The 57671-nt window shown below is 43.8% G+C and carries 51 protein-coding genes and 24 tRNA genes (2 of these 75 cut by a window edge); 36 read left to right on the plus strand and 39 right to left on the minus strand.

Annotated elements, in window-relative coordinates; translation table 11 throughout:
* Both AAA970_RS13435 and AAA970_RS13440 read left to right on the plus strand, forming a co-directional pair.
* Positions 1–459 carry the 3' portion of an aspartate-semialdehyde dehydrogenase gene (locus AAA970_RS13435; RefSeq protein WP_338237491.1) on the plus strand. It extends 534 nt beyond the left edge of the window, so only the last 459 of its 993 coding nucleotides appear in the window; its start codon lies beyond the left edge, outside the window; it ends in the stop codon at positions 457–459.
* A gap of 10 nt (positions 460–469) precedes the next feature.
* Entirely contained in the window at positions 470–1660 is a 1191-nt protein-coding gene (locus AAA970_RS13440) for a THUMP-like domain-containing protein (protein ID WP_338237492.1), read from the plus strand.
* 267 nt (positions 1661–1927) lie between these two features.
* Here AAA970_RS13440 and AAA970_RS13445 read toward each other — a convergent pair whose 3' ends face one another.
* Both AAA970_RS13445 and trkA read right to left on the minus strand, forming a co-directional pair.
* Positions 1928–3385 (minus strand): TrkH family potassium uptake protein, encoded by a 1458-nt coding sequence (locus tag AAA970_RS13445; RefSeq protein WP_338237493.1) that lies wholly within the window; start codon positions 3383–3385, stop codon positions 1928–1930.
* A gap of 8 nt (positions 3386–3393) precedes the next feature.
* Entirely contained in the window at positions 3394–4743 is a 1350-nt protein-coding gene (gene trkA / locus AAA970_RS13450) for a Trk system potassium transporter TrkA (RefSeq protein ID WP_338237494.1), read from the minus strand.
* A gap of 382 nt (positions 4744–5125) precedes the next feature.
* Here trkA and AAA970_RS13455 point away from each other — a divergent pair, with 382 nt between their 5' ends.
* The 5 genes from AAA970_RS13455 to AAA970_RS13475 are packed head-to-tail and all read left to right on the plus strand — an operon-like array spanning position 5126 to position 9410.
* A complete protein-coding gene (locus AAA970_RS13455; RefSeq protein WP_338237495.1) occupies positions 5126–5638 on the plus strand; it encodes an RNA polymerase sigma factor in 513 nt (170 codons plus the stop codon).
* Between the two features lie 28 nt (positions 5639–5666).
* Complete coding sequence (locus tag AAA970_RS13460; protein ID WP_338237496.1) at positions 5667–7154, plus strand: phytoene desaturase family protein; 1488 nt, start codon at positions 5667–5669, stop codon at positions 7152–7154.
* A gap of 11 nt (positions 7155–7165) precedes the next feature.
* The gene (locus AAA970_RS13465; RefSeq protein ID WP_338237497.1) at positions 7166–8002 is read left to right on the plus strand and encodes a phytoene/squalene synthase family protein; all 837 of its coding nucleotides are present in this window, start codon (positions 7166–7168) and stop codon (positions 8000–8002) included.
* Positions 8003–8051: 49 nt separating this feature from the next.
* The gene (locus AAA970_RS13470) at positions 8052–8897 is read left to right on the plus strand and encodes a 4-hydroxy-3-methylbut-2-enyl diphosphate reductase (protein WP_338237498.1); all 846 of its coding nucleotides are present in this window, start codon (positions 8052–8054) and stop codon (positions 8895–8897) included.
* A 9-nt stretch (positions 8898–8906) separates the two neighbouring features.
* Complete coding sequence (locus AAA970_RS13475) at positions 8907–9410, plus strand: sterol desaturase family protein (protein ID WP_053406671.1); 504 nt, start codon at positions 8907–8909, stop codon at positions 9408–9410.
* 6 nt (positions 9411–9416) lie between these two features.
* Here AAA970_RS13475 and AAA970_RS13480 read toward each other — a convergent pair whose 3' ends face one another.
* From AAA970_RS13480 to sdaAA, 5 genes are all read right to left on the minus strand, one after another.
* Complete coding sequence (locus AAA970_RS13480; protein ID WP_338237499.1) at positions 9417–9674, minus strand: hypothetical protein; 258 nt, start codon at positions 9672–9674, stop codon at positions 9417–9419.
* A 38-nt stretch (positions 9675–9712) separates the two neighbouring features.
* On the minus strand, positions 9713–9958 hold the full coding sequence (atpC, locus tag AAA970_RS13485) for an ATP synthase F1 subunit epsilon (protein ID WP_053406669.1): 246 nt from the start codon (positions 9956–9958) through the stop codon (positions 9713–9715).
* Positions 9959–10002: 44 nt separating this feature from the next.
* Positions 10003–11514 (minus strand): F0F1 ATP synthase subunit beta, encoded by a 1512-nt coding sequence (gene atpD, locus AAA970_RS13490; RefSeq protein WP_053406668.1) that lies wholly within the window; start codon positions 11512–11514, stop codon positions 10003–10005.
* Between the two features lie 200 nt (positions 11515–11714).
* Positions 11715–12998 carry a sensor histidine kinase gene (locus tag AAA970_RS13495; protein ID WP_338237500.1) on the minus strand — a complete coding sequence of 428 codons (1284 nt, stop codon included), beginning with the start codon at positions 12996–12998 and terminating at the stop codon, positions 11715–11717.
* A 150-nt stretch (positions 12999–13148) separates the two neighbouring features.
* On the minus strand, positions 13149–14057 hold the full coding sequence (gene sdaAA, locus AAA970_RS13500; RefSeq protein ID WP_338237501.1) for an L-serine ammonia-lyase, iron-sulfur-dependent, subunit alpha: 909 nt from the start codon (positions 14055–14057) through the stop codon (positions 13149–13151).
* A 217-nt stretch (positions 14058–14274) separates the two neighbouring features.
* Here sdaAA and AAA970_RS13505 point away from each other — a divergent pair, with 217 nt between their 5' ends.
* The 4 genes from AAA970_RS13505 to AAA970_RS13520 all read left to right on the plus strand — a co-directional run bounded on the left by AAA970_RS13505 (position 14275) and on the right by AAA970_RS13520 (position 17019).
* Positions 14275–14922: a hypothetical protein gene (locus AAA970_RS13505; protein ID WP_338237502.1), complete on the plus strand. Its 648-nt coding sequence runs from the start codon at positions 14275–14277 to the stop codon at positions 14920–14922.
* 73 nt (positions 14923–14995) lie between these two features.
* Positions 14996–15127, plus strand: coding sequence for a hypothetical protein (locus AAA970_RS13510; RefSeq protein WP_301280968.1), 132 nt, complete (start codon positions 14996–14998; stop codon positions 15125–15127).
* 233 nt (positions 15128–15360) lie between these two features.
* The gene (locus tag AAA970_RS13515) at positions 15361–16035 is read left to right on the plus strand and encodes a hypothetical protein (RefSeq protein WP_338237503.1); all 675 of its coding nucleotides are present in this window, start codon (positions 15361–15363) and stop codon (positions 16033–16035) included.
* Positions 16036–16194: 159 nt separating this feature from the next.
* The gene (locus AAA970_RS13520; protein ID WP_338237504.1) at positions 16195–17019 is read left to right on the plus strand and encodes a mechanosensitive ion channel family protein; all 825 of its coding nucleotides are present in this window, start codon (positions 16195–16197) and stop codon (positions 17017–17019) included.
* A 107-nt stretch (positions 17020–17126) separates the two neighbouring features.
* Here AAA970_RS13520 and AAA970_RS13525 read toward each other — a convergent pair.
* The 17 genes from AAA970_RS13525 to AAA970_RS13605 all read right to left on the minus strand — a co-directional run bounded on the left by AAA970_RS13525 (position 17127) and on the right by AAA970_RS13605 (position 18845).
* Positions 17127–17198: transfer RNA gene (locus AAA970_RS13525), tRNA-Glu, on the minus strand.
* A 38-nt stretch (positions 17199–17236) separates the two neighbouring features.
* Positions 17237–17309 (minus strand) — tRNA-Met (locus AAA970_RS13530).
* A gap of 23 nt (positions 17310–17332) precedes the next feature.
* Positions 17333–17404, minus strand: a tRNA-Glu gene (locus AAA970_RS13535).
* Positions 17405–17442: 38 nt separating this feature from the next.
* Positions 17443–17515 (minus strand) — tRNA-Met (locus tag AAA970_RS13540).
* 23 nt (positions 17516–17538) lie between these two features.
* Positions 17539–17610 (minus strand) — tRNA-Glu (locus AAA970_RS13545).
* A gap of 38 nt (positions 17611–17648) precedes the next feature.
* A tRNA-Met gene (locus tag AAA970_RS13550) sits at positions 17649–17721 on the minus strand.
* Between the two features lie 23 nt (positions 17722–17744).
* Positions 17745–17816 (minus strand) — tRNA-Glu (locus tag AAA970_RS13555).
* Positions 17817–17853: 37 nt separating this feature from the next.
* Positions 17854–17926, minus strand: a tRNA-Met gene (locus tag AAA970_RS13560).
* Between the two features lie 23 nt (positions 17927–17949).
* Positions 17950–18021, minus strand: a tRNA-Glu gene (locus tag AAA970_RS13565).
* Positions 18022–18059: 38 nt separating this feature from the next.
* Positions 18060–18132: transfer RNA gene (locus AAA970_RS13570), tRNA-Met, on the minus strand.
* A 23-nt stretch (positions 18133–18155) separates the two neighbouring features.
* Positions 18156–18227 (minus strand) — tRNA-Glu (locus AAA970_RS13575).
* A 31-nt stretch (positions 18228–18258) separates the two neighbouring features.
* Positions 18259–18330, minus strand: a tRNA-Glu gene (locus AAA970_RS13580).
* A 31-nt stretch (positions 18331–18361) separates the two neighbouring features.
* Positions 18362–18433 (minus strand) — tRNA-Glu (locus AAA970_RS13585).
* Positions 18434–18471: 38 nt separating this feature from the next.
* Positions 18472–18544 (minus strand) — tRNA-Met (locus AAA970_RS13590).
* A gap of 23 nt (positions 18545–18567) precedes the next feature.
* Positions 18568–18639: transfer RNA gene (locus AAA970_RS13595), tRNA-Glu, on the minus strand.
* 38 nt (positions 18640–18677) lie between these two features.
* Positions 18678–18750 (minus strand) — tRNA-Met (locus AAA970_RS13600).
* A gap of 23 nt (positions 18751–18773) precedes the next feature.
* Positions 18774–18845 (minus strand) — tRNA-Glu (locus AAA970_RS13605).
* A gap of 218 nt (positions 18846–19063) precedes the next feature.
* On the opposite strand from AAA970_RS13605, the gene era reads away from it, so the two are divergent.
* Together era and der are read left to right on the plus strand one after the other, a co-directional pair.
* The gene (gene era / locus AAA970_RS13610; protein ID WP_338237505.1) at positions 19064–19957 is read left to right on the plus strand and encodes a GTPase Era; all 894 of its coding nucleotides are present in this window, start codon (positions 19064–19066) and stop codon (positions 19955–19957) included.
* 157 nt (positions 19958–20114) lie between these two features.
* A complete protein-coding gene (gene der, locus AAA970_RS13615; RefSeq protein WP_053406662.1) occupies positions 20115–21422 on the plus strand; it encodes a ribosome biogenesis GTPase Der in 1308 nt (435 codons plus the stop codon).
* A 678-nt stretch (positions 21423–22100) separates the two neighbouring features.
* On the opposite strand, the gene AAA970_RS13620 is transcribed toward der, so the two are convergent.
* Positions 22101–23888: an ABC transporter ATP-binding protein gene (locus tag AAA970_RS13620; protein ID WP_338237506.1), complete on the minus strand. Its 1788-nt coding sequence runs from the start codon at positions 23886–23888 to the stop codon at positions 22101–22103.
* A 147-nt stretch (positions 23889–24035) separates the two neighbouring features.
* Here AAA970_RS13620 and AAA970_RS13625 point away from each other — a divergent pair, with 147 nt between their 5' ends.
* The 5 genes from AAA970_RS13625 (at position 24036) to yajC (ending at position 27840) form a co-directional block, all read left to right on the plus strand.
* Entirely contained in the window at positions 24036–25139 is a 1104-nt protein-coding gene (locus AAA970_RS13625; RefSeq protein ID WP_338237507.1) for a Glu/Leu/Phe/Val dehydrogenase dimerization domain-containing protein, read from the plus strand.
* A gap of 172 nt (positions 25140–25311) precedes the next feature.
* Entirely contained in the window at positions 25312–26496 is a 1185-nt protein-coding gene (gene nusB, locus AAA970_RS13630; protein ID WP_338237508.1) for a transcription antitermination factor NusB, read from the plus strand.
* A gap of 177 nt (positions 26497–26673) precedes the next feature.
* Positions 26674–26979, plus strand: coding sequence for a YtxH domain-containing protein (locus tag AAA970_RS13635; protein ID WP_060684806.1), 306 nt, complete (start codon positions 26674–26676; stop codon positions 26977–26979).
* A gap of 18 nt (positions 26980–26997) precedes the next feature.
* Entirely contained in the window at positions 26998–27501 is a 504-nt protein-coding gene (locus AAA970_RS13640; RefSeq protein ID WP_338237509.1) for a DUF1573 domain-containing protein, read from the plus strand.
* Positions 27502–27525: 24 nt separating this feature from the next.
* On the plus strand, positions 27526–27840 hold the full coding sequence (yajC, locus tag AAA970_RS13645; RefSeq protein WP_053406654.1) for a preprotein translocase subunit YajC: 315 nt from the start codon (positions 27526–27528) through the stop codon (positions 27838–27840).
* A gap of 312 nt (positions 27841–28152) precedes the next feature.
* On the opposite strand, the gene AAA970_RS13650 is transcribed toward yajC, so the two are convergent.
* From AAA970_RS13650 to folP, 3 genes are read right to left on the minus strand one after another with little or no spacing between them, the layout of a single operon-like run.
* A complete protein-coding gene (locus AAA970_RS13650; RefSeq protein WP_338237510.1) occupies positions 28153–28476 on the minus strand; it encodes a DciA family protein in 324 nt (107 codons plus the stop codon).
* A complete protein-coding gene (gene cdaA / locus AAA970_RS13655; protein WP_060684809.1) occupies positions 28473–29396 on the minus strand; it encodes a diadenylate cyclase CdaA in 924 nt (307 codons plus the stop codon). Before cdaA ends, AAA970_RS13650 begins: the two co-directional genes overlap by 4 nt.
* Positions 29397–29441: 45 nt before the next feature.
* Positions 29442–30299 carry a dihydropteroate synthase gene (gene folP, locus AAA970_RS13660; RefSeq protein ID WP_338237511.1) on the minus strand — a complete coding sequence of 286 codons (858 nt, stop codon included), beginning with the start codon at positions 30297–30299 and terminating at the stop codon, positions 29442–29444.
* A 35-nt stretch (positions 30300–30334) separates the two neighbouring features.
* Here folP and AAA970_RS13665 point away from each other — a divergent pair, with 35 nt between their 5' ends.
* From AAA970_RS13665 to AAA970_RS13680, 4 genes are all read left to right on the plus strand, one after another.
* Complete coding sequence (locus tag AAA970_RS13665) at positions 30335–30880, plus strand: DUF1599 domain-containing protein (RefSeq protein ID WP_338237512.1); 546 nt, start codon at positions 30335–30337, stop codon at positions 30878–30880.
* 42 nt (positions 30881–30922) lie between these two features.
* A complete protein-coding gene (locus AAA970_RS13670; RefSeq protein ID WP_338237513.1) occupies positions 30923–32017 on the plus strand; it encodes a BT_3928 family protein in 1095 nt (364 codons plus the stop codon).
* Position 32018: 1 nt separating this feature from the next.
* Positions 32019–33080, plus strand: coding sequence for an ABC transporter permease subunit (locus tag AAA970_RS13675; RefSeq protein ID WP_060684811.1), 1062 nt, complete (start codon positions 32019–32021; stop codon positions 33078–33080).
* A 311-nt stretch (positions 33081–33391) separates the two neighbouring features.
* Positions 33392–33898, plus strand: a complete 507-nt coding sequence (locus tag AAA970_RS13680) for a shikimate kinase (RefSeq protein ID WP_338237514.1) — start codon at positions 33392–33394, stop codon at positions 33896–33898.
* A 41-nt stretch (positions 33899–33939) separates the two neighbouring features.
* Here the strand turns inward: AAA970_RS13680 and AAA970_RS13685 are convergent, their stop codons facing one another.
* On the minus strand, positions 33940–35538 hold the full coding sequence (locus AAA970_RS13685; protein WP_338237515.1) for an OmpP1/FadL family transporter: 1599 nt from the start codon (positions 35536–35538) through the stop codon (positions 33940–33942).
* A gap of 89 nt (positions 35539–35627) precedes the next feature.
* Positions 35628–37016: a hypothetical protein gene (locus tag AAA970_RS13690; RefSeq protein WP_338237516.1), complete on the minus strand. Its 1389-nt coding sequence runs from the start codon at positions 37014–37016 to the stop codon at positions 35628–35630.
* A gap of 197 nt (positions 37017–37213) precedes the next feature.
* On the opposite strand from AAA970_RS13690, the gene proS reads away from it, so the two are divergent.
* From proS to AAA970_RS13740, 10 genes are all read left to right on the plus strand, one after another.
* Positions 37214–38689, plus strand: coding sequence for a proline--tRNA ligase (proS, locus tag AAA970_RS13695; RefSeq protein ID WP_053406645.1), 1476 nt, complete (start codon positions 37214–37216; stop codon positions 38687–38689).
* Positions 38690–39014: 325 nt separating this feature from the next.
* A complete protein-coding gene (carB, locus tag AAA970_RS13700) occupies positions 39015–41825 on the plus strand; it encodes a carbamoyl-phosphate synthase large subunit (RefSeq protein ID WP_053406644.1) in 2811 nt (936 codons plus the stop codon).
* 62 nt (positions 41826–41887) lie between these two features.
* Positions 41888–42160: a DUF4834 family protein gene (locus AAA970_RS13705; protein ID WP_053406643.1), complete on the plus strand. Its 273-nt coding sequence runs from the start codon at positions 41888–41890 to the stop codon at positions 42158–42160.
* 363 nt (positions 42161–42523) lie between these two features.
* A complete protein-coding gene (locus AAA970_RS13710; RefSeq protein ID WP_338237517.1) occupies positions 42524–44593 on the plus strand; it encodes a GAF domain-containing protein in 2070 nt (689 codons plus the stop codon).
* A gap of 258 nt (positions 44594–44851) precedes the next feature.
* Positions 44852–45691, plus strand: coding sequence for an acetyl-CoA carboxylase, carboxyltransferase subunit beta (gene accD / locus AAA970_RS13715; RefSeq protein ID WP_060684819.1), 840 nt, complete (start codon positions 44852–44854; stop codon positions 45689–45691).
* Positions 45692–45880: 189 nt separating this feature from the next.
* Positions 45881–47176, plus strand: coding sequence for an NADH:ubiquinone reductase (Na(+)-transporting) subunit F (nqrF, locus tag AAA970_RS13720; protein WP_053406639.1), 1296 nt, complete (start codon positions 45881–45883; stop codon positions 47174–47176).
* A gap of 138 nt (positions 47177–47314) precedes the next feature.
* Positions 47315–48478 (plus strand): formimidoylglutamase, encoded by a 1164-nt coding sequence (locus AAA970_RS13725; RefSeq protein WP_338237518.1) that lies wholly within the window; start codon positions 47315–47317, stop codon positions 48476–48478.
* 183 nt (positions 48479–48661) lie between these two features.
* Positions 48662–48817, plus strand: coding sequence for a 50S ribosomal protein L34 (rpmH, locus tag AAA970_RS13730; RefSeq protein ID WP_071932153.1), 156 nt, complete (start codon positions 48662–48664; stop codon positions 48815–48817).
* 23 nt (positions 48818–48840) lie between these two features.
* Entirely contained in the window at positions 48841–49266 is a 426-nt protein-coding gene (rnpA, locus tag AAA970_RS13735; RefSeq protein WP_338237519.1) for a ribonuclease P protein component, read from the plus strand.
* A gap of 355 nt (positions 49267–49621) precedes the next feature.
* Positions 49622–51286 (plus strand): S41 family peptidase, encoded by a 1665-nt coding sequence (locus AAA970_RS13740; RefSeq protein WP_338237520.1) that lies wholly within the window; start codon positions 49622–49624, stop codon positions 51284–51286.
* A gap of 211 nt (positions 51287–51497) precedes the next feature.
* Here AAA970_RS13740 and AAA970_RS13745 read toward each other — a convergent pair whose 3' ends face one another.
* Both AAA970_RS13745 and AAA970_RS13750 read right to left on the minus strand, forming a co-directional pair.
* The gene (locus AAA970_RS13745; RefSeq protein WP_053406636.1) at positions 51498–52055 is read right to left on the minus strand and encodes a chromate transporter; all 558 of its coding nucleotides are present in this window, start codon (positions 52053–52055) and stop codon (positions 51498–51500) included.
* 13 nt (positions 52056–52068) lie between these two features.
* Positions 52069–52626: a chromate transporter gene (locus AAA970_RS13750; protein ID WP_060684825.1), complete on the minus strand. Its 558-nt coding sequence runs from the start codon at positions 52624–52626 to the stop codon at positions 52069–52071.
* Between the two features lie 198 nt (positions 52627–52824).
* Between AAA970_RS13750 and tsaB the strand changes: the two genes are divergently transcribed.
* The 3 genes from tsaB (at position 52825) to AAA970_RS13765 (ending at position 55416) form a co-directional block, all read left to right on the plus strand.
* On the plus strand, positions 52825–53517 hold the full coding sequence (tsaB, locus tag AAA970_RS13755; RefSeq protein WP_338237521.1) for a tRNA (adenosine(37)-N6)-threonylcarbamoyltransferase complex dimerization subunit type 1 TsaB: 693 nt from the start codon (positions 52825–52827) through the stop codon (positions 53515–53517).
* On the plus strand, positions 53514–54038 hold the full coding sequence (locus AAA970_RS13760; protein ID WP_338237522.1) for a DUF2480 family protein: 525 nt from the start codon (positions 53514–53516) through the stop codon (positions 54036–54038). The genes tsaB and AAA970_RS13760 overlap by 4 nt, the downstream gene beginning before the upstream one ends.
* A 1138-nt stretch (positions 54039–55176) precedes the next feature.
* Positions 55177–55416, plus strand: a complete 240-nt coding sequence (locus tag AAA970_RS13765; protein ID WP_338237523.1) for a hypothetical protein — start codon at positions 55177–55179, stop codon at positions 55414–55416.
* A gap of 469 nt (positions 55417–55885) precedes the next feature.
* On the opposite strand, the gene AAA970_RS13770 is transcribed toward AAA970_RS13765, so the two are convergent.
* The 7 genes from AAA970_RS13770 to AAA970_RS13800 all read right to left on the minus strand — a co-directional run bounded on the left by AAA970_RS13770 (position 55886) and on the right by AAA970_RS13800 (position 56690).
* Positions 55886–55958, minus strand: a tRNA-Phe gene (locus AAA970_RS13770).
* A gap of 44 nt (positions 55959–56002) precedes the next feature.
* Positions 56003–56078 (minus strand) — tRNA-Phe (locus tag AAA970_RS13775).
* 47 nt (positions 56079–56125) lie between these two features.
* Positions 56126–56198 (minus strand) — tRNA-Phe (locus tag AAA970_RS13780).
* Between the two features lie 45 nt (positions 56199–56243).
* Positions 56244–56316, minus strand: a tRNA-Phe gene (locus tag AAA970_RS13785).
* A gap of 31 nt (positions 56317–56347) precedes the next feature.
* Positions 56348–56420: transfer RNA gene (locus tag AAA970_RS13790), tRNA-Phe, on the minus strand.
* Positions 56421–56480: 60 nt separating this feature from the next.
* A tRNA-Phe gene (locus AAA970_RS13795) sits at positions 56481–56553 on the minus strand.
* 61 nt (positions 56554–56614) lie between these two features.
* Positions 56615–56690: transfer RNA gene (locus tag AAA970_RS13800), tRNA-Phe, on the minus strand.
* A gap of 423 nt (positions 56691–57113) precedes the next feature.
* Here AAA970_RS13800 and AAA970_RS13805 point away from each other — a divergent pair.
* Positions 57114–57671, plus strand: the beginning of a protein-coding gene (locus AAA970_RS13805) for a 4Fe-4S dicluster domain-containing protein (protein ID WP_338237524.1). It continues 771 nt past the right edge of the window; the window shows 558 of its 1329 coding nt (coding positions 1–558); the start codon lies at positions 57114–57116; its stop codon lies beyond the right edge, outside the window.

A 57671-nucleotide genomic window follows, 5' to 3' on the forward strand; every position in this document is an offset into this window, starting at 1 on the left:
TATCCACACAAAATTGATTTGAACGTATTGCCTCATATCGATGTATTCCAGGAAAACGGATACACCAAAGAGGAAATGAAGATGATTTTGGAAACCAAGAAAATCTTCAATGATGAAAATATTGCAGTAACTGCTACTACTGTTCGTATTCCGACGATGGGCGGACACTCCGAGTCCATCAATGTGGAATTCAACGAAGACTTTACTCTGGAAGAAGTTCGTGAAATTGTCGCTAATACAGCAGGCGTTATTTTAGAGGACGACCCACAGAACAACGTTTACCCAATGCCGCTGAATGCGCATAACAAAAACGAAGTATTCGTTGGACGTCTGCGTCGTGATGAATCTCAGCCAAATACCTTGAATATGTGGTGTGTGGCTGATAACTTGCGCAAAGGTGCTGCTACCAATGCCGTTCAGATCGCGCAAAAACTGGTAGACAGCGGTATCGTTAGCTAAGATTCCAAATATGAATTGGGAAACTCTCAAGGATAAAAAAATACAACAATTCATAAAGGATCATGCTGAGCATGATCCTTTTTCATTAGGGCTAAAGGCAAAGCAATTTCCTGATTTCCCTATGCGGCTCATTACTGAGCAAATTCAGGCACGCCAAAAAGCCAAAAGCAAGCTCCCTTCTTGGTACCAAACCGAGGGGATTATTTTCCCGCCCTTGCTTTCCATGGAACAATGTTCCTCTGAAGCAACGGCCCGATACAAAGCAAGGGTCATCAAAGGAGACCGACTTTTGGACCTCACCGGGGGCTCTGCGGTAGACACCTATTATATAGGGCAAAATTTCCAATCCGTTGTCTACACCGAAATTTGGGAAGAACTCTTCCAGAGAAGTCAGCACAACCTTCAAACTTTAGGGGCGGACCATATAAAATGTCATTTTGGTGATGGCGTTGATTACCTGAAAACCCAAGCCGAATTTGATGTCATTTTTCTGGATCCCTACCGTCGGGATGAGCAAAAAAATAAAGTCTTCTTGTTATCCGACTGCCTGCCCAATGTTATTGAGCTGCAAGCTCTATTACTGAAAAAGGGCAAAGATGTATGGATAAAAGCGTCCCCTATGCTGGACATCAAGGGCGCCTTGCAGCAGCTCCCTCAAATTCAGGAAGTGCATGTCATTGCGGTGCAGAATGATTGCAAGGAAGTCTTATTTCGCATGAATAAGGAAAGCCGGAAGGACATCCAATTCTTCACCACCAACCTGCTTCCAAATGGAAAAAGTCAGGACCTTTCTTACAGCCAAATAGAAGAAACTACTGCGGAAGCCCCGCTTTCTGAACCATTGCAATATTTGTACGAACCCAATGTGGCCATCATGAAAGCCGGTGGATTTAAAATTGTCGCAGAGCAATATCAATTAAAAAAGCTACACCCGCATTCTCATTTGTATACCTCCGAAAAGCTGGTTCCAGGATTTCCCGGACGATCATTTCTAATCGAAGGAGTAGAAGCCGTAAATAAAAAAATTATCAAAAAATACTGCAAAGACGGCAAAGCCAATCTGGCCATTCGTAATTTCCCCTCCACCGTTGCAGACCTCAGAAAAAAGCTGAAGCTTAAGGAGGGCGGCGAAAACTACCTTTTTGCCACCACGCTAAAAGACGATAAGAAAGTATTGATTTTCACCAAAAAGGCACTTTAACGTGTGCTTTAATCCACTTTTAATTAATAGGCTGGAAAATGACCGAATAGTTCCCTATTTCGAGTTTTTTCCAACGAAACAGATGAATGAGGAGAAAGCAAGCCTTCCCAAATTTGGGTTATTATAAACCAAAGAAAACAAGTTGTAATGAGATGAATTTGAACTACTTGCGCTCAGCTAATAAATATAGCGGTGAATCATTCGGGTTAGGTTAAAGCTAGAAGACATAAAAAAAAGCGGCTCTGTCATTGAACCGCTTTTTTTTGCTTAATTCCCCCTCCAAAAGAAAGGAGTAAATAATAAAAGTACCGTAAATAACTCCAGCCTTCCCAGCAACATCAACACACTGCATATCCACTTGGCTGCAGGAGGCAACCAGGCAAAATTATCTACTGGCCCAACTTTCCCTATTCCAGGGCCTACATTTCCTAAAGAGGTTGCACTGGCTCCCATGGCGGTGAGTAAATCCAGACCGGTCATGGCCAAAAGCATGGCTCCCACCACGAAAATGAATAGGAAAATAATCACAAATGCCAAGACCGTATAAGAAATTTCACCGGAAACAGCCTTACCATTTAATCTTACCGGAATAACGGCTGCCGGGTGTAACTGTCGTTTCAAATCCAGCCAGCCATTTTTTGCCAAAATCAAATGCCTTACCGTTTTTATTCCACCAGCGGTGGATCCGGCAGATCCCCCGACAAAAAGTAATATAAAACACATAATGGTAAGGGAAGGTGCCCAGCTGGTATAATCTGCAGAGACGAAACCAGTGGTGGTAATCAAAGAAACCAATTGGAAAGTCACGTCCCGCATCCCCAACTCAAGGTCATCATATACATTAACGCCCACATACAATCCTGAGATAATGGATAAAATCACGATACTTAAAAAATAAGCTCGGAATTCATCATTGGCCCACACCTTCTTCAGTTTCCCCTGAAAACCAAAGTACATCATGGAGAAATTAGTCCCGGCAAAAAACATAAATAGCACAATGGTATATTGAATCCATGGGCTCGGATAATGCGCTATGGACGCATTCTTGGTGGAAAATCCTCCTGTGGCCATGGTGGTCAAGCTGTGATTCAGCGCGTCATACCAAGTCATCCCAAAAACGCGCAAAAGCACCATTTCAGTAGCGGTCAGCCCGATGTAAATCAACCACAATCGTTTAGCTGTATCCGTAATCCTAGGGCGTAATTTATCCGCTGAAATTCCCGGTGCCTCGGCAACAAAAAGCTGCATGCCGCCCACACCGATCAATGGCAAAATGGCCACTGTTAACACGATAATCCCCATTCCTCCTAACCACTGAGTAAGGCTTCGCCAATATAAAATGGAAGGAGGAACCGCCTCAATATCACTTAAAATGGACGCTCCGGTCGTGGTATAGCCCGATACGCATTCAAAAAAAGCGTCGGTTAGCGAATGAATACTGCCACTCAATAAATAAGGTAAAGTGGCAGACAGCGCCATCAAAACCCAACCAAAAGTCACAATAATATAGACGTCACGCTTCTTTACTATTCGCTCTCTCCCCAAAGTGAGAAAGAAAGCTAATCCCCCGGAACAAGCCGTAATCAATACCGCCATTAAAATCGCCCAGTGCTGATCATCTTCAAAATAGAAGGAGAAGGGTAAAGCGGTGAGCATAAAGATACTGTTGATCACCAACAGCAAACCCATAATATGAATGATGGATCTAAAATGAAATCTCTTCATTAAATCAATTACTTAAAAAATCGCTCTACACTACGAATAACATTGGACTTACACAACACCACCACATGGTCTTTCGGGTGAAATTCAAAGTTACCCATGGTCGTAAACCCCTGGTTGTTTCGAATTACGCCGCCGATGATAGCCCCCTCCGGGAAGTCCAAATCTCTTAACTTCTGGAAACAGATGGCAGAGTTTTCCTCTACCTCAAATTCCAATACCTCAGCATCCACCCCATGAATACTGGCAATACTCAACACATTGCCTCTTCTTAGGTAACGACAGATAAAATTAGCCGCGATCAACTTCTTGTTGATCATCGTATCTACTCCAATGGTCTGAGACAATAAAATATAATCGATATTCTCTACCAGAGCGATCGTCTTGGCCACATGGTGGTTCTTCGCCAACAGGCATGAGATAATATTGGTCTCTGAGTTGCCTGTTACGGCAATGAAGGCATCCATTTCTTCCAGCCCCTCCTCAATTAGTAAATTTACATCATTGGCATCGCCATTTATGATTAAAGCTTCAGGTAATTCATCCGCCAGCTTAAAACATTTTTCCCGGTCTCGTTCTACTACTTTTACCCGGTACTTATTGGTCTTCTGAGATAATTTTTTGGCCGCATGTAGTCCGGTACGGCTACCACCCAAGATCATGATATTTCGAATTTTTTTCTTGGTACCACCCTTCAATTCGAACACCCGATCCACTCCTGTGGGTTCCGCTACAAAATAAACATTATCGTTTAACTCCAAACGAGTATCCCCATCCGGAATAATCGTCTTACCATTTCGTAAAATCGCTACAATTACAAAATCCCGATCCTTATTCAGAGAACTGGTTTCCTTCAACATTAAACCGGTAAAAGGGTCCCCTTCTTCAATTCTGATTCCGATCAGGGAAAGCATTCCTCGGTCAAATTCAAAAGTATCAGTAAGAGCTGCTTCCCGCAACAAGCGCTTGATCTCACGTGCGGCCAAAGATTCCGGAGAAATCAATTCATCAATCCCCAGCGTTCTTAAGTCTTCCCGCTGGCGATGGCTCAAAAAATCTACATTATTAATCCTGGCCACCGTCCGCTGAGCCCCTAGCTTTTTACCGATCATACAGGTCGCCAGGTTCGTCTCTTCCGCCGGGGTAACGGCAATTAACAGATCCGCCTTAGCGATTTCTGCTTCTCTCAGGACATCATAATAAATGGAATTCCCCTCAATAACAGCCACATCCAACTGATTGGAGACATAATTTAATCGCTCCTTGTCAGTATCGACAATTACAATATCTTTCTGTTCATGAGCCAGTTGCTTGGCCAAATGAAAACCAACCTCACCCGCCCCGGCAATAACAATATGCATTTTGAAAAGATTATTTTTAACGCCCAAATATAGGGAATTTTAATGTGATTAACGCCCATAAATGGTATCAAACAGGCCATTAACTGTCTGTCAAATCGGGTTTATCCCTAAAAATTTAAAAATGTCAATAAATCTAACCGGCAATAATCCCACGGCCCACAAAATCACTTAACACACTGAACTACTGATAAATATGAAACAATATTAAAAAGTGGGCGTAACCATAGGTAAGTAAGGGCTACGACAATTTATCCGGATATAACGGCCCAACAATTTCATCATTTAATTGTAACCACAAACTTAATTTCAAACCAAAACCAAAGCACCTTATTCGAAAATCATTACCCCCAAAACTTTTACAAACTAAACTTACCAAATCACAATGACAGCGTTAGAATTTAGCTACCATCTCGACAAGTTATCGACTTCGTTGAGACCGTTCGCTATGAGATTGACCAAGGATTCAGAGGCGGCAAATGACCTGTTGCAAGAAACCGTGCTAAAAGCCTACACGAACAGAGATAAATTTACTGAAGGCACCAACCTCAAGGCATGGTTGTACACTATAATGAAGAATACCTTCATTACCAATTACCAAAGGATGGTAAGAAGAAACACCTTCATTGACTCCACCGATAATTTACATTATATCAATTCTTCCGGCAACATTACCGAGAACATGGCGTATTCAAGTTTTGCCATGAGGGACATCAAGGAAGCAATTGGGAAATTAGACGAAAACTACCGACTTCCCTTCTTAATGCATTTTCGGGGTTTCAAATATTACGAAATCGCGGAAAAACTGGATATTCCAATTGGAACTGTAAAAAATAGAATTCATATTGCTCGAAAGGATCTAAAGGCTATGTTAAAAAATTACGGAGGTAAACTTTAGGTCTGTCAAGCCTAAAACCAACCTTTACATGACTCACAAACATCGAAATGCAATAGTCATCGGTGCCGGCTTTGCCGGGATAGCTGTTGCTACTTCGTTAGCACAAAAAGGATATGACGTCACCGTCATTGAAAAAAATACTCAAATAGGAGGAAGAGCCCGGCAGTATCACTGTCAGGGCTTTACCTTTGATATGGGCCCTAGTTGGTATTGGATGCCCGACATTTTCGAAAATTATTTCCGGACTTTTGGAAAAAAGCCTGCTGATTATTACCAATTAAAAAGACTTGACCCCTCCTATTCCGTGGTTTTTGGAGCGGATGACCGCTGGCGAATCCCTGCCAACCTCCAGGAATTAGGCGCTTTATTAGAACAATATGAAGCTGGTGCTGCTGAACAACTCGAAAAATTCATGGCGCAAGCCAAATATAAATATGAGGTAGGCATTAACGATTTCGTTAATAAACCTTCCCGCTCCATTACAGAATTTTTAGATATCCGCCTGCTCAAAGGCGCTCTGAACCTGGACCTGTTAACCTCACTTTCTAAACACGTCCGAAAGTTTTTCAAACATCCTCAGATCATTAAGCTGCTGGAATTCCCCGTTTTATTTTTAGGAGCCACCCCGGAGAACACCCCTGCGTTATACAGTCTAATGAATTATGCTGATCTCAAGCTCGGAACCTGGTATCCGATGGGGGGAATGTTCGAAATTATCCGGGGAATGGAAACGCTGGCGAAGGAAATGGGAGTGAAATTTCATACCGGCGAAACCGTCAACCAGATAGAAATAAAAAACGGCATCGCCACCGGTGTGAATACGGATAAAGACTACTATCCAGCAGATATTGTGGTTGGTGGAGCAGACTACCATCATGTAGAACAACATCTATTACCCACCCAATATCGAAGCTATTCCCCACAATATTGGCAGAAACGGACAATGGCACCCTCTGCCTTACTTTTTTACATTGGATTGGATAAAAAGCTGGAAGGTATTGATCATCACATGCTATTTTTTGATGAAGATTTCAAACTGCACGCCAATGAAATCTACACTAACCCTCAGTGGCCGTCAAAACCTCTTTTTTATATGAGCGCTGCCTCCGTCACCGATACGGCAATTGCCCCTGAAGGAAAAGAGAACCTGGTATTACTCGTGCCGCTTGCTCCGGGTTTGGAGGACTCAGAGGAAAAAAGATCACATTATTACGAAATAATCATGAACAGACTGGAAAAACTCATTGGACAGTCCGTTAAGGAACATGTGATTGTGAAAAAATCGTACGCGATAAAAGATTTTGAACAGGATTACAATGCCTTTAAAGGCAATGCCTATGGACTGGCCAATACGCTAAAGCAAACTGCCATCCTTAAGCCTAGTTGTAAATCCAAAAAAGTTGCTAACTTATACTATGTGGGGCAATTAACCATTCCCGGACCAGGCGTTCCCCCATCATTAATCTCTGGCTTAGTTGTCGGAAATGAAATCGAAAAAGATTTTGCCGAATTGTAAAAGTGAAAAAGATGATTGAACTTTTTAATAAAACCACCTTCGATTGTGCACGGTTGGTCACGCAATCCTACAGCACTTCCTTTACTTTAGGCATTAAGACACTGGACAAAGAGTTGCACGAACCGATTTATGCCATTTATGGGTTTGTCCGCTATGCGGATGAAATCGTCGATACTTTTCATGGTTGGAATCGGGAAACTTTACTGGATAAATTTGAGCACGATACTTATGAAGCGATTAACCAAAAAATTAGCCTGAATCCAATCCTCCATGCCTTTCAGCTAGTAGTTAATCAATATCAAATCGACCTGGAATTTATTGATGCCTTTCTGAATAGCATGAGAATGGATCTGGACAAAACCACTTACTGTGACAAAAGCTATAAAACTTATATTTATGGCAGCGCAGAGGTAGTTGGTCTAATGTGCCTGAAAGTCTTTTGCTTTCATGGAGAAGGGGATTTTGATACGCTTAAACCGGCAGCTTGCAGCCTTGGAAGTGCTTTTCAAAAGGTTAACTTCCTGAGAGATATGAAAAGTGATCACGAAGATCGTGGGCGGGTATATTTTCCGGATATAAATTTCGATAATTTCAATCAAAAGGATAAGGACCTTATCGAAATGGATATCCAAAAGGATTTTGACGATGCCTATCAGGGAATTATCAGATTACCGGAAAATGCCAAGATGGGCGTTTATCTGGCGTATATCTATTACCTGAAACTCTTTGACAAAATCAAAGATGCTTCCACAGATACGGTTAAGAATCAAAGAATCAGGATTCCAAATCCAAGAAAATTAGCCTTACTGGCCAAAACATATTTACAGTTTCACTTAAGGGTAGTTTAATATGAATGTAAGTACACGCCCTTCAAAAAACTATAAAGGCAATAATACAATGAAAAACCTCACCGTGGATATTGACCAAAATTCCGGCTTCTGCTTCGGAGTGGTTTATGCCATTGAAATGGCAGAAGAAATTCTGCTGGAGGAAGGAAAATTGTATTGCCTGGGAGATATTGTTCACAATGATGAAGAGGTCCATCGGTTGGAAAAATTGGGACTACAAATCATTAACCATAAAACACTCAAGGAATTAAAAAACGCGAAAGTCCTGATTCGGGCACATGGAGAGCCACCTTCTACCTACAAAATAGCGCTGGAAAATCAATTAGATCTCATTGATGCCAGTTGTCCGGTCGTATTAAAATTACAAAACCGGATCAAGAATGCTTATGACAAATCGGAAAAAATATACATTTATGGAAAGCACGGGCATGCCGAAGTCATGGGATTGATTGGCCAGACCAATAAAGAAGCCATTGTTTTTCAATCCCTGGAAGAATTGGACCTTAATAGCCTTCCGGCTTCCATTAGCTTATACAGCCAGACCACAAAATCCACCGATAATTTTTATAAAATAATCGATAAGCTCAAAGAAAATGGCATTGAAGTTAATGCCAATGATACCATTTGCAGGCAGGTCAGTAATCGGGACAAGGAGCTTAAAAAATTTGCCAGTCAATACGAAAAAATCATTTTCGTTTCCGGCACAAAATCCTCCAATGGAAAGGTGTTATATAATATCTGCAAACAGCAGAACGAAAACACCTATTTTGTCTCCAATAAAGAGCAGGTGCAAGAAGAATGGTTTGACCCAAATGACCGCGTTGGGGTTTGCGGTGCTACCTCCACCCCAATGTGGCTCATGGAAGAAGTACAAAAAAGAATATTGACTTTCTAATTTTTTGATATGGCAATCTTGATGAACATCCTATTGGTGATAGGATCCTTTCTTTTTATGGAAGGTGTTGCATGGTTCACCCACAAATACATCATGCATGGTATTTTATGGAGCTGGCATAAGGACCATCATACCGTTCACAATAAAACCCTTGAAAAAAATGACCTCTTTGCTGTCGTCTTTTCCATTCCGGCCATTGTGATGATCGTGCTCGGCTCCGAAATTCCTGAATGGCGATTTCTGCTTTACATTGGCCTAGGAGTTACGCTTTACGGTATATTTTACAGTGTCTTTCACGATATCATCGTACACCGTAGAATTAAGTACAAGTACAAATTCAAATCCGCCTATATGAAGCGGATTATGAAAGCACATTATATCCACCACGCGGTGCATACCAAAGAAGGAGCACAAGCTTTTGGTTTTTTGTGGGCGCCGAAAAAATACGAAAAACAGTCCATCACTGCAAAGGAAGAAAAAGAAGCATCCAGAACTGAGGCACATTCGCATTAACCCGAATTATGTAGCCCAAGCCCTGCAAAACAGGCTTAACCCTGGCTTGTTTTCTTGTTGTTCCAAATATTTTGATGGCATAAATTTGAATAAACTTGCTTTTCCTCTTTCCTCTGGATTATTGGAAATAACTGGAAATGGGAAACTAATCATGCATTTTTCCCGCCTTACAGCTAAACGAGAATTTAAGCTTGGGTTATCCGGGTTCAAGCATAAATAATTCGGTTGAGGAATTTTCACGGCATAAAAAAAACCTTTAGTCATCACAACTAAAGGTTTTTTTATATCTAATGATGTTTTGCTTATCCTTCTACGGCTTCTGCCAATACAATAATCTTATTATCAAGTACCTCAACAACGCCACCATCAACAACAATGATGGTTTCTTTGTCATTGATCACATATTTCAAATCACCTTTAGACAAGGTGGAGATCAAAGGGGCGTGGTTCTTCAGCACTTGAAAGGCACCGTTGGTTCCGGGAAAAGTAGCTGCGCTAACTTCTCCTTCAAATACCTTTTGGTCCGGTGTAACAATTTCCAAGTACATAATTGCCCAATTTAAAGGGGAGTAAACTCCCCATCGGTTTAAGATTATTCAGCGGCTTCTGCCAACATTTTTTCACCTTTCTCAATAGCTTCCTCGATTGGGCCTACAAAAGTAAAGGCCGCCTCAGGTAAGTGATCCACTTCCCCATTCATAATCATTTGGAAACCACGGATAGTGTCCTTGATATCTACCAACTGACCCGGGATACCAGAGAATTGCTCTGCAACGTGGAATGGCTGAGATAGGAAACGCTGTACACGACGTGCACGGTGTACCACCTGCTTATCCTCGTCAGAAAGCTCATCCATACCCAAAATGGCGATGATATCCTGAAGTTCGTTATAACGCTGAAGGATGTTAATTACATCCTGCGCTACCTGATAGTGCTCCGCTCCAACTACCTCTTCAGACAAAATTCTGGAAGTAGAATCCAATGGATCTACCGCTGGGTAAATACCCATAGAAGCAATCTTACGAGACAATACCGTTTTCGCATCCAAGTGGGCGAAAGTGGTCGCCGGTGCAGGGTCAGTCAAGTCATCGGCAGGTACATAAACCGCCTGAACAGAAGTAATGGAACCATTCTTAGTAGAAGAAATACGCTCCTGCATTGCTCCCATTTCAGTTGCCAATGTTGGCTGGTAACCTACCGCAGAAGGCATACGACCTAAAAGTGCCGACACCTCAGAACCTGCCTGGGTAAAACGGAAAATATTATCTACGAAGAAAAGGATATCACGACCTTTTCCAGAACCATCTCCATCACGGAAATATTCGGCAATGGTCAAACCTGACAAGGCTACACGCGCACGTGCCCCTGGTGGTTCGTTCATCTGGCCATATACCAAGGTGGCCTGAGAGGTTTTCAATTCCTCTTTATCTACCTTCGACAAATCCCAGTCACCTGTCTCCATAGACTCCTCGAATTCCTTACCGTATTTGATTACGCCGGACTCAATCATCTCACGAAGCAGGTCATTACCTTCACGCGTACGCTCACCTACACCTGCGAATACAGATAAACCTGAGTATGCTTTCGCAATGTTATTGATCAACTCCATGATCAATACGGTTTTACCTACTCCAGCTCCACCGAAAAGACCAATCTTACCACCCTTTGCGTATGGCTCAATCAGGTCAATAACTTTAATACCAGTGAAAAGTACTTCGGTTGAAGTAGAAAGGTCTTCATAAGAAGGTGCTGGACGGTGAATCGGTAAACCCTGAGTCGTATTGGTCTCTCCAATACCATCAATGGTTTCTCCCACTACGTTGAACATACGACCTCGGATGTCCTCACCTACAGGCATCTGAATAGGTGAACCATTATCCACTACTTCCAACCCACGAAGAAGACCCTCGGTACCGTCCATGGCAATGGTACGAACACGATTCTCTCCTAGATGTTGCTGAACTTCAAGCACTACTCGAGCTCCATCAGATGGTTTGATTACCTCAAGACCATTCATGATGGCAGGTAGGCTTGCGCCTTCAGCGTCAAAAGCGACGTCTACCACAGGCCCGATAACCTGTGTGATTTTGCCAATGTTTGCCATGCTAAAATTTTATATTCTATTGATCGATGGTCAATAATTATTATCCCGTTTTAACTTGATTTTCGGAGATTAACACGGGGAAAAATTATTGGAATGCAAAAAAAATACCCTGACCCAAGGGGTCTAAGGACGGTTAAATTTACACAAAATTTTAAATTATCTATTCTGAAGGCTAAATTATTCAAAGGAAATTAAAAATTTTAAGCAGAGGCGGTTTTACCCGAAATCAACAGATCCGCTTCCTCAGCATCAAGCAAATAATCTTTTCCAGGTAATAAAATTCTAAAAACCGTTCCCTCAGTGGGGTTAGAGGATTTTACAAAAATTTTCCCGTTGTGGTAATTCTCCACTATCCTTTTGGTCAGGGTCAGGCCTAAGCCCCAGCCTCTTTTCTTGGTCGAATATCCCGGAATGAAAATTTTCTTCAGCTTATCTTTTGGAATCCCCCCCCCGGTATCCCGGATATCAATCACTACGCCTCCTTCTGGTCCTTCAACAAGATTAATATCAATATTGCCGGTACCTTTCATGGCATCTACAGCATTCTTACAAAGATTTTCAATCACCCAATCGAACAAAGCGCGGTTAATCGGAGCGATCACCACCTGGGAATTTGTAGCGATAGAGATTTTCACTTTAGTAGAAATCCGTTTCGACAAATAATCTACATTGGAACGAATCACCTCATAGAGGTTTTCATCCTCCAATGTCGGGATTGAACCTATAGAGGAAAAACGATTGGTAATGGTCTCCAGCCGATGGGTATCTTTTTCCAGCTCCTCCAGAACCTCCGGATAATTAAAATCCTCATCCATCTTTAAGTACTCAATCCAGGCCACTAAAGAGGATAGTGGCGTACCCAGCTGGTGAGCGGTTTCTTTCGCCAAGCCAATCCAAACCCTGTTTTGCTCTACCGCTTTGCTATTACTATAAGCATAAAAGGCCAAAAAGATAAAAAACGCAATCACCGAAAGCTGGACGATGGGGTAATAGGTCAGCTGATCCAGCAAAAAGGAGTTTTTATAGTAAACATAGTTATAGTCATACACCCCTCCGTTTTCATCGGTAAAAATGATTTCTATCGGTTCGTGCTGAAGCTTCATTTCCTCCACCAAAGCACGCAACTTTTTCTGTCGTTGCTTGGGCGAAATTTTTGGATCAATATCAATATTCCGAAAATCGAGTGGTTTATCCACTCCATCCGTCAGGATCACCGGAATGGAATTATTCGGCACAATGATGTTCTGAGTCAAAAACAATACCTCGTCCCTATTCCCGACATTGACCGCATATTCAATTGATTTTGCGTACAATTCTACCAATTGAGCCTCACGCTCCTTCAGTTTTTTGACGATCTGATTGGTATAGAAAATGGAAGCAATGGTAATGACCATGGCCACTGCCAGCACTCCCCACTTCATTTGAGATCTATTTTGATATAAATCCCACTTCTTAGGCTGCTTCTCCGAGGAAGACCTTCCCATATATTCTACTTTTTATGTAAAAACTAACAGTTAATGTATCTGTGAAAAAGTAAAATCTAATGCATAGGCAAAAATATCGATCTGATTTTAAAAAATGTATTGGCAAATTTAGCACCAAAAAGTCAGCCGGTAAAATATTTTGTGGCGCATCTATTCAACATCTTCCTCGTCCGATAACATTTCAATATCCTGAATCAAAACCCGTTTGGCAATCGCCTGCCCGGTTATGGTGGCGGCCATTCCCCCTAACGCCGTCTCCTTATACCTGCTCTCCATCGATTGACCGACTTCATGCATGGCATCAATGCATTCATCCACCGGAATTACAGCGTCCATACCCGAAAGTGCAATTTGTGCGGAGGAAAAAGCAATAGAAGCCGCAGAGGCATTACGCACCACACAGGGTACCTCCACCAAGCCCGCCACCGGATCACAAACCAAGCCCAGCATACACTGAATGGTTACCGCCACAGCATTAAATACCTGATCATTATCTCCTCCTAATGCATAAACAATCCCTGCTGAGGCCATAGCCGCTGCGGAGCCCGTCTCGGCCTGACAACCACCCACCGCTCCAGCTAAGGACGCTTTTTGCTCAATAATCAAAGCAACGCCGGCTGCAATCAGCATTGCTTCGGCAATTTTTTCATCCGGAAGCTCATGGGTTTCCTGCAAGGTATAAAATACGCCCGGCAAAATTCCGGAAGCACCGGCGGTTGGGGCGGCCACCACTCTGCCCATACAGGAATTTACTTCTTTGGCGGCCAAAGCACGCGCAATCATTTTTTGAAAATCAGGAGAGAGCACTGCCACCGGGTGATTAAAAACCTTTTTTGCTCCATTGTTAATCATTTTTGAAACGGAAGTCATATCCTCCGTTAAACCGGTATGAATAGCCTGCCGCATCACTTCATAGGCCGCAACCATCCCTTCCAGAATCTCCTTCCGACCGGCTCCCCTTTGATTTTGCTCGTATTGAATTACCGCTTCGTACAAAGGCAATTTTTCTTCCTCACAATATGCTTTCCAGCTTTTAAAATCTTTAAACAATAAGCTCATGGGTCTATGCTCTTTTAACTGTTTTGGGACACAAATCGCCCTTACAGTCCTACATCCTAATATTTCTTCTCAGTTCTTTATGTTAAGGTATCAATTTTTAAAGAATAGCAGCGCAACTAATCAAGAATAAATTTCTCTTCACGCCTCCCTCATTTGATATTTAAAGATGAAATTGACTATTTTTCAGTGAGTTTTCAAAAGATAGACCTACTGAAAAATGATCGACTATTTAAGCCAGCCCTTATTTATTGCCGGACTGGGGGCTTTTTTATTAATGGGAAGTGAATTAGCCCTTGGCAAATATGCGGTCAATTTTGGTTTGCTAATGCGTCAACCCTTCACTCCAATAATTTACGCACTTTACTATGCCCTGCTTGCCATCGGCATCACCCAATTGCTGTTGAGGGGTAATTTAAGTATCCATGAGTTTTCTGCTCAGGAGCATCCATTGGTCATCGGCCTGATCACGGGGCTAAGCATTCGGGCTTTGGCCAGAATGAACCTGTATCAATTCAAAATCGAAGGTAAAACGATTAATATCGGGCCTAAAACCATCAATGATTTCATGGAGGGTTTCTTTCTTAAAAAGATATCGGACAATGTAGACGGCTTATTGATAGGAGAAATCAACACCATGATAGGCAAACTGCCTCCTCTTACTCTGGAAGAAATTGACCTGCTGCTTCGCGATGGACTTCCCTCTCATTTCTCACAGGAAAAGCGAAAATATTATGTAGATAAAATAAAAGCCTGTCCCAGGCCTTTTGACAAATACCGTTATTTCGCTTTTCATTTCGGACTCCAGCGCCTGCACCAGCTCCCATTATTGGCTCAAAACTTTATTCACAATCCGGAAGCTTCTTAATTTTAATAAGATTTTTTTGACGCTAAACTTTATTCTTCTAATTTTAATTTAAAACCATAAAACCCTTATCACTATGTTAGATGCACCAATAGCGAGCGGCGCAAATATGTTCATCTGGGGATTCGCCATTGTTTTAGGCGTAGTACATGCCCTTATCGCCCTTGACGTTATCTCCATGAAAGAGAAGGACGAAGAAAAAGCGTAAGTATTTGTCCAATAAAAAATTAAAAAAATAAGGCCGGTGATTCTATCATCGGCCTTTTCTGTGTGGTCAACCCATTTTCGCATGAAATCTTAACGATTTTTTTGTACCTTAACCATTCAAAAGCGGAACATTGCATGCTTTTGCACTATTGTTAATACAGGAAGGTGTTAAAACAAACTCCTGAGATTACTTTCCGTTTAGGTAATGAAGCTTTAGCTATTAATGCTCGAATCATGATGAAAAATATTATACTCTTGGCCACCGCTTTGGTAATTTCTACCATCGCACATGCACAAACCAGTGTTTCCATGGGATTGAGCTCTATTGTTCCCATGAATAGTGAAGCACCCTCCGGCTACGGATACAATGTTGGAGTGAGTCACTGGGCTGATGCACCCTGGTCAAAAAATAAAAAAAGCGAAGAGGTAAGCTATGTGGACGAAGACCTCCCCTACGCTCCCCTTCCTCAGGAACAACGATCATACAGACCTGGCGCTAAAATTGGTTTTCAGGCCTTTTACCAATCTCAGAATGTAGGCCCATACCATTCTTCTTTGGTGATGGCAGGTCCACAGATTGCTATGCCTTTAAATGATAAATGGTTCTTTCAAGGGGAGTTTTTAGTAGGTAATGTTAATCATTCCGGTGCTCCAATGGCCGTAAGACCTGACATCAGCAATGGCCATGTGAATTATGGCAATCAAAACAATAACCTGGCATATTCGGTGAACACCGCCTTCACCTATAAGCCCAACGAAAAAACATCTATTACCTTCGGCATCAGCGCCTCTAAAAACGTAATGCCGGCTTATGGTTACGGTGGAATGGGAGGTTTTGGAATGAATCCTTACTACGGTGGAATGAGACCAGGTTTTGGTTACAACCCTTTCTATGGCCCGAGATTTTAATTAAACCAACATATTATTAAAAGCCGATCGCTACGATCGGCTTTTTTTTGCTCAATACTTACATCAGATTGATATCTAGTTAATTAAGGACGATATTTTAATAGTGATAATATGCTATCCATTATTTAAATACCTCAACCCTCAATTAATTTCCTGAACATGCTCAACATTGACGACAAAATGTCTTCCTGGTATGATACAGCAGTGGAACTTACCATGTCCTATGGCCCCAAGCTTATCCTTGCCATCCTCGTCCTTTTCATTGGCCTGAGAATAATCAATAGCTTTACCAAGACCGTTAGCCATAGGATGAAACAGCGTAATTATGACGCTACCTTACGTCCCTTCATCATCAGCCTGATCAACTGGGGGCTAAAAGCCATGCTGATCATCTCAGTAGCCTCCATGGTGGGAGTCGAAACCACCAGCTTTGTTGCAGTACTCGGTGCTGCTGGTTTGGCAGTCGGCCTTGCACTACAAGGAGCCCTGGCCAATTTTGCCGGCGGAGTTTTAATTCTCGTTTTCCGACCCTACAAAGTTGGGGAATTGATTAAATCGCAAGACCAACTCGGAGTAGTTAAAGAAATACAGATTTTCAACACCATCCTGACTGACCCACAAAATAAAAGAGTGATTATGCCCAATGGAGCTATTTTGGCAAACAACATCATTAACTTTACCGCTGAAGGCAAAATCAGAGTAGACCTTACCATGGGCATCTCCTATGATTCAGACATCAAAAAAGCGAAGGAAGTTTTGCTGGAGATCATGAGCAAACACGATAAAGTACTGAAAGATCCTGCACCATTTGTGGGCGTTTCAGAACTTGCAGACAGCTCTGTTAATCTGGCAGTCAGACCACACTGTAGTCCCACCCATTACTGGGACGTTTACTTTGATATTTATGAGCAGGGTAAATTAGCCCTTGATGCCAATGGCATTACCATTCCTTTCCCACAGTTGGATGTGCATATGGACAAGTAAAAATGGTAATCCTTATTTATTTTCAACAAAAAAGACAGTCATTAAAGTGATTGTCTTTTTTTTAGGCATAAAAAAAGCATCTGATTATATAACCAAATGCTATAAAGTAGTCCGTAGGGGAATCGAACCCCTGTTACCAGGATGAAAACCTGGCGTCCTAACCCCTAGACGAACGGACCAACATTAAATCTATGAAACCAGCGTTTTGATTTCTGTGTAGCGGGGGCAGGACTCGAACCTACGACCTTCGGGTTATGAGCCCGACGAGCTACCAACTGCTCCACCCCGCGATGTATCTTTGCCTCTCGGCTTGTAGTCCGTAGGGGAATCGAACCCCTGTTACCAGGATGAAAACCTGGCGTCCTAACCCCTAGACGAACGGACCAACATTAAATTTACGAAACCAGCGTTCTGATCTCTCTGTAGCGGGAGCAGGACTCGAACCTACGACCTTCGGGTTATGAGCCCGACGAGCTACCAACTGCTCCATCCCGCGATGTATCTTTACCTTACGGCTTGTAGTCCGTAGGGGAATCGAACCCCTGTTACCAGGATGAAAACCTGGCGTCCTAACCCCTAGACGAACGGACCAACATTAAATCTATGAAACCAGCGTTTTGATTTCTGTGTAGCGGGGGCAGGACTCGAACCTACGACCTTCGGGTTATGAGCCCGACGAGCTACCAACTGCTCCACCCCGCGATGTATCTTTGCCTCTCGGCTTGTAGTCCGTAGGGGAATCGAACCCCTGTTACCAGGATGAAAACCTGGCGTCCTAACCCCTAGACGAACGGACCAACAATTTGTTGCGAAACCAACGTTTTGATTTCCTTGTAGCGGGAGCAGGACTCGAACCTACGACCTTCGGGTTATGAGCCCGACGAGCTACCAACTGCTCCATCCCGCGATGTATCTTTGCCTCTCGGCTTGTAGTCCGTAGGGGAATCGAACCCCTGTTACCAGGATGAAAACCTGGCGTCCTAACCCCTAGACGAACGGACCAACATTAAATCTCTGAAACCAGCGTTCTGATTTCTGTGTAGCGGGAGCAGGACTCGAACCTACGACCTTCGGGTTATGAGCCCGACGAGCTACCAACTGCTCCATCCCGCGATGTATCTTTGCCTCTCGGCTTGTAGTCCGTAGGGGAATCGAACCCCTGTTTCCAGGATGAAAACCTGGCGTCCTAACCCCTAGACGAACGGACCGGAAATTTTTAAAGTGTGTTTCAACACTGCGTAGTCCGTAGGGGAATCGAACCCCTGTTACCAGGATGAAAACCTGGCGTCCTAACCCCTAGACGAACGGACCGGAAATTTTTAAAGTGTGTTTCAACACTGTGTAGTCCGTAGGGGAATCGAACCCCTGTTACCAGGATGAAAACCTGGCGTCCTAACCCCTAGACGAACGGACCAACATTAAATTTCTGAAATCAGCGTTCTGATTTCTGTGTAGCGGGAGCAGGACTCGAACCTACGACCTTCGGGTTATGAGCCCGACGAGCTACCAACTGCTCCATCCCGCGATGTACCTTTGCCTTACGGCTTGTAGTCCGTAGGGGAATCGAACCCCTGTTACCAGGATGAAAACCTGGCGTCCTAACCCCTAGACGAACGGACCAACATTAAATTTCTGAAACCAACGTTTTGATTTCTGTGTAGCGGGGGCAGGACTCGAACCTACGACCTTCGGGTTATGAGCCCGACGAGCTACCAACTGCTCCACCCCGCGATGTATCTTTACCTTGCGGCTTGTAGTCCGTAGGGGAATCGAACCCCTGTTACCAGGATGAAAACCTGGCGTCCTAACCCCTAGACGAACGGACCGGATTATTTTTTGCGGCTGCAAAGTAAGTTAATTTACAACCAAAATGTCAAGCAAGTATTCTAAAATATTTTCAAAATCTAAAGGATATTGTTGACATCAACCGTTAAAAAAGGGTAAAAACACTAATTAGAGCAACTTTTGCCCCCTTCTCTGAAACGGAGTACAAAGGTAAGTGGAAAAACCGTTTAATCAAGCTATATTTGTAAAAAAATATTGAATGACAGAACAGAAAAAACATAAAGCCGGCTTTGTCAGCATCATTGGAAAGCCAAATGTAGGCAAGTCCACGCTGATGAATGCCCTTGTGGGAGAGCGATTATCGATCATCACCTCCAAAGCACAAACGACCCGACACAGAATCTTCGGGATAATTAGTGGTGATGACTTTCAGGTGGTGTATTCGGACACTCCCGGAATCCTGAAACCTCAGTACGAATTGCACAAGTCCATGATGGATTATGTAAACTCTTCTTTGGAAGATGCAGACTTAGTGCTATTTGTAACGGACCTTTATGAAAAAATAGAGCCGGAGGATCCAGCACTGGAGCGATTGAGGAAGTCGAATGTTCCGGTGATCTTCGTGATGAATAAGATCGATTTGAATAAGGGATCGCAGGCAGACGACAAGATTTCTTACTGGCTGGAGCACATCAATCCGGACAAGGTGATTAAAGTATCTGCCCTGGAGAAGGAAAATCTGGAAGAGTTATTTAGCAGTATTTTAGAATACCTTCCGGAACACCCGGCTTATTTCCCAAAAGAACAATTAACGGATCGTCCGGAACGCTTTTTTGGTGCGGAAATTATTCGGGAGAAAATTTTTCTAAACTACAAGAAAGAAGTCCCATACAGCTGCGAAGTAGCGGTCACCGATTTCGAGGAGGATGATAAAATTATCCGCATGCGGGCGGAAATTTATGTAGAACGAAAAAGTCAGCGGGCAATTTTGATCGGACACAAGGGCGCCGCAATCAAAAAAGTGGGCATAGAGGCCCGAAAAGAGCTGGAAGCCTTCTTCATGAAGCAGGTTTATTTGGAGACTTATGTGAAAGTATCAGACGATTGGCGTAAAAAAGAGCGATCTCTGAAAAACTTTGGCTATGATCGTTAAAGCTTTTTTCTCAATTTTGTAGAAAATTCAGGTATTAAGGAAATTTTTGACCGTATTGGTCTTTTTCTTGCTTGAGTAGAGTTTAATTATTTCGGGCATGAACGTATGCTCCTGACTAAACGCCCAAGCGGGGCGATGATTTAGCAAAAAAGAAAACATGGCAAATATAGTAGCGATTGTTGGACGACCTAACGTAGGGAAATCCACCCTTTTTAACCGTCTGATTGAAAGAAAGCAGGCGATTATGGATGATGAGGCCGGGGTAACCCGTGATCGTCATTATGGATTATCAGAGTGGACAGGCAAACACTTCACCGTGGTAGATACCGGTGGATATGTAGTGGGATCGGAGGATATTTTCGAGGGTGCTATTCGGGATCAGGTAAAAATTGCTTTGGATGAAGCCTCTGTCATTCTATTTATGGTGGATACCAAAACAGGTATGACTGATCTTGATAAGGATTTCGCGCGTATTTTGCGTAGTACGAATAAGCCGGTATTGGTAGTAGCCAACAAAACGGACAATTCAGAACTGCAGATGATGTACCACGAATTCTATGGATTAGGTATTGAAGATGTATTCCCTGTTTCAGCGAACAATGGTTCCGGAACGGGTGAATTATTAGATAAAGTGGTAGAGTTACTACCACAAAGTGATGAGGAGAACCCTTATGAGGGCATTCCAAGAATTGCCGTTTTGGGTAGACCGAATGCGGGTAAGTCTTCTTTTGTAAACTTGCTTTTGGGTGAGGAAAGAAACATTGTAACGGACCTAGCGGGTACTACGCGGGACAGTATCAACTCACACTACAATGCTTTCGGGCAGGAATTTATCCTGACAGATACTGCTGGTATCAGAAAGCGTACGAAGGTGAAGGAAAAGATTGAGTTTTATTCCGTAATGCGTTCGATTCAGGCCTTGCAGGACTCTGACGTTTGTATTTTGATGATTGATGCCAGCCGTGGCTTCGAGTCTCAGGACATGAACATCGTTTCTTTGGCCGCCCGCTATAAAAAAGGTTTGATCATCATGGTGAACAAGTGGGATTTGGTCACCAAAGACCACAAAACGGCAGAACGTTTCACTAAAAACATTCAGGAGAAACTGGGGCCGTTGAGTTATGTGCCGATTGTTTATACTTCCGTATTGAACAAGCAGCGCGTACATAAAGCCATCGAAACAGCGGTAGGTGTTTACAACAACATGACGCACCGCATTCCGACTTCTCAGTTGAATGATATCATGTTGGATGAAATCGGAGCTTTCCCTCCTCCAGCAACGAAAGGTAAATACATTCGCATCAAGTACATTACGCAGTTACCGACCAAGACGCCATCCTTTGCGTTCTTCTGTAACCTGCCGCAGTACATCAAGGATCCATACCGTCGATTCATTGAGAACAAATTGAGAGCACACTTCGGATTTGAGGGAGTACCGATTCAGGTCTATTTCCGTAAGAAGTAATTCAGCGCACTGCATTAAGTAAAAAGATATAATGAAAGCCTGTTGTGGAGATCGCGGCAGGCTTTTTTATGCCCATTTTTTTGAAAGATGCTGGTTCAAACACGAACTCCTCCACTCCCCAAAAAAGATGATCGAAGAAGGGATGGCGGAGGGATGAAGGCAATTGTGAAGCTCATTTTGGCAAGCCCAAGCCTGGGAAGTTTTTACGGAATTTTCCGCCAAAATAGCGACTGCCGCCAGCCCGCCATGAGCCTGGGCGAGTGGCCGCCCCTAACGATAAAAAAACTTTGGTTATGGTCACTGAAAACAAATCAAAGCAGGAAATTGGGGAATGAAGAAAGGTGATGGCTTTCCGGAAATAGGCCTTGACTTTTGAAAATTATTCCTCCAGCAAGAGAAACGGAAGGAATGTGAAAGTAATAGGCGATAATAAAGTTCAAAAATGTAAGTCCGACCGCTGAAATGGTGAAATAGAAAAATGAACTAGCTGTGATTCTCCCAAAACGGGAATACTTTCCCATGAATTGGTAATGATAAAAGGAAAAACGGGCGAAGTGGTTTAGAAAAGTATATGCTTTATAGTTTTTCCCCCACTTGAATATGATTCACCACTTCACCCAAGTTTAGATCTGCCCCAAGCGAAACGATTAAAACAGATCCGATAGTGTTAATAATAACCTAAGCCATCTCCTCCCCTTGCAGTTGCTTCAGGTAAAGCTCTTTATAAGCACCACCCTTTTCCAACAACTCCTCATGGGTCCCCTGCTCTTCAATCTGCCCATCATTCAGCACGAGGATTTTATCCGCCAACTTGGCCGAAGAAATACGGTGAGAGATGATGATGGAAGTTTTATTAGCCATCACCTCCTTCAGGGCATTCAAAATAGCATTTTCGGTCTTGGTATCCACTGCCGAAAGGGAGTCATCGAGAATCAGCACCTTAGGATTGCGGACGATCGCCCTGGCGATAGAAACGCGTTGTTTTTGCCCACCGGAGAGAGTAATTCCCCGCTCTCCCAATACCGTTTCATAACCATTTTCAAAACGGGAAATATTTTCATGCAAATCTGCCTGACGACTGGCGGCAAGCATCTCCTCCTCGGAGACATCATTACTGCCAAAGGCAATATTATTCCGGATGGAATCGGAAAAAAGGAAGACATCCTGCGGCACATAGCCAATTTGCCCACGCAGATAGTCAATTTTAAAATCACGTACATCGTGACCATCCATCAGAATGGATCCTTCGGTAACATCGAACAGGCGGCAAATCAAATTCGCCAGCGTACTCTTTCCGCAACCCGTCCCACCGATAATAGCGACAGACTCTCCGGCCGCAATTTCGAAGTCCACCTTTTTCAGGGCCTGAATACCGGAATCTTCATAGGTGAAAGAAACGTTATCAAACTTGATACTACCAGTGACCTCTGGCGTAATTTCTTTTTCCGAAGTGATATTATTCTTCGTAAACAGGAATTCATTAATCCTTTTCTGGGAAGCAGCTGCCCGCTGGATAATAGAGGTGATCCAACCCAAAGAAGTCACAGGCCAGGTCAGCAATTGCACATACAATACAAATTCTGCGATATTCCCAAAGCTCAATTGACCTTTCAGCACCTCAGAGCCCCCTACGAAAATGGTCAGGATGGTACTTAAACCAATTAAACTCAAGATCAGTGGAAAGAATAAAGCCTGCACCTTCGTCAGTCCCAGGGAACGATCGCGATAAACTTTAGACTGCTCACGCAAATTCTTACTGGAATCCTCTTCCCGGGAAAAAGATTTGATCACCCGAATACCGGAAAAAGCCTCCTGCACAAAGGTGGACAAGTCTGAAAGGCTCCGCTGAATTTCTTCGGAGCGCCGGTTGATAATATTGTTGACAAAATAAATACTCAGAGAAAGTACCGGCAGGGGCAATAAAGCGTAAAGCGTCAGCTTTGCATTAATGCTGAACATATAGGGGATCAGCATCAGGAATAGCACCACCATATTCAGTCCATACATAATCGCGGGACCGAGATACATTCTTACCTTACTCACATCCTCAGAAATACGGGCCATCAGATCACCGGTATTGTTCCGACGGTAAAAGGAAGTAGGCAATGACTGATAGTGCGCATAAATTTCATTCTTCAGGTCAAACTCAATATGCCGTGACATGGCGATTATGGTTTGGCGTACCATAAAAAGGAAAAATCCGCGCAACAAGGCCATGACCAAAATGCTCACGCCATAAACAATCACAGAAGAATTAATCACATCGCCGAAATCTTCCGCCATCTCCGGCAGGCCTTCCATCATGCGGTACAGGGAGATGTTATCCATCACCAGATCGAGCGCATTTCTGACCAGTTGACCAGGGATGATTACAAAAAAGTTAGAAATAGCGATAAATAATAAACCCAGAATCAGGTAATATTTATACTTAAGGAGGTATCGATTAAGGTATTGAAGGTCTTTCACGAAGGTTTTTTAGCGTTTTTAGCTTATTGCCAATATTCTTTGAAATAAACGTAAATTAAAATTAAGTTTACGTTATGGGCATTGAAAAATACGCAATTGGACAATCACCCATCATACAAAGATAACTAAACTACAATCATTTGTCATATGGCTGATGTAAACGAAATGAAAGCTGTGACGGAAAATTCAATTTTTACGCAAGTGCAGCGCATGGGCCACGAGCAGGTCGTTTTTTGCCACGATGAGGCTACCGGACTAAAAGCCATCATTGGAATTCATAATACCGTTTTGGGACCCGCACTTGGCGGAACCCGTATGTGGGATTATGCTTCTGATGAGGATGCATTGGAAGACGTCCTTCGCCTGTCCCGTGGAATGACTTACAAAAACGCATTGGCCGGTTTGAATATCGGCGGCGGTAAGGCCGTGATCATTGGTGATCCGAAAAAGGTAAAGAATGAGGCATTGCTTCGTCGTTTTGGAAAGTTTGTAAACAGCCTGGGCGGTAAATATGTAACTGCAGAGGATGTAAACATGGGGGATCGTGATATGGAATACATTTCCTACGAAACCAATCATGTTTGCGGACTGGCACCGACCATGGGCGGAGCAGGTAACCCTTCTCCTGTAACTGCCTACGGAACTTATGTGGGAATGAAAGCTGCAGCCAAGCATACCTTCGGCTCTGACACTTTGGCGGGCAAGCGCATTGCCGTGCAAGGCGCCGGAAGCGTGGGCTCTACCCTGGTAGAGTATCTGACCAAAGAAGGGGCTACGGTGTATATCTGTGATCTTTTCGAAGACCGCGCTGCACAAGTAGCGGCTGAAAATGGCGCACATGTAGTTGGCATGGAAGAGATTTATGATCTGGATGTAGACATTTACTCTCCATGTGCATTAGGGGCTACCATTAATGATGATACCATCGACCGCCTGAAGTGCAAAATCATTGCCGGAGCGGCCAACAACCAGCTGAAGGATGAAATCAAGCACGGGAAAATTTTGGTAGAAAAGGGCATTGTATATGCGCCGGACTTCCTGATTAATGCCGGTGGGGTAATTCACGTATGCCTGGATCATTTTACCGATTACAACCGAGACCGCGCTATGGCCATGACCGAGCGCATCTACGATACCTGTCTGGAAATTCTGGAGGAAGCCCAAAAACAAGGTATCACTCCTCAGGAAGCAGCCATGGCAGCAGCTCAAAAGCGTATTGATCAGGTGGCCAAGATCAAGAGCGTATTGTAATCAGATAATAAATTCTCTTTTTGAGATACGTTTGGAACAAAAAATATAAAATAAATTCGGGCATCGTCCCGAATTTTTTTTTGGAACTGTTTTTGTTTTGTAGTTTTGCAATTCGGTGAAACCACCGATCAATGCAAAGGCATGTTGAATTAGAAAACGTTCTTTATAGTAGATGCTTAATAGAAGATCTCTCCGTATAAAAACATTGCAGGCGCTTTACGGCTTGCATCAGTCTAAAAGAGCCAACTTTGGTTTAGCTCAATCTTTAATAGACGAGACATTTGCCCCGGACCTGAACTCCATGGAGCCACAGGATCCTACAGAATTGAGAGGCAAAGCGCGAATTGCTAAGAAAATTTTCAGAACGCAGTACAATGCTCCGGTGATTAACGCCAAGGAGGATGTGACGCCTGAAATTATCGAAGCGGTAAAAGAGGCTATTAAGCTTTATAATGTAGAAAACCAGGCCGACCTGAAGCATTACCGTCAGGGGATGCTGGATGAGGCTGAAAATGTTTCCCGCACTTACATTCATTTGTTGGAGCTGATTGTAGCTTTCGGCGATTTAGTGAAGGAAGAAGTGGAAGAAATGAACATCAACCGCAGCAGAGTGGGGGAAGTCACTTCTAAAGCGGCCATGAACTTCTACCACAACCCGATTGTGACCATGATCCGCGAAAATGAAGACATTAACTTCAGATCGCAGCGTCTGGGTGCCGGCATTGATGATGCCATGGAGGTACAAGCCCGTGACTGGTACAGAAAGCTGATCAAAAAAGATCCCGAATACCGTGAATATACCCGCAAGGAAAATCCTACCTTCGAGGAGCATAAAGAGTGGTTGATGTATTTTGTAAAAAATATGTTGTTCAAGCATCCGGTAATGGTTTCTTACTTCGAGGAGCAGGATTTGCAGTTCAGTGAAAACCGTTCGGTATTGCGTTCCATGGTATTGAAGACCATCAAGTCTGTGAATGACATCACCGATAAGCTGATCATCTCTGAACTATCCATGAACTGGGAAGAGGATAAGCGTTTCTTCAATGACTTATTTCTGAAAGTGGTAGAGAATGAGAATGATTATGTAGACCTGATCTCTAATCGTGCACAAAACTGGGATAAGGATCGTATTAACGTAATGGATATGTTGATCCTGAAGATGGCTTTAGCCGAAATGATCAACTTCCCATCCATTCCGGTAAAGGTAACGATCAACGAAGCGGTAGAATTAGCGAAAAACTATTCTACACTAAAATCGAAGAAATTCGTGAACGGTATTTTGGATGTGTTGGCCATTTCTCTTGGACATGATGGCACGATCCGTAAATCCGGTCGTGGTTTGATTGACAACAAATAATAACGAATAGGGCAATCAACGAAATTGCCCTATTAACCGTACTGAAAATAGAGTCCGCGGGCTCCAATGAGATGTGCATAATCGGAATTCATTGTAAAATTCCATTTGATTATGCACATTTTTTCTTTTTTTAGCAATTAAATCTAAATTGGGTCAAACAGATAATCGTTTTCAGATATGAGCAAAAGCACCAATAGTCTATTAGCATTCCTTGCAGGAGCTGCAGCGGGTACCATCCTGGGAGTTCTTTACGCCCCTGACAAAGGGGAAAGCACGCGTGATAAATTGTCCTACCAACTCGAGAAATACAAAGAGAAGCTGCAGGACCTGATCAATGAGTATATTAAAGAAGTAGAAGCAATTCCTGATTCTGAGGCCAAGGCCGAAGGAAAGAAAGTCATTGATGACGCCAAGGAAAAGGCCGAAAAACTTTTGGGAGACGTAGACGACTTGATCAGCCAAATCAAAAGCGGCCAAAACTAAACCTATCTATATTTAACCATGAGAAAGTTATTTTTGAACGCACTGGCGCTGGCTACCCTTACTGTAGCAGTAGCAGCTTGTGACGAGAAAAAAGAAAGTGCGGAAAGCACCGTAACTGCGGTTGCAGAAACTGCAGTGGATGCAGCAAAAACCACTTCTGAAGCAGCACCTACTGCTTTCGCCAAAATGGAATTCACCGAAACCGAATTCGATTTTGGTACCATTAACGAAGGAGATGTAGTGGAGCACACCTTTGAGTTCAAAAACGTAGGCGAAACACCGCTTGTGATCAGCAAAGCAAAAGGTAGTTGTGGATGTACTGTACCTGAATGGCCACATGAACCAGTTGGCGTTGGAGAAACAGCACAAATTCACGTAAAATTCAACAGTAAAGGCAAGCCTAACAAGCAGAGCAAGCGCGTAAGCATTTATGGAAACACCAATCCTGAGCTTACCGTGATCACGATTAAAGCTAATGTTACGCCTAAGAAACTGGAAACAGCCGGACCGGTTAAGCAGTAATTTTTATTTAGCAATATATTAGAGATGTTGGATTTATTATTTTTCCAGGCGGGAAATATGGAGCAAATGCTTCCTCAGATTTTAATGTTCGCCGCTATTGGTTTCGTATTTTATTTCTTCATGATCCGTCCGCAGCAAAAGAAGCAGAAGGATCAGCAGAAATTTATGGACGACATCAAAAAAGGAGACGAAGTGGTGACCATCGGTGGCATGCATGGTAAAGTATCGGAGATTTCCGGTAATACTGTCGTATTGGATGTAGACCGTGGAACCAAAATTAAGTTTGAGAAATCTGCCATTTCCCTGGAGAACTCGAAAAAGGAACCTGTTAAGAAGTAAGTCTATTTCTTAACGCACAAAAGCCTCTTTCTCAACTGAAAGAGGCTTTTTTTATGGGGCCCGTATATTTGAGAACTCCTTAAACAGGATTATTCCTGCTTATATCCTCGTTTAGCTGTAAGGCGGGAAAAATGAAGGAATAGCTTTCTAATTTGAGTTTTTTCCGACGAAACAGATGAATGAGGAGAAAGCAAGCTTGCCCAAATTTGGGCTATTTTAAGCCTAAGATAATGACTCGTTTTTAGCTGATTATAAGCCACTTGCGCTTATTTGAATTTAGCGGCGAATAATTCGGGTTAATTCATACAAAGTTTACATAAAGCGTACATCGTATACAATTTCTTTAGGGAATCGTTCCCAAAGAATCTCCAGTACACGCTGCTTGGCGATAGCCAACTCTTGCCTCATGGCGGAGGAGTTCAGCTTCACATACAAAATGCCCTCATTCAGGAAAATTTTATCGGTTCGGCTATTGATGGCCTGCCCCATTAACTCCGGCCAGGAGCTCACCACCTGCGTGGCCTGATATTTATCTTTCAGTCGGAACTCCTTCAAATATTCTGCAAAGCTTTCGTTTACCGAGCTGGTATCTTTCTTTCTTCTCAAACCTGGCTCGTAGGGCTTTTTATATCTCATGATGTACTGCCTTCTTTTTTCTCTTTTTCCTCTTTCTCTACTTCTTCCAACTCCTTCTTGATGATCTTCTCCACCTGCTTAATCTCTTCCCTCAGGTTATTTTCAGTAGAGAGATAAGCATTCAGCCTTCTTCTGATTTCCTGTACCGAAAGGTTGTGAGAAATTTCTCCATTCCTCACCAGAGAAATCTGCCCGGTTTCTTCCGACACCACCACTACCAGTACGTCGGAACTTTCGGTCATCCCGATGGCCGCGCGGTGACGTAAACCAAACTGAGCGGGCAAATCCGAATTTTCCGACACCGGCAAAATACACCTTGCCGCCACCACCCGGTCATCGTGAATAATCACTGCACCATCATGCAATGGCGAGTTTTTATAAAAGATGGACATCAAAATTCGCTTAGACACCTTGGCATCCAGTAAATCACCGGAGCTGGCGATCATCCGCAACTCAGAGTTTTTGGATAATACAATAAGCGCACCAGTATTGGAGAAACTCATTTCTCGGGCGGCCTCCACCACCGCATTCAGGCTTGGGGAGGTACCACTTTTCCCATTGGACTGGTTTTTATAAAAGCTACGGAAAATAGGGTTAGAGTTCCGATGCCAGAAGTCGGACATGGATTTGGCGACCATCAGCAGGAATTTCCGGATTTCATTCTGGAAAAGGATGATCAGCGCCAGGATACCACCACTCATTACGTAAGAGAGGATGTTGGAAAGCAACTCCATTTGCAGGGATTTTACCAAAAAATAAAATCCGTAAAAGAAAACGAAGCCCAAAAACACGCGCATGGCCATACTTCCCTTCATCAGTTTATACACCTGATAAAGCAGTACCGCCACCAGTGAAATATCCACGATATCCCACAGCCTGATTTCCAAAAATCCGATCTTAAATCCTAAAAGATATAACAATGAAGTGCTAGTTGTAATGATTTATAAAAATACATAAAAGATTGATCATGGCTGAAGCATCTTTGCAAAAAGTTCAACACATTCTTTGGCCTCCTTCACATCATGAACCCGCAATATATTCGCCCCTTTGGTTAAGGCCAGGGTATTCAACACCGTGGTACCATTCAGCGCCTCCGCCGGACTCCCTCCCAGTAATTTATAGATCATGGATTTGCGGGAAACCCCCACCAATATAGGTAATTGAAGCAACGCCAGTTTGTCCATTTCATTCAGGAGTTGATAATTTTGCTCCAGGGTCTTGGCAAAACCAAATCCCGGATCAATCAGCACATCATTTACACCCAAATCTCTTAGCTTTTTCAGACGAGATTCAAAGTAATGTACCATCTCCAAAGTCAGGTTCTCATAATCGGTCATGCTTTGCATCGTTCCCGGAGTCCCTCGCATATGCATCATGATATAAGGCACCTGCAAGTCTGCCACGGTGAGGAACATCTGATCATCCAGCTGGCCCGCAGAAATATCATTGATCATATGCGCACCCGCTTCCACTCCTTTTCGAGCCACCGAAGCTCTGAAAGTATCCACTGAGATTATCGCTTCCTGCCAATTTTTTTTGATGGCCGCTATTCCCTTTAAAACTCGCTGGATTTCTTCCTCCTCGGTGACCTCTGCTGCGCCCGGTCGGGAAGAATAGCCCCCAACATCCACAATGTCGGCGCCTTCATTTTTCAATTTCATCACCTGCGCTTGCAAATCAGCTGCTGCATCATGCTTTCCGCCATCAAAAAAGGAATCTGGCGTGACATTCAAAATGCCCATCACCATCGGCCGATCAATTGATCGTAATTGTCCTCCTACTGTAAGTGTGTTTTTTCTGTAAAAAAAAGTATCTTTCCCCACTGAAGCGATATTTGAAGAATTTAAATTTTATTCCCTTGAATAATACAACAACTAACGAATATAAAGAAGTTATAAGCAGTTGCAAAGCCATTTTCGGCAAGAAAACTCAAGATTATGGCACCGCCTGGAGGATTTTGAGACTTAGCTCCATCACGGACCAGATCTTTATTAAAGCCAAGCGCATTCGATCCATTCAGGAAAAGGGAACCCAAAAGGTGGATGATGATATTCGTGGGGAATTTATCGGCATTATCAATTATTGTGTGATGGCCCTGATCCAGATGGACCTGAGAGATGACGATCGCCTGGAAATTCCTTATGCCGAGCTGGAACCTATTTACGATAAAAAAGTAGAAGAAACCATGGCCTTATTGGCCAATAAGAATCATGATTACGATGAGGCCTGGAGAGATATGCGAGTAAGCTCCATGACGGACATCGTGCTGATGAAACTTTACCGCGTGAAGCAAATTGAAGACAATGAGGGCAAAACCCTGATCTCGGAGGGAATTGATGCCAACTATCAAGACATTATCAACTACTGTGTGTTCTGCATGATTCTCATGAAGGCGGAAGCCTAAGCCAAAAATAAACCCAATTTTTAATCTTAATCGAAAGAGGTGATGAAAGCGATTAATCGACTCATCCAATATTTTACCGCCGTAATATTTATTATTTCAGGGGCCGTTAAACTCAACGATCCCTACGGCACGGCCATCAAATTACACGAATACTTCGAGGTGTTTTCTTCCGACTTCACCCCGCTTTTCGAGTATTTGGTACCTTTTAGTCTTTTCTTCTCCGTATTCCTGAGCACTTTTGAAATTGTGCTGGGCATTGCCTTATTAATTGGCTGGAGACAGAAACTGACCTTAAAGCTATTAGCAGCCATGGTGGTCTTTTTTGGCTTCCTGACTTTCTATTCGGCCTATTTTAACAAGGTAACCGATTGCGGATGCTTTGGAGATGCTATCAAGTTTACGCCTTGGCAAAGCTTTGGTAAAGATATGCTACTGGCAGTCTTCATTTTCTATTTGATTTTCGTCAAAGATATTGGCAAAATCCTCTCCGTCCCAGCCAGAGGCGCTATTGTAGCCTTATCCACGGTAGCCTGTCTTTTCATGGCCTATTATGCGATCGAGCATTTACCATTTGTGGACTTCCGCCCCTATAAAGTAGGCGCCAATATCCCAACGGACATGCAGCCTTCGGAGCCTTTCCGCTATGCTTACACCATGGAAAAAAATGGCCGAAAGGAAGTCTTTGAAAACTACCCAACGGATACGACTTATAAATTTGTTTCCATGGATCTGCTTAACCCTGAAGCCCAACCCAAAATTTTGGACTACAGCATCTGGAATGATGATGGAGATTTTACCGCTTATACTTTTGATGGCGCCAAATTATTGGTCATCATCAACAGAGTAGAAGAAAGTGATCTGCATGCTCTTGCAGATATTAAAGCTTTGGTGGATGAGGTGAGAGAAGAAGCAGAACCCTTACTGCTCACTTCCAGCACCACTGAACAATTGGATCCGGTTCGCCATGAGTATCAGCTGGACTTTCCTTTTTTCTTTGGAGATGATACTGTACTGAAAACCATCATCCGATCCAATCCTGGAATCGTACTGATGAAAGACGGAACTATCCTGGGCAAGTGGCACTATAATGATACGCCCGAAAAAGAGGATATCCTCGAACTCATCAACAATAGCTGATATGCTCAAATACCTTTTCCACCGATTGCTTTACAGCCTCTCCATTATTTTGGGAGTGATCTGCATCGTCTTTCTCCTCTTTCATGCTTTACCGGGAGATCCGGCAGCCATGCTCAGCGGTCAACGATCAGATGTGGCAACGGTGGAAATGGTTCAGGAAGAACTCGGCCTGAATAAAAGTCTGCCGGAACAATTCTTCCAATACCTGAATGATCTTAGTCCGGTCGGCATTCACCCCGGCACCCCTGAAGCTCAGGCTAAATATGACTATCAGGCTCTGTTCCATACAGGAGAAAAAAACGTTTTAGCCCTGAAAGCCCCTTACCTGAGGAGGTCATTCCAGAACAACCGTCCGGTGGGAGAAATTATCACTACAAGTATTAGTCCCACCCTGATTTTGGCTTTTGCCGCCATGCTCATTGCGGCTTTCATGGGGATTCTATTAGGCATACTCGCCGGTTTACACCCGAAAAAAATCGGAGATCGAATACTCAACCTTTTCTCCGTTTTTAGTCTATCCATACCCACCTATGTACTGGCTATTCTGGTCGCCATGTTCTTTGGTTATTATCTCGCGCCCTACACCGGACTCAATATTACCGGCCAACTTTGGGAGAGGGATCCCATTTCGGGAGAAGAAATCCTGGTATTGAAAAATTTAATCCTGCCTGCCATTACTTTATCGCTGCGACCATTAGCGATAATCGGTCAAATGACGAAATCTGCTATACTGGAAGTCGTGAAGCAAGACTATATCAAGACTGCCAGGGCGAAAGGATTACGCTACTACCGCCAAATCCTGATCCGGCATATTCTTCCCAATGCCCTTAATCCTATCATTACGGCCATGTCCGGATGGCTAGCCAACCTGATGGCCGGCGCTTTTTTTATTGAATACATTTTTGACTGGAAAGGTATTGGCTTTGCCACTTTGAATGCGGTTCAACAACTAGACTTCCCTGTGGTGATGGGCGTTACCATCTTCATTGCCAGCTGCTTTGTGTTGATCAACATCATCACCGACCTACTATATGCTTTACTCGACCCTCGGGTAGCACAATAATCGGCGAAGCCTTCTCTTTTCCCATTTTGTACTTTATATTGGGGTCGTTTTGATTAAGCCGGATGATACATGCTAAAATCCTCACTTAGCTGCAAGTCGGGAAAAATGAAGGAATTTTCCTATTTCAAATTTTCCTGAGGAATCAATGAATGAGGAGAAAGCAAGCTCGCCCCAATTTGGGCTATCAACAAATCCACAAATACAGTTTTATTGACATGAAATAAACCACTTAGTGCGATCCACTAAATTTAATGGTGAATAATTCGGGTCAAAAATCAGCGATTTCTATATTTTAACCAGCCACATCCCCTATGCATAAGAAAATATTTCTGGTCGGCATGCCCGGTTCCGGAAAAACTACCCTCGGAAAACCTATTGCGGCAAAACTAGGACTTCCCTTTTTTGACCTTGATCAGATCATAGAAGAAAAAGAACAAATGGAGATTAAAGACATCTTCAGCCAAAAAGGAGAAGCTTATTTCCGGGAAGCAGAGGCCAATTTACTCCGGGACTTCAGCCTGAAAAACGATACTTTCCTGCTCTCCACAGGAGGAGGAACGGCATGTTTTCACAAGGGCATGCAGTTCATGAATGAGACCGGATTAACCATTTTTATAAATGTCCCCTATGAGGAGCTTTTCCGAAGGTTGCATGGCAATGGAACTGATGACCGACCGCTATTGAAGGGAAAAAGTCAGGAAGAACTGGAGCGGGAGCTGGAAGGAAAAGTAATGGAACGCCTGCCCTATTACAATAAAGCACAAATCAGCATTAAGGGCGGTAACTTAAGTCCGGAAGAAATACTCAATTTATTATAAATAAAAAAGACGAGCCTGATGACTCGTCTTTTTTTTATTCCTTAAAAGTAGAAACCAACATTTAACTGCCCTCTCCACTTCGATTGATCCACCACGGCATAGGGCGTCACAAAGGCTGGATTATTCGCATCAGGCGTTAAAGTATAAGGGGAATACAACTGCTGAGTCGTCTGATGCAGCAATACGAAGTCAATAAAGAAATCACTGCTACGATAACCCAAACCACCTGTAAGGGAGAGTCGGGAATAATCCGCCAGATTGTCTCCATTCTCATTTTTATAAGGATCACCCTGATAATTCGCTCCCACTCGAACCATAAAGGCGGAGGCGATCCTGAATTCTGCACCCGCTCTGAAGTTCCACGCCTGAGTCAGGTTATTACTAATTAAATTATTATCTCCCTCCGTAGGGAAATCATTGGAGGAAAGATTCATGGCAGTATAATCCACATACTCTGCATCTGCAGAAATGAATCCTCGCTTACCCAAAAATACGGAAGCTCCAAGTGAGGTTCGCCATGGAGTAGTAATATTAAAATTAGACTGGGTTCCAATATCTCCCAGAGGAGGTGTCTCCGTCCCTAAAATCACCGAGCCCCCATTCTCCCCACAGTCAGGACAATACTCATAATTATCATAGCGAGCGGTAAGCCCTGTAACACTACGATCCCTTACCCAATTATAAGTTGGAGTAGTGATGGAAGCTCCGATATTCAATATTGGGATTGGCTTGAAAATCAAACCAAAATTGGCATTCAATCCAGTAGATGACCAGTCGTAGATTTCTCTCAATTCCTGAGATAAAAGGAAAGACTCCACATAGTCCTCTGTATAGAATCGCTCCTGACGATAATTTCCGGAAATTACCCCAACACCCAATCCAAAAAACAATACATCATCATAATTGCCACCATAAGCAAAATTCCAGGTGTTTTGGTTACCACTGGTAATGATGGTTTCTCGTTGTGCTACTGGATAATCCAAGGACGGGACATCATTCGGAAACAAGCGATCAATGTAAGGATCTCCAAACTCATTCACATATCCATCTAATAAATATACATCCGCAGCCATTCCGATAATGGAAGGCTGATCAAATAAATCATTGATATCCGTGATCCCGGCCCTGTCGACCATTTGCAAATAGTAATCATTGATATCATTGGAGCTATTGTTCCCGCCATAGCTCACCGTCCCGGCGAAGTTGTTCAACCGGTTAAAGGTGATTCCAAAAGAACCGCCCCGCCATTTTCCCGGAACTAAATCATCTTTCTTTTTAGAAATAATGATGCCCAGATTGGACAGCTGGAAATGTGAATTATTGGCACTGGAATTCGTCGTGCTGAAATTATCGTTTTCAAAGGAGTAGGTGGTATAAGCCGCATCATTATTGATCACATTCAATGCAAAGCCTCCACTAAATTCTGATTTTCTAAAGAAGCCCAGTCCTGCCGGATTATAATAGGCAGCACTCATATCTCCTCCCAGAGAGGTCGCTGCCCCACCTAAAGCCTGAATTCTGGCAGAACCCACCACTTCCGTCTGTGACATCAATACGCCGCGATCAGCGTAACTTTGGGCAAAAATTTCCAATGGAAAAAACGTCACCAAGCATAAAAATGCAAAACAATACCTGGTCATGATAAAGGTCAATTTAAGTTGAATGGATAGGGATGTCACCCAATTTACTATAGAAAAAAATAGGGGCTAAAACCAGCCCCCATTTGGAATTAAAATCTTGTTGAACGGCCTCCGCCTCCGGTAGAACGACTTCCTCCACCACCGCTACTGCGTGAAGGAGAACTAAAACTACTTCTGGATGGAGAACTGAATGAACTTCTTTGCGTGTTATTGAAATTGCTTCTATTCGTATTAGAATTGGAGCGATTGAAAGAATTATTCGTATTCGTTCTGTTATTATTGATATAGGATCTTGAGTTAGTGCTGCGGGTAGACTGATTTCTTACCCGGCTTCTCTCTGGCGCCACATAATTGGTGTTCGAAGGACGAACACGGGAATTATTAATGGTAGAAGTGGATCTGTTCACTGAACTTCTGTTTCTCTCGTAAGCGGCTACTCTATTATTTGAAGAAGCAGCGGCTGCACGCGAGGTTCTTCCTCTTGAATCAACACCAGTCATCGCGCGATTGGAACGATATCTTTCCGAAGCCGAAGCCGCACGATTATTTGCCCCCGTACTTCTCATATTCGAGGAACGATTAGTAGTAGCGGCTCTATTGGAAACAGCGCTGTTGTCTCTGGTCGCACGTCCCGGACGGATAGATGAAGAGGAAGTTCCTCCTGATACACTTCTGGCATTAGCTGCTCCGCGCGTATAACGAACATTGCTTCTGGCATGCTCACCACCTGGATAATAAGGCGGACAATAGCCCGGACGTCCCCATCCGTAACCTGGGTAACCCCAACCGGGACGTCCCCAATAGCCGGGATAACCCCAGCCTCCGCCGGCCCAGCCATAGCCCGGATATCCCCAGCCAGGTCCGTAAAACGGATCGTACCATGGATCATACCAACCACCGTAACGCATACTCATTGACCAGCCCATACCTGGGTAACCCCAACCCGGGCCATACATATTTCCGTAGCCAAAGCCCATACCCATGCCCATATAAGGCATTCCCCAGGCTGAACCGCCATAAACATTAATGGTGCTTCCCTGTGGAACGGCATTCAATCCATTATTGCTATAAGCATAATTCCCCTGATCCTGTACTACGGCAGGCTGACTGGATTGATAATCCGCTGGAAAATACGATTCGGATGAATAAGTGGGATTACCATTGTATTCAACCGTATCGGCATAAGCCGTTGGGTTTTTGTATTTTTCGATCAATGCAGGATCAACCGTCTTCGCTGAATAATTGGATTCATCATAAGTATAACCCGCTCCGGAATAGGACGGATTATTATTCACCGCAGCGGCACTCGAGGAAACGTAATTATCTCCAGAAGATTTACCGGCAGTGTAAGTTGGCTGAACGCGATCACGCTTAGTGAAGTACATATCATCCACTTCTTGGGCGGAGGCAGTTTGAGGCAGAACCCCCAGACTTCCTAAAGCCAGGCCCATTGTCAGTATGGCTGCTAGTTTTTTCATGGTCGTCAATTTATGGATTACAGTAATGGCAAGCTAGTTTTGGAACAACAAACGCTAAGACCGTGCATTTTATAAATAATATAACGCCGAATCCGGTGGCCCGACTGTAATAATATTTATTATATTTGCCCTGCTATAACGCTTTTACGCATAAAATATAGCAATTTTTATACCAAAATTCAATATAATTCAAAAAGATGAGTAAGGGATTACCAAAAAGAAGCGAAGATTATTCGCTGTGGTACAACGAATTGGTCAAGAAAGCCGACCTGGCTGAAAATTCTGCTGTTCGTGGCTGCATGGTGATAAAACCCTATGGTTTTGCCATCTGGGAAAAAATGCAAGCTGAATTGGACAAAATGTTCAAAGACACCGGACACAGCAACGCCTACTTCCCCTTGCTTATCCCCAAGTCTTATTTGAGTAAGGAGGCAGATCACGTAGAGGGTTTTGCCAAAGAATGTGCAGTTGTTACGCATTACCGACTGAAAAATGCCGAGGATGGCAGCGGTGTAGTGGTTGACCCTGCAGCCAAACTGGAGGAAGAGTTAATTGTTCGCCCTACTTCAGAAACGGTAATCTGGTCTACCTATAAAAACTGGATTCAGTCCTACCGCGACCTTCCTATTTTGGTGAATCAGTGGGCCAACGTAATGCGTTGGGAAATGAGAACCCGTCTTTTCCTGAGAACTTCTGAATTCTTATGGCAAGAGGGACACACTGCTCACGCCACCAAAAGAGAGGCCATCGCAGAGGCAGAACAAATGCACGAAGTTTACGCTCGTTTTGCGGAAGACTTTATGGCGGTTCCGGTGGTGAAAGGAGTAAAATCCGAAAGCGAAAGATTTGCCGGCGCCTTGGAGACTTATACCATTGAGGCCTTAATGCAAGATGGCAAGGCACTTCAGGCAGGCACTTCTCACTTCCTTGGACAGAATTTCGCTAAAGCTTTTGACGTGAAGTTCCAAAGTAAAGAAGGCCAACTGGAGCATGTATGGGGAACGTCCTGGGGTGTTTCTACCCGTTTGATGGGCGCCTTGATTATGGCACACTCTGATGACGAAGGTCTGGTACTTCCTCCAAAGTTGGCTCCGATCCAGGTGGTGATCGTTCCTATTTACAGAAAGGAAGAGGAATTAGAAGCCATTGCCGACAAGGTGAAAGAAATCAGAGCTGCTTTATTGAAAAAGGGTATTTCCGTGAAGTTTGATGATCGTGATACCTTTAAGCCAGGCTTTAAATTTGCGGAATGGGAATTGAAAGGAGTTCCGGTTCGTCTGGCCATGGGTCCTCGTGATTTAGCCAATGGTACTGTTGAGGTTGCTCGTCGCGATACGAAAGAAAAGCAGACTTATGAATTGGCGGGTATCGAAGATACTGTAGAAAACCTATTGAACGAAATTCAGGAAAACATCTTCCAAAAAGCGCTTTCTTTCAGAGATGAAAGAATTACGGAAGTAAGTTCCTATGACGAGTTCAAACAAGTGCTGGAAGAAAAAGGTGGCTTTGTCGCTTGTTACTTTGATGGTACCAAAGAAACCGAGGATAAGATTCAGGACGAAACGAAAGCTTCTTCCCGTTGCTTCCCGGTGGACTGGAAAGATTCCGAAGAAGGACCATGTATTATAACAGGCAAGCCTGGCAAGAAATTTCTATTTGCCAAAGCTTACTAAAATATTATTAACCGATGCCGGTCAGGCATCGGTTTTTTTATATTCAAATTTTGAAAGAGCGGCAATCAATAAGTGGAATCTTTAGTTGGATGGGTAGATATCAAAATCCGGCCTGCCATTGGCCTTTTGAAATTCATTAAATTTTGTATGATAAAGTAGCTGTTCCAGCCTAAATAAAGACCCATCATCCGCTACTCCCGGCTACATTAAACAAATTCCTGATTAAATGATAGCCTCATAATTTTCAAATGTAGTCTGAACACCCTACATTTGTGCCAATTTGGACATGCTTAAAATCCTAAGAAAAAAATAATTCCTGTCAAGAATGCCAAAAGACACCAGTATCAAATCCGTACTTATTATCGGTAGTGGGCCGATTATTATTGGACAAGCCTGTGAGTTTGATTACTCCGGATCGCAAGCCTCTCGCTCTTTAAGAGAAGAAGGCATTGAAGTGACCCTGATCAACTCCAACCCGGCGACCATTATGACGGATTCCGTCACCGCTGATAATGTCTACCTCAAGCCGCTCAACAAAAAATCAATTGTTGAGATCCTTGAAAAACACGAAATTGACGCCGTATTGCCTACCATGGGTGGTCAGACCGCATTGAACCTTGCGATTGATTGTCAGACTGCCGGAATTTGGGAGAAGTACGGCGTTCGTATTATCGGGGTGGACATTGACGCCATCGAGACTACTGAGGACCGTGAAAAGTTCCGCCTGTTGATGCACGAACTTGATGTAAACGTGTGTAAGGGCGAAACCGCAACTTCTTTCCTTCACGGAAAAGAAATTGCTCAAGAAATCGGTTTTCCTTTGGTAATCCGTCCTTCCTTTACCCTTGGAGGTACAGGAGGAGGTTTTGTAAACAAGCCTGAAGATTTTGACAAAGCGCTTACCCGCGGTTTGCATGCCTCTCCGGTACATGAAGTATTGGTAGAGCAGTCTATCTTAGGATGGAAAGAGTATGAGCTTGAGTTATTGCGTGACAATAACGGTAACGTGATCATCATCTGTTCTATTGAGAACTTTGACCCAATGGGGGTTCACACAGGAGACTCTATCACTGTAGCGCCAGCCATGACCCTTCCTGACACCGTTTATCAGGAAATGCGTGACTTGGCCATCAAAATGATGAATGGTATCGGGCAATTTGCAGGTGGATGTAACGTACAGTTCTCTGTAAATCCGGCAAATGATGAAATCATCGCTATTGAGATTAACCCTCGTGTATCTCGTTCCTCTGCATTGGCATCCAAAGCGACAGGATATCCGATTGCCAAAATTGCAGCGAAATTGGCGATTGGCTACAACCTGGATGAGTTGAAAAACCAGATCACCAAAACTACCTCCGCATTCTTCGAGCCTTCTTTGGACTATGTGATCGTAAAAATTCCTCGTTGGAATTTTGATAAATTCCACGGAGCAGATAAATCACTGGGCTTGCAGATGAAAGCAGTTGGGGAGGTAATGGGTATTGGCCAGAACTTCCAGGAAGCACTTCAGAAAGCCTGCCAGTCGCTTGAGATCAAGAGAAATGGTTTAGGAGCTGATGGCAAAGAAAACACCAATCAGGAAGAATTGCTTTATAGCCTGGAGCACCCAAGCTGGGATCGTTTATTCCACATTTACGATGCTTACAAACTGGGTATTCCATTTAAAACTATCCGTTCCCTAACCAAGATTGATCCTTGGTTCCTTCGTCAGATTGAAGAATTGATTGCCATCGAAAAGGAAATGGCCAAATTCGATTTGAGCAATATGCCGAAAAAGCTATTGTTGGAAGCCAAGAAAATGGGTTATGCGGATCGTCAGATCGCTCATTTGATCGGATGTAAGGAATCTGAGGTACATAATCACCGTCGTGAATTGGGCATCAACCGTGTTTACAAAGTGGTAGATACCTGTGCTGCGGAATTTGAAGCGCAAACCCCTTATTACTACTCTACTTTTGGCGAAGAAAACGAATCAATCGTTTCTGACAAGAAAAAAGTGGTCGTGTTGGGTGCCGGACCGAACCGTATCGGTCAGGGTATTGAGTTTGATTATTGCTGTGTGCATGGGGTATTGGCCGCAAAAGAAGCCGGTTATGAAACCATCATGATCAACTGTAACCCGGAGACTGTTTCTACTGACTTTGACGTTGCGGATAAATTATACTTCGAGCCGGTATTCTGGGAGCATATCTATGACATCATCCTTCACGAAAAACCAGAAGGCGTAATTGTTCAGCTTGGTGGACAGACAGCACTTAAATTGGCTGAGAAATTAACCAGCTACGGCATCAAAATCATCGGTACTTCCTTCGAAGCCCTTGACTTAGCCGAGGATCGCGGTCGCTTCTCTACCTTATTGAAAGATTTGGATATTCCTTACCCTCGTTTCGGCACAGCAGAAACTGCGGACGAAGCGATGGAAGTAGCTCAGGATATCGGATTCCCATCTTTGGTTCGCCCATCCTATGTATTAGGGGGCCAGGGAATGAAAATCGTGATCAATGAGGAGGAGTTGATGCAGCACGTAGTGAAAGTATTGCGTGACATTCCTGGAAATAAAGTCCTGTTGGATCACTTCCTAGATGGCGCGGTAGAATGTGAAGCAGATGCGATTTGTGATGGTGAAAATGTTCACATCATTGGTATTATGCAACACATTGAGCCTGCCGGTATTCACTCCGGGGACTCCAATGCGGTACTACCTCCATACAACTTAGGAGACCTGGCCATCCAGACCATTGAAAACTACACCAAGAAACTGGCGATCGCCTTGAAAACTCAGGGATTGATCAATATTCAGTTTGCTGTAAAAAATGATGTAGTTTATGTCATCGAAGCCAACCCTCGTGCATCCCGTACCGTACCATTTATCTGTAAAGCTTATCAGGAACCTTACGTGAATTACGCAACGAAAGTGATGCTGGGCGCGAAAGTAACTGATTTTGAATTCAATCCGGTAAAAGAAGGATACGCTATTAAAGAGCCGGTATTCTCTTTTAACAAATTCCCGAATGTAAATAAGGAATTAGGACCTGAGATGAAATCAACTGGTGAGGCCATTTACTTTATTGACGATTTATTAGATGATTACTTCTTGAAACTTCACTCGGAACGAAATTTGTACCTGAGTAAGTAATAAGAAGCAAGATTTGGATTTGAGAAGTAATGCTTCTCAAGTCCATAAAAATATTTAAAGCCATGTTTAAAATACTGCTGATATTATTTATGATTTTCTATGTTGCTTACAAAATGAGCAACAAAATTTTGGGAATGGTATTAAGAAGAGCTACCCAACAACAAAGGGGCTGGCACCAGGCTTACAACCACCAGAATAATGAATCAAATCAGCAATTTCGAAAGAAACCATCCGGGCAAATCAAGGTGGATTATGTCCCCAAGAAGAACCAACAGGATAAAGACCTTGAAAATTTTAAAGGAGGCGAGTATATCGATTTCAAAGAAATTGATTAAAAATACCACTAAGGTGATCAGTAGATCACCTTTTTTTTTGCAATTTTTTTTGGCCTGCCCCATAAATGTAATTTTCAAAAACAGGCGATTTTATTCCATAATTAATGTTTTTTTCATTGTTATCTCTCCACTAACTTTAAATTTTTTCAATAAGATCCAATAAAATCAGGTTCATCCCTCTCATTCGATCGATCAAATCGATTAAACTGCAACCAAATTTTAATCTCTTTATCTTCATAATCTGAAAAAAAATTTTTTTCTTCATATTTCGCACAAAACTAACATTGTGTAAATTATTGATTTAGCAGTAATACCTTACTCTTAACCTTTATTGTCCCCAACCAAACCCAACAGAATAGTTTTATGAAATTACGTTTTCGAATACGCCATAAATTGGTGTTTTTCACAGCGGTTTTTCTAGGCTCAATGGTGATTACCGCCTGGTATTTTTTCACCAACAACCTAAATGAAAAATCTATTGAAGACGCCAAAGTAGTTGCTCAAACTTCAGCAAGAGAATATGCCAACCAAATTGAATCTCGCCTGAATCATAACCAAGGAATGATGCGAGCCCTGGCAAATGGAGTTCAGGACTTTGTAGACTTTCAGGGTGACTATTCCAATGAAGCGATTCTGGACACCCTACTGAGCTCTTTTTACAAAAGAAATGAAGACCTGCTGGCCGTATATTACATTTTGGAATTAGCGGCTATAGACCCCGATTGGCATAAAGACCATGGGAGATACATAAGCCTGGCTCAAAAAGAAGGTAATGACATCACTTATTTCAAAGCCACACTTGATACCGCGAGCATATCCAACCCTTCTAGTTACTATTACCAAACGAAACGAAAGCCAGCAGAAGTATTAGCAGAACCTTACCAGGACCTTTTAAATGAAAACCTTAAAGGGCTTCTAATGAGCTCTCAGGCCGCACCGCTTTTCCTCCCGTCCGGAAAGTTCGCCGGTATTGTTGCCTGCGATTTGAGCCTGGGGGGATTTGCCGATTTAGTGAAAGACATTCACCCCTACCCGGGATCAGAAGCCTATCTGGTCTCTTATGAAGGAACCGTTGTGGGCCATCCTGACCAAAGCATGATTGGAAATAAACTTATGGATTTGGCAGAACACCTTCCTTCTGATGAGCACATGCTGGACAAAATTATGGCAGGGGAAAACTTTAGCTACACCGTTGAGGAAGGAGAAATCCCTTACTTCATTACTTTCGTCCCGGTAGTCTCTCAGGGAACAGAAAAACCCTGGACCTTAGCCATAAAAATTCCGCTATCCATTTTCATGGAACAAGCCAAAGAATTAACCAAAGGAGCCTCCATTGGTCTGATCATTGGACTTTTGGTATTGTTAGCGATCATTTGGGGCTTGGCTTATAGTATTACTTCGCCCATCATTAAAACCACTGGCATGTTAAAACGCATTGCTCAGGGAGAGGTATCCAAAAATAATCACTTGTCCATTAAATCCAGGGATGAAATTCAGGACATGGCCGAAAGCCTGAACCAGGTAATGGACAGCCTGAGTGAAATCACCAATTTCGCACATGAAATTGGACGAGGGAATTTAAATGTAGAGCTTCAGTCGAAAAGTGAAAATGATCATTTAGGTAAGGCCTTACTGGAAATGAAAGACAGCCTTCAGACCGCTAGCGCGCAAGAAAAAACAAGAAAAAAGGAGGAAGACCAAAGAAACTGGGCAAATACCGGGCTGGCAAAATTCAGCGAAATCACGCGAAATGCCGACGCTAATATTGAGGAACTATCCTATAAAATCATCTCTGAACTGGTGAAATACACCAATGCCAATCAGGGCGGAATATTCCTTTTAGAAACCGATAACCGGGAACATCCGGTACTGGAGCAAAAAGCCTGTTTTGCCTATGATCGTCAGAAATTCCTACAAAAAGAAATATTGGTAGGAGAGGGCATAGCCGGAAGATGTTTCCAGGAGAAGGAAACTATTTTCATGACCGACATCCCATCCTCTTATATCAATATTACCTCCGGCCTAGGTGATGCAAGCCCATCCTGCCTGTTAGTCATTCCATTAAAAGTAAATGAGGAAGTTTACGGAGTACTCGAAATTGCGGCCTTCACCAAATTTGAGCCTTACCAAATTGAATTCATTGAGCGTTTGGGAGAAAGTATTGCTTCAGAAATCAGTGCAATGCGCGTAAATATCCGAACCCAAAAATTACTTCAGGAAGCTCAATTGCAGGGAGAGCAATTGCGTGCGCAGGAAGAAGAGATGCGTCAGAACATGGAAGAATTGGAAGCTACGCAAGAAGATGCTGCAAGACGCGAAAATGATCTGGACCAAAAACTCAAGGAAGCTACTGATCGTGCTACTGTAGCCGAAAACAAACTAGAGGTGGCCCTGCTGGAAATAAAGAACTTAAAATCTGACCAACTGAAATAAACAAGTCCGTTTTTCAGTTTAATATTAATTTTGGCGATCTATTGAAAAATGGATCGCCAAAATATTATCAATCAAGCCCTTAAATAAAGTAACAAAAGGAGCATGATCTTATAGGACAAGAATTTCCCTTGAATAAACAAAATATTGAAATATATTTGTGCGACTGTTGAACCTTAGTTTCCTTTCCAACACAAGCTTAAGGTTCTGATTTTTTGTCAATTTGTTACGAGTTAAAAGCATACTAAACTATATAAAAATATGTCTTGGTTTCAAAGAACGGATAAAGGGATAAAGACCTCGACCAAAGATAAAATGGACGCCCCTGAAGGGTTATGGTACAAAACCCCGTCCGGCTCCATTATCCACATGAGGGAATTAAAAGCCAATGCATACGTATGTCCGGAAGACGGATACCATGTACGCATCGGCTCCAAAGAATACTTTGAGATCCTATTTGACAACAACGAATTCAAGGAATTGGATGCCTCATTGAGCTCCGGCGACCCTTTGAATTTCGTGGATAGCAAGCCTTACCCAAAACGCCTGAAAAAAGTTCAAGAGAAAACCAAATTGGTGGATGCCTGTCGTACAGCCGTCGGTAAAATGAACCAATTGGAAGTAGTGGTAGCCTGTATGGACTTCAGCTTTATTGGTGGATCCATGGGCTCTGTTGTCGGAGAAAAGATCAGCCGTGCTATTGATCATGCATTGAAGCACAAGATTCCTTTCATCATGATTTCCAAATCAGGTGGTGCGCGTATGATGGAAGCAGGTTATTCGCTGATGCAAATGGCCAAAACCTCCGCCAAACTGCACTTACTTTCAGAGGCAAAAGTACCTTACATCAGTTATTTGACAGACCCAACCACTGGTGGTGTTACCGCTTCCTATGCAATGTTGGGAGACTTCAACATTTCTGAACCAGGTGCCCTGATCGGATTTGCCGGTCCGCGTGTGATTCGCGAGACCATCGGCCGTGATCTTCCCGAAGGTTTCCAAAGCGCTGAATTCGTGCTGGAACATGGCTTCCTGGATTTCATCGTTGATCGCCGCCATGTAAAGTCAAAGCTTTCTTCCTTATTGAAAATGCTGAAATAATCGACATTTATTTCTAACATTAATCCAAAAAAGATGAATCCGACGCAAATCCTGCGGAAAGGTTCATCTTTTTTTTTGTGCTTATCGGAATTTCCCTTCAATATATTGTTAGGATTTTGAAGCACAGCCTTATATTTGTGCAGCCTGCGAAGGCAGGTTTATTTATCATTTACAAATCATTAAAGAACAATGACAGGTATTGTATTATCCGGTGTTGTTGCCTTTACTGCATTGATCCTGATGTTGGTTTTCGTATTGCTTTTTGCGCAATCGAAGCTTGTACAGTCAGGACCGGTGAAGATCACGATCAATGGCGAAAGAGAAGTGACTACCGCTGCTGGTAGCACCTTGCTTTCTACCATGGGTAACGAGAAGATCTTCTTACCATCTGCATGTGGTGGAGGAGGTACTTGCGCAATGTGTAAGTGCCGAGTTACATCAGGAGGCGGTGACGTATTGCCTACAGAGGAAGGTCACCTTTCAAGAGCTGAAAAAGCAGATAACGTTCGTTTGGCTTGCCAGGTGAAAGTTAAAAACGATATGGACATAGAAATTCCGGCTGAAATCTTCGGTATTAAGAAGTGGGATTGCGAGGTAATTTCTAACTACAACGTTTCTACTTTCATTAAAGAATTCAAAGTACGTCTTCCAAAAGGCGAACACATGGATTTCGAAGCTGGTGGTTATATCCAGATTGACGTTCCTGCCATTACGGTAGACTTCAAGGATATGGACATCACTCCTCATCCTGAGTTGGGTCACCCTGCTGACGTTTATAAGTCTGACTGGGACAACTTCGGATTGTGGGATCTTCAGATGGTGAACGATGAGCCGATCTACCGCGCTTATTCTATGGCCAACCACCCTGCAGAAGGTGATATCGTAATGCTTAACATCCGTATCGCTACTCCTCCTTGGGATCGTGCGAACAACACTTGGATGAAAGTTAACCCAGGTATCTGTTCTTCTTACGTATTCTCTCGTAAGCCAGGCGATTTCGTAACAGTTTCCGGTCCTTACGGTGAATTCGAGATCAACCCTACTCAGCGCGAGATGGTTTACATCGGTGGTGGTGCTGGTATGGCGCCATTGAGAGCACAGATCTTCCACTTGTTCCACACCGAGAAAACTAATCGTAAAGTTTCTTACTGGTACGGTGGTCGTTCGAAGAAAGAGTTGTTCTACTTGAATCACTTCGATAAAATCGAGGAGGACTTCCCTAACTTTAAGATGAACATTGCCCTTTCTGAACCGCTTCCTGAGGACAACTGGAAAGTGAAAAAGGACATGGAAGATGAAGGTGACGGTTTCACAGGATTTATCCACCAGGCATTGTTGGATAACTACTTGAGCAAACACGATGAGCCGGAAGATATCGAGTACTACCTATGCGGACCTCCAATGATGAACGCAGCAGTATTGAAGATGTTGGAAGACTTGGGTGTGCCGGACGAAAACATCCGATTTGACGACTTCGGAGGATAATCATTATCCCCAAACAGAATAAATTAAAGGAGTGAGCTTATAGGGTTCACTCCTTTTTTTATGTAAGTTTTTCCAAAAACTTTTCAATTTTTAAATCATTTGTTAATTTCCAAGGTCTGATTTTACCTAATTGCAAGCATGTTAAATTTCGAGCTTTTCTTATCCCCCATCCCGGAACCATTTTTTGGGGAAGACATCTCCTTTGCCAAAAACACCATAGGCGAACAGATCCAAATCTTCAGGCATCAGTTCCCCTCTTTGGAGGAGGTGGATATCGCCTTCATAGGCATTGAAGAAAACGGTGGTGATGAGTCCAATATGGGGGTGAGCCAGGCTCCTATGGAAATCCGAAAAAAGCTTTATCGACTAAAAAAGGGAGCAAATCCTTATCGAATTGCCGACTTAGGCAACATTCGAAATGGCCTGGACCCGGAAGAAACCTGTGGGAGGCTGCGGGAGGTTTGTGCCATGCTCCTTCATCATAACATTTTACCTTTAATCTTTGGAGGAACCCATGATTTCACTGTTGGACAATACCAGGCCTATCTTTCTGAGGAAAAAAAGGTATCCTTATTAAACATTGATGCCTTCCTCGATCTTACCAATGACACTGAGGTACCTTTTAACAGGAACTTCCTGCAAAAAATCATCCTGCAGACCCCCAATATCCTGGACAACTTCGCCCATTTGGCCTATCAAACTTACCTCTGCGACCCTGAGGAGCTTGAAAAGCTCCAAAGCCTAAGCTTTGATACTATCCGACTAGGTGATGCCCGGGCAGATATTAAAGCCATGGAGCCCATTATCCGCTCCACGCAACTGTTGTCTTTTGATGTTGCCGCTATTCGTTCCTCTGATGCTCCCGGAAGCACCTATGCACAGCCTTTTGGGCTGACAGGGGAAGAGGCTTGTCAGATCTGCTGGTATGCCGGCATAAACAATGACATGTCTTCCATTGGCTTTTATGAATACAACCCCTTTGAGGATGATGACCAAATGAAGACCGCTTCGGTAATCGCCACCATGATCTGGTACTTTATCGAAGGCTTTTACAATAGAAAAAACGAGGCCGAATTTGAAAGCCAGGACTTCATGCAATATTTGGTCAAGATTGACATCCATGACGAACCCATAAAATTCTACAAAAGCCTCATCTCCGGAAAATGGTGGGTAGAAGTTCCGAACCCTAATCCAGGAAAGCCACGTTTTTGGCGCGTTCCTTGTGGATACTCCGATTATCAGCAAGCCGTTCATGGTGAACTGCCTGATCGTTGGTTCGTTACCCTGAGTAGAAACGCTTAAAAAGCCATAATTTTAATGCAAAGCCCATGGATTTTAAGGAAACCTTCGTATATTTGCGCCCCGTAAACCACTGTTAAGTGGTTTTTTTACGCGATAAACTCGGGCTAAGGAACTTATTTTCAGCCCCCTAATTGTTTATCGATATTTTAATTGTATATTTGCAGCCTTAAAAAATAGATAGTAATGAAAAGAACTTTCCAACCTTCGCAGAGAAAACGTAAAAACAAGCACGGTTTCAAAGCTCGTATGGCTTCCGTAAGCGGTCGTGCAGTATTGGCTCGTCGTCGTGCTAAAGGAAGAAAAAGATTAACTGTTTCTGATCAAAAGACTCACAAATAATCATTAAGGTTATTTGCCATTCTATGGGAAACACTACTAGACGTCCCGGATCCTTCACGCTATGTAAAGCCGAGCGTTTATGTAGTAAAAAATCTATACAGGAACTTTTTTATAAAGGTTCCTCTTTTTTTTTGCATCCGATGAAAGTGGTATTCCTGCCTGCTTCGCAGCCGGAAACCGACTTTCATCAGGTGCTTTTTAGCGTTCCGAAGAAAAAACATAAACATGCCGTTGACCGGAATGCGGTAAAACGTCGACTTCGTGAAGCTTACCGTCTTCATAAAACAGAATTATTAAGTCCGGAGACCCATCCGGCTTTGCGTATTGGTTTTATTTATACCTCTCCGAAGATGCTGCCGTATCAAGAGATTGAAAAACAAATGCGCAGGATCCTCAAAAAGATTCATCATCTGGTAAACGAAGTGAAGGAGTCCGAAACACCGGACTGATCCAAAACCCTTCCCTGAAATCGACTTTAAAGAAAAGCTTCCAACAGAAAATCATCCAAAAATATAAGCTTTTCCAATAAGCACATTTATACCTTCCTGAAAAAAGTGCATCCCCCATCTTCTTTCTCGCCTGTTCATCTCCAATGGTGAGTCGATGCTATCTAGCTTTTTGCAAATATTTTTGTTATCAATGCAGGCATTCCTTCATAATCCTGAAGCAATGCGGCTATTTCCAGGGAAATAATTGTTATTTATTGTTAATCCCTATTATTTTTAGCAATTGGAGTACTACTTTTTCTTTTCCTTATCGTTATCTAAGGATAAATACAGCTATTGCTTTTAATAAATCATACCAATGAAAATAACTTTCAAGAAAATTTTCTTGCCAATGGTTTTGGGTGTCAGTCTTTTAGGACTTTTCTCCTTTACCAGAACAGATCAGGCCGATCGCTATTTCCAGATTGCCAAGAATTTGGACATTTTCGCCACCCTATTTAAAGAAATCAACACTTATTATGTAGATGAGGTCAACCCAAACGACTTAATTAAGACCGGGATTGACGCTATGTTGGAATCTCTGGATCCCTACACCAATTATATCCCGGAGGACGAGATTGAAGACTACCGCACCATGACTACTGGTCAGTATGGGGGGATTGGGGCCATCATCGGCCGTCAGCATGAAAAAAATGTCATTATCATGCCCTATTTAGGCTTCCCCGCGCAAAAGAGCGGATTGAAGGTAGCCGATGAGATTCTGGAAATTGACGGTATTGATGTTTCCGATAAGAACGTCTCTGACATCTCTAAACTGCTGAAAGGTCAGGCCAACACTGGTTTGGTGGTAAAAGTTAAGCGCCAGAACTCCGAAGAGCCTCTGGACATCAATATTACCCGTGAGAAAATCACGCTGAAAAATGTACCCTGGAACGGAATGATTGCCGATGGTATCGGTTATATTAAACTTTCAGACTTCACTACCGAAGCAGGTAAAGAGGTAAAAGACGCTTTAAAAAAATTAAAAGCAGAGGGCGCCTCCAAAATTGTTTTAGACTTGAGAGACAACCCGGGTGGTTTGTTAAATGAAGCAGTGAACGTATCCAACGTTTTTGTACCAAGAGGATCCGAAGTGGTAAGCACCAAGGGTAAAATGTCTGACTGGAATAAAGAATACAACACTTTAAACAGTGCAGTAGACACCGAGATTCCATTAGTAGTCCTTACTTCCAGCCGTTCGGCTTCCGCAGCAGAGATTGTTTCCGGTGTGATGCAGGATTACGATCGTGGCGTATTGATCGGGGAGCGTACTTTCGGTAAAGGTTTGGTACAGGCTACCCGTCCTCTAGCTTATAATTCTCAGTTGAAAGTAACAACGGCCAAATACTACATTCCTTCCGGAAGATGTATTCAGGCCATAGATTATTCCCACAGAAACGACGACGGATCAGTTGGTAAATTGCCTGATTCTTTAAAAGTAGCTTTCAATACCGCCAATGGCCGCCCGGTTTATGATGGCGGTGGAATTGATCCGGACATCGAAATTGAGCGTAAGTACATTGCACCAATCACCGCCAGTCTTTTGGCCCGCGGATGGATATTTGACTATGCGACTAACTACTACTACGATCACGAATCCATCGTTTCTCCGGCTGAGTTTGAAATCACCGATGAAGATTTCAATAACTTTGTGACATGGTTAGGCGACAAGGAATACGATTATACCACCAAGGTGGAAAAATCACTGGAAGAGCTTAAGGAGTATGCTGAGAAAGAGAAATTTTTCGACGACGTGCAGGCGCAAATCGAGGAATTGGAAAAAAGCGTAAAGCACGATAAGAAAAAGGATTTGGAGAAATTCAAAGACGAAATCAAAACCGTTATTTCAGAGGAAATCGTTTCCCGCTACTACTATCGTGAAGGCTTGATCGAAGCTTCCTTCAAAACAGATGAGACGGTTCAGAAAGCCATAGAGGTATTAAACAATACAGAAGAGTACAACAAAATCCTAAAAGGAGAATAATTGTAAGACATCAATAAAAGAAAAGCGCTTGGGGCAGACCTAAGCGCTTTTTTTGTTTTATAAGATAACAGACCTCCCGAACCTTGAGGATGATCTTGCAATAAATCTGTCCGGGGCATTTAAAGGGAGGTACAGCCCCTCAAATCCCTCTCCATTCCACTGAATATTAATTCCACCCCTCCATGTTATATAACGGCAGGTCAGTTACTGATTAAAGTCCCATAAAGCCAAACAAAACCAGCCCTATCACCCCACTAATGCCGATCATCATGATCGAGTTCACTTTAAAGCGATACAGCACCAGGAAACAAAGACCAGTCAATACGAACTTCACCCAATCCACACTCAGCCAGTCGGCAGGATTTAGGAGAATCGTATTCTGCGCCACCATCACCCCGGCATAAAAAATCAGGCCAATGGTCACCGGTTTGATTCCAAAGAAGAAAGCCTTCTTCATCGGGTGTTCCTTTATGCGCGCCAGCAGTTGCGTGAGCAACAGAATCACAATCACCGAGGGCATGGCCAAGCCCGTAGTGGCGATAATTCCTCCAGGCACTCCGCCTACCTTCAGCCCGATGAAAGTCGCGCAGTTCACCGCAATAGCACCAGGCGTCATTTGGGAAATCGCCACAATATTCATGAACTCCGCATGCGTCATCCAGCCATGGCTCAGCATCTCATGCTCAATCAAAGGCAACATCGCCAGTCCTCCACCGAAAGAGAACAAGCCAATTTTAAAGTAGGTTATGAACAGTTCTAAGTAAATCATACATTAGCGGCCATCAGGCCAGTTTTTTAGAAAACCATTTGGGAATAATCAACTGCGTCAGCATGGCAATCGCAGCACCGGCCACAATCAGGGCAATCGGGTTCAGTCCGGAAAAGACCATTAGCAACACGCTGATCAAAAAGGCCAGCCTACCCCAGTTTTCCTTCACCGAATCCTTATACATGCGTACCACAGCCACCATAATCAGCGCCACCACGCAACAACGGATCCCCGTAAAGGCCGCCTGCACCAAAGGGTTCGACAGCTCAGCCCCGAAAAGCAACACAATCACCGTCACAATGATCACCGAGGGCATCACCAAGCCAATACTGGCCGCTATCGCCCCACCAACCCCTTTATATTTAAAGCCCACAAAGGTGGCGGCATTAATCGCGATAGTACCGGGCGTCATCTGGGCAATCGCAATAATATCCAACAACTCCTCTTTCTCCAACCATTGCTTCTGCGTACAGATAATGTCCTCTAGTATGGCAATCATGGCATAACCTCCACCGAAGGTCACCGCCCCCAGCTTAAAAAAGGTCAAGAATAAATCGAAAAGAAATTTCATTCAATCAGCAAGTAAAATGCCCGCCAGGAATTTGGCCGGCAACTCCAAAAATACACAGAAACCAAGCCCCTCAGGACTTTTTCCCATTAAAAAGGTGTGAAAGTAAGCGCAACTACCTACAAAATAGTAAGGATTTAATAATTTTGCAGTGCCCAAGAGAGTCAATACTCACTTTAAGCGTTTATTCCACAAGATATTATGGCAATAGTTTTAAATATAGAGACCGCTACCCCGGTTTGTTCGGTAGCATTATTTAAGGATGGTGAACTTCAGGCCATCCAGGAGTTGTTCATCGAAAAGAGTCACTCCAATCTGCTCACCGTTGTCATCGAGCAATTGATGAAAAACGTCGGCTTGCAGATGAATCAACTGGATGCCGTAGCCGTGAGCGCCGGCCCTGGATCTTATACCGGCCTGCGCATTGGACTTTCCACCGCCAAAGGCCTTTGCCATGCGCTGGACATTCCTCTGATTGCCATCGACACCCTGTCGGCCATGGTGCGCACCGTTGCCCATACCGCAGATCGTCCCGATGCCCTGTACTGCCCTATGCTCGATGCCCGACGCATGGAAGTATATTGCCAACTTTCTGAAGCCAATGGCGAACTGCTGGAAAAAACCCAACCTAAGGTACTGGAGGACGAAATCAATCCTTTCACGGAACAGCTGGCCAACCGCCAAATCGTCTTCTTTGGAAATGGAATGCCCAAGTGCAAAGACATCCTGCAGCATGAAAATGCCGTATTCCTTGAAAACATCACCCCATCTGCCAAAGGCGTAGGCTTATTGGCCGAGGAAAAATATCAAAATCAACAATTCGAAAGCCTGGCTTACTTTGAGCCTTACTACTTAAAGGCCTTCCAAGGCACCAAACCCAAGAAAAGAGTATGAGTTTGCAAGACCAACCCATCGTTAATAAAGTCGCCAACAGTGGACTCGAGCAAATAGACCTCGAAACCCTCCGTCCGGAAGGCGAACGCGTATTGCTGGACATCAAAGACCAGCTGTTTCAGGGCATGATCCTGCGCGAAAAAGACTTCCGTGACTTTGTGAAAGCTACCGACTGGACACAGTATCAGGATAAGCATGTGGCAATCACCTGTTCCGAGGACGCCATCGTCCCGACCTGGGCCTTCATGTTACTGACCACCCGCCTGAATCCCTTCGCGCACACCATCGTCTTCGGGGATTTGGAGGAACTGGAAACGGTCATCTTCCGCAAGGCCCTGGCGCATTTCGATTATAAGCAATTCGAGGATAAAATGGTCGTGATCAAGGGCTGTTCCGACAAAGCCGTGCCTACTTCCGCCTATGTGGAACTATCGCACCGCCTGGTGCCCCACGCCAAAGGCATCATGTACGGCGAACCTTGCTCCACCGTGCCCATCTACAAGAAACCCAGAAAGAAATAATTTTTTTGGGGGGCACCGCACAAGCGCGGTCGGGCTCGCACCACTCGCTCTTTCGGGCGGCGGCAATCCATGGTTGTCCAACTGCCACCACCGCCCGAAAGGAGCTCAAACAATGGCTTGATCCCTGCCCCGGGCGCCTATCGGCCCCAATGCCTTCCCTCACTCCCCACTCTTAGGCGATCTACCGCTTCTCAGCCTTTCTGCTTTTCCCATATCGGGACTACCTCCTGCCTCATCTTCCCTGCGATTTCCCGAATCCCGCTCCTTTACCTTCCAACTGGTATCAAAAAAGGAACAACCGGCCTCTTTACCCGCCAAAATAGACACTCAAATAGATTAATGGGTTTTCATTTAAGCCCAATTGTCTCTATTTTTCCCAAAATGGGACTGTTTTTCAACCTATTGGTCAATTGAGTTAAAACATAGGTGAAAAGCGTGCATAAAAGTAGAAATAGTTGTCGCGAAATGGTGACCAAAACCCGATCCTCACCTCCCCAAACACCCACAAGCCACTCAATATCTGCACATTAACAACAACCCACAATAATCTTCTCCACCACCAGGGTCTGCACCTAATTTGATGCAAAACTGTTAAACCTCTACTTTTATGCTGGGTGCCGCGGCCGACAGGCCAAGGCTGAGCCTTAGCGATACGCCCTTTGAAACACCATAATCCCCGGGCTTCTTCCTTCCCGACAAGGAAAATGGGCAGTAGTGGGGATTCCCCGGATTTTACCGGATCAATTCCCCCATTTGCCCGCAGGCGGGAAGGGGACCAGTCGCTTGCGGCGAGGGCTAAAGAACAATCTGGCGATGGGAGGCAAGATTTAGGGGCTTGACGGTAGTGTTTTGAGGGAATTTGTCGCTTTTTGGAGGCAAAGCTGAGGAATAGGGGGAGAGGCAAAGTGCCGCGGCCGACAGGCCAAGGCTGAGCCTTAGCGATGCGCTCTTTGAAACACCTTAATCCTCGGAATTCTTCCTTCCCGACAGGGAAATGGCGGTAGTGGGGATTCCCCGGATATTGCCGGATCAATTCTCCCATTGGCCCGCAGGCGGGAAGGGGACGAGTCGCTTGCGACGAGAGCTAAAGAACATTCTGGTGATGGGAAGCAAGATGTGGTAACTGGGAGGATGTATTTTGAAAGAGATTGTCGCTTTTTGGATACAAAGCCGGGGAATAGCGAAAAAGGCAAAGCGCCGCGGCCGAAAGGCCAAGGTGGGAGCCTTAGCGATGTGCCCTTTGAAACACCATAATCCCCGGAATTCTTCCTTCCCGACAGGGAAATGGGCAGTAGTGGGGATTCCCCGGATTTATCCGGATCAATTCCCCATTGGCCCGCAGGCGGGAAGGGGACCAGTCGCTTGCGACGAGGGCTAAAGAATATTCTGGCGATGGGAGGCAGGATTTAGGGGCTTGACGGTAGTGTTTTGAGGGAATTTGTCGCTTTTTGGATACAAAGCCGAGGAATAGGGAAAGAGGTAGGGCGCCGCGGCCGACAGGCCAAGGTGGGAGCCAAAGGCGATTCGGCTTAGGGATACCGGCAGAGGCAGCGCCGACTGTTGGAGCTCCTGAACATCGGGGCGGGCAGACGATTCAAAACCTCAGACCGCCTGTCCGCCCCGATGTTCAGAGCGACTGACGGTAGCCCGACCGCGTTTATCGCGGGAAGCCCCTTTTCCTGATACTGGTAAATGCTTTTGTGGATTGTTTCGACCGGATGATGGCCTGCCTGTCTCTTTTTTGATGCAAATGAGATCAAAAGTGTGGACAAATAAAAAGGTCGCAAATTGGAAGCTTGCGACCTTTTATCTTTGTAACAGAGATTGACTTTTTACAGTCAAAATCGTGGTGCCTAGTGGACTCGAACCACCGACTCACGGATTTTCAGTCCGATGCTCTACCAACTGAGCTAAGGCACCGAAATGCTTTGCTTTTTGTGTTCCACCATCTCCTAAAAAAGAAATGGTGGTGCCTAGTGGACTCGAACCACCGACTCACGGATTTTCAGTCCGATGCTCTACCAACTGAGCTAAGGCACCAACAAATTGCATTGCCTCGAAAACTCCTCAAGGGAGTCAAAATAAAGTGGTGCCTAGTGGACTCGAACCACCGACTCACGGATTTTCAGTCCGATGCTCTACCAACTGAGCTAAGGCACCAAATTATTATTCAAATTCTCTCACCTTTATCCCTTGGGACAAGGGTGGTGCTTAGTGGACTCGAACCACCGACTCACGGATTTTCAGTCCGATGCTCTACCAACTGAGCTAAAGCACCATAATTTCATAGTGTCCCAGGAAAAAAAGAGTGGTGCCTAGTGGACTCGAACCACCGACTCACGGATTTTCAGTCCGATGCTCTACCAACTGAGCTAAGGCACCTTCTTAAACAAAGATGATTGCCATTTCAGGACGCCCCAAAATGACGTAAACAAAAAAGAGTGGTGCCTAGTGGACTCGAACCACCGACTCACGGATTTTCAGTCCGATGCTCTACCAACTGAGCTAAGGCACCTTCTTGTTTGCCTGTCGAAACTTCCTCAAAAGGCCTTTCTTAGGCTTTCTGAGTACGAAAATGGTGGTGCCTAGTGGACTCGAACCACCGACTCACGGATTTTCAGTCCGATGCTCTACCAACTGAGCTAAGGCACCTTGTCGTTTCGGATTGCAAACATACGGCATTTTGTTTTAAACACAAGCGCTATCACCAAAAAAATCTACAATTCTACGCCACCTTACTCCCTTTTTTCTCTGATTAAGCCCTGTTTTTCTCCTGATCATGTAAAAATTACTCTGCATGCAGAATATTTTATGGTATTAATCGACATTTATTTATAAACATTGGTTATATTAAATAAGAGGATGTGCCTGATTATTAACAAAAAGGCCATTTGAACCAAACCAAACGCTAATAACACCCGAACAGAAGCCGTAAATTCCGGGGATAGAGCCCCCTTTTTCAACTGTTGAAAAGGGAAAGGAGAGATCCCTGAGATTTAAGACAGAATACCGGCTTTTACGATTTGGTTTTTATGCGTTAACCTGAATAAGACCCAAAACAAAACACAAATCAACATGACCCTTATCTCTCAGCTCGTCTTTTTGGCTGTGCTGGCTATTTCCGGCTATTTTATTGGGCGGCGTATCCTGCAAATCCGAAAAAACATTCTACTAGGTAAAGAGGAAGACCGCACCGACCAACCTATGGAGCGACTAAAAACCATGCTGCTGGTTGCCTTTGGCCAAAAGAAAATGTTCAAGCGCCCCATTCCCGCTTTCCTCCACTTATTAATATACGTGGGCTTTCTGTTAATCAATCTGGAAGTTCTGGAAATCGTTCTGGATGGGATACTAGGCACGCACCGCCTTTTTGCCCCCGTGCTGGGCTCCTTCTATCCGGTACTGATTAACTTTTTTGAATTCCTGGCCATTGGTGTTATCTTTTCCTGCGTGGTTTTCTTTATTCGCCGCCACGTATTAAAGCTCAGCCGCTTTACTAAAATCGAGATGAAGGGCTGGCCCACTCTGGATGCCACCTTAATATTGGTCATCGAAACCGTTTTGATGTTTGCTATTCTCGCCATGAATGGTGCTGATCAGGTGTTGCAAAGCAGAGGCGTCGCCCATTACCCC

The organism is Persicobacter diffluens (genome assembly GCF_036244895.1).
GTDB classification, from domain to species: domain Bacteria; phylum Bacteroidota; class Bacteroidia; order Cytophagales; family Cyclobacteriaceae; genus Persicobacter; species Persicobacter diffluens.

What these genes read in the sequence shown, in the direction of transcription:
- AAA970_RS13440 (WP_338237492.1), top strand. Translation starts at nt 470, where the DNA reads ATGAATTGGGAAACTCTCAAGGATAAAAAAATACAACAATTCATAAAG.
- AAA970_RS13445 (WP_338237493.1), bottom strand. Translation starts at nt 3,385, where the DNA reads ATGAAGAGATTTCATTTTAGATCCATCATTCATATTATGGGTTTGCTG.
- trkA (WP_338237494.1), bottom strand. Translation starts at nt 4,743, where the DNA reads ATGCATATTGTTATTGCCGGGGCGGGTGAGGTTGGTTTTCATTTGGCC.
- AAA970_RS13455 (WP_338237495.1), top strand. Translation starts at nt 5,126, where the DNA reads ATGACAGCGTTAGAATTTAGCTACCATCTCGACAAGTTATCGACTTCG.
- AAA970_RS13460 (WP_338237496.1), top strand. Translation starts at nt 5,667, where the DNA reads ATGACTCACAAACATCGAAATGCAATAGTCATCGGTGCCGGCTTTGCC.
- AAA970_RS13465 (WP_338237497.1), top strand. Translation starts at nt 7,166, where the DNA reads ATGATTGAACTTTTTAATAAAACCACCTTCGATTGTGCACGGTTGGTC.
- AAA970_RS13470 (WP_338237498.1), top strand. Translation starts at nt 8,052, where the DNA reads ATGAAAAACCTCACCGTGGATATTGACCAAAATTCCGGCTTCTGCTTC.
- AAA970_RS13475 (WP_053406671.1), top strand. Translation starts at nt 8,907, where the DNA reads ATGGCAATCTTGATGAACATCCTATTGGTGATAGGATCCTTTCTTTTT.
- AAA970_RS13480 (WP_338237499.1), bottom strand. Translation starts at nt 9,674, where the DNA reads ATGACTAAAGGTTTTTTTTATGCCGTGAAAATTCCTCAACCGAATTAT.
- atpC (WP_053406669.1), bottom strand. Translation starts at nt 9,958, where the DNA reads ATGTACTTGGAAATTGTTACACCGGACCAAAAGGTATTTGAAGGAGAA.
- atpD (WP_053406668.1), bottom strand. Translation starts at nt 11,514, where the DNA reads ATGGCAAACATTGGCAAAATCACACAGGTTATCGGGCCTGTGGTAGAC.
- AAA970_RS13495 (WP_338237500.1), bottom strand. Translation starts at nt 12,998, where the DNA reads ATGGGAAGGTCTTCCTCGGAGAAGCAGCCTAAGAAGTGGGATTTATAT.
- sdaAA (WP_338237501.1), bottom strand. Translation starts at nt 14,057, where the DNA reads ATGAGCTTATTGTTTAAAGATTTTAAAAGCTGGAAAGCATATTGTGAG.
- AAA970_RS13505 (WP_338237502.1), top strand. Translation starts at nt 14,275, where the DNA reads ATGATCGACTATTTAAGCCAGCCCTTATTTATTGCCGGACTGGGGGCT.
- AAA970_RS13510 (WP_301280968.1), top strand. Translation starts at nt 14,996, where the DNA reads ATGTTAGATGCACCAATAGCGAGCGGCGCAAATATGTTCATCTGGGGA.
- AAA970_RS13515 (WP_338237503.1), top strand. Translation starts at nt 15,361, where the DNA reads ATGATGAAAAATATTATACTCTTGGCCACCGCTTTGGTAATTTCTACC.
- AAA970_RS13520 (WP_338237504.1), top strand. Translation starts at nt 16,195, where the DNA reads ATGCTCAACATTGACGACAAAATGTCTTCCTGGTATGATACAGCAGTG.
- era (WP_338237505.1), top strand. Translation starts at nt 19,064, where the DNA reads ATGACAGAACAGAAAAAACATAAAGCCGGCTTTGTCAGCATCATTGGA.
- der (WP_053406662.1), top strand. Translation starts at nt 20,115, where the DNA reads ATGGCAAATATAGTAGCGATTGTTGGACGACCTAACGTAGGGAAATCC.
- AAA970_RS13625 (WP_338237507.1), top strand. Translation starts at nt 24,036, where the DNA reads ATGGCTGATGTAAACGAAATGAAAGCTGTGACGGAAAATTCAATTTTT.
- nusB (WP_338237508.1), top strand. Translation starts at nt 25,312, where the DNA reads ATGCTTAATAGAAGATCTCTCCGTATAAAAACATTGCAGGCGCTTTAC.
- AAA970_RS13635 (WP_060684806.1), top strand. Translation starts at nt 26,674, where the DNA reads ATGAGCAAAAGCACCAATAGTCTATTAGCATTCCTTGCAGGAGCTGCA.
- AAA970_RS13640 (WP_338237509.1), top strand. Translation starts at nt 26,998, where the DNA reads ATGAGAAAGTTATTTTTGAACGCACTGGCGCTGGCTACCCTTACTGTA.
- yajC (WP_053406654.1), top strand. Translation starts at nt 27,526, where the DNA reads ATGTTGGATTTATTATTTTTCCAGGCGGGAAATATGGAGCAAATGCTT.
- AAA970_RS13650 (WP_338237510.1), bottom strand. Translation starts at nt 28,476, where the DNA reads ATGAGATATAAAAAGCCCTACGAGCCAGGTTTGAGAAGAAAGAAAGAT.
- AAA970_RS13670 (WP_338237513.1), top strand. Translation starts at nt 30,923, where the DNA reads ATGAAAGCGATTAATCGACTCATCCAATATTTTACCGCCGTAATATTT.
- AAA970_RS13675 (WP_060684811.1), top strand. Translation starts at nt 32,019, where the DNA reads ATGCTCAAATACCTTTTCCACCGATTGCTTTACAGCCTCTCCATTATT.
- AAA970_RS13680 (WP_338237514.1), top strand. Translation starts at nt 33,392, where the DNA reads ATGCATAAGAAAATATTTCTGGTCGGCATGCCCGGTTCCGGAAAAACT.
- AAA970_RS13685 (WP_338237515.1), bottom strand. Translation starts at nt 35,538, where the DNA reads ATGACCAGGTATTGTTTTGCATTTTTATGCTTGGTGACGTTTTTTCCA.
- AAA970_RS13690 (WP_338237516.1), bottom strand. Translation starts at nt 37,016, where the DNA reads ATGAAAAAACTAGCAGCCATACTGACAATGGGCCTGGCTTTAGGAAGT.
- proS (WP_053406645.1), top strand. Translation starts at nt 37,214, where the DNA reads ATGAGTAAGGGATTACCAAAAAGAAGCGAAGATTATTCGCTGTGGTAC.
- carB (WP_053406644.1), top strand. Translation starts at nt 39,015, where the DNA reads ATGCCAAAAGACACCAGTATCAAATCCGTACTTATTATCGGTAGTGGG.
- AAA970_RS13705 (WP_053406643.1), top strand. Translation starts at nt 41,888, where the DNA reads ATGTTTAAAATACTGCTGATATTATTTATGATTTTCTATGTTGCTTAC.
- AAA970_RS13710 (WP_338237517.1), top strand. Translation starts at nt 42,524, where the DNA reads ATGAAATTACGTTTTCGAATACGCCATAAATTGGTGTTTTTCACAGCG.
- accD (WP_060684819.1), top strand. Translation starts at nt 44,852, where the DNA reads ATGTCTTGGTTTCAAAGAACGGATAAAGGGATAAAGACCTCGACCAAA.
- nqrF (WP_053406639.1), top strand. Translation starts at nt 45,881, where the DNA reads ATGACAGGTATTGTATTATCCGGTGTTGTTGCCTTTACTGCATTGATC.
- AAA970_RS13725 (WP_338237518.1), top strand. Translation starts at nt 47,315, where the DNA reads ATGTTAAATTTCGAGCTTTTCTTATCCCCCATCCCGGAACCATTTTTT.
- rpmH (WP_071932153.1), top strand. Translation starts at nt 48,662, where the DNA reads ATGAAAAGAACTTTCCAACCTTCGCAGAGAAAACGTAAAAACAAGCAC.
- rnpA (WP_338237519.1), top strand. Translation starts at nt 48,841, where the DNA reads ATGGGAAACACTACTAGACGTCCCGGATCCTTCACGCTATGTAAAGCC.
- AAA970_RS13740 (WP_338237520.1), top strand. Translation starts at nt 49,622, where the DNA reads ATGAAAATAACTTTCAAGAAAATTTTCTTGCCAATGGTTTTGGGTGTC.
- AAA970_RS13745 (WP_053406636.1), bottom strand. Translation starts at nt 52,055, where the DNA reads ATGATTTACTTAGAACTGTTCATAACCTACTTTAAAATTGGCTTGTTC.
- AAA970_RS13750 (WP_060684825.1), bottom strand. Translation starts at nt 52,626, where the DNA reads ATGAAATTTCTTTTCGATTTATTCTTGACCTTTTTTAAGCTGGGGGCG.
- tsaB (WP_338237521.1), top strand. Translation starts at nt 52,825, where the DNA reads ATGGCAATAGTTTTAAATATAGAGACCGCTACCCCGGTTTGTTCGGTA.
- AAA970_RS13760 (WP_338237522.1), top strand. Translation starts at nt 53,514, where the DNA reads ATGAGTTTGCAAGACCAACCCATCGTTAATAAAGTCGCCAACAGTGGA.